The organism is uncultured Bacillus sp. (genome assembly GCF_958411575.1).
Lineage (GTDB): Bacteria > Bacillota > Bacilli > Bacillales > Bacillaceae > Bacillus > Bacillus spizizenii.
The window spans coordinates 287563-345233 of record NZ_CATYRA010000002.1; the positions used below are offsets into that span (position 1 = coordinate 287563).

Below are 57671 nucleotides of genomic sequence, written 5' to 3' on the forward strand. Positions count from 1 at the left end.
CCTGATCGGAAAATGGTTCTTTCAACAAAACGGTTTGCCCTTCATAATCGTCCAAATAATCCCGCCAATAAACTGCAGCTTGCTCGTGATCTTGTTCATCCAGCCATTCGATATATTGTCTGTACGGCGTCACGGCATCACGCTTCGGTTGCCTACGTTCAATAATCGCATAATAGGTTTCAAACACTTCTTTCGTTATCAGCGGCAAGCACCAGCCATCCATTAAAATATGATGGAAGCTCCAAATCAATCGTGCTTTTTCTTCATCGGTTCGCAGGATCGATACGCGCATTAAAGCATCGCGGATAAGATTGAATCCCCGCTCCTTATCTTTTCTCGCAAAAGCCGCAATGAACTCGCTGCGTTGATCAACATTCATATCGCGAATATCTTCAACGACAGTTTCAATCGGCTTATGCCGGAGCACAATTTGCAAGGGCTGTTCTTTCCATTCGGTATAAAATTGAGTTCGAAGAATGTCATATCTTTTGGCCAGCTGCGACAAACTCATCATAAAAGCCTCGATATCCAAGAGGCCTTTCAAATCAAAAGCCGCTTGTTCAAAGTAAGCACCAGAAGCCGAATCAATTAAACTATGGAACAACATTCCCTTCTGCATAGGGGTTAACGGATATATATTTTCAATTTCGCCAAGATGCTGAGCTTGTTGCACAAATTGATCTAGTTCGTCGATAGATATTTCTTTTAACGAAATATCGCTTGGTGTCAGCTGAACTTGATCCTGGGCAGTACAATGTTCGATGACTTGTCGCAAACTGCTTTTTAACAGATCGGCGCATGTTTCCATTGTTTCTTTATGATATTGTTTACCACAGTAACTGATTGCCAGTGACAATCGTCCGTTTGAAATCATGCCGTTAATATCAAGGGCATAGGTGAGGGGATGCTTGTCGCTGGCTATTTTCCCGCTGGAGTAAGGTGATACCTCGATACTCCCATTTTGTAAATCTTGATCAAATTGTCCCAGAAAATTAAAACTGATTTCCGGTTGTCCGGTAAATTCCCGATCCTCTCGGTGATCGGATAAATACTTAATTATGCCGTAACCTATTCCTTTTTGGGGAATCTTACGCAAATGTTCTTTCACGGTTTTAATCCGCTGCGAGATATCATGATCTGCCTTGATGGGAAGGAATACCGGGTATTGACTCGTAAACCAGCCTACTGTACGTGAAATATCGAGGTCTGGAATTATAGACTCTCTGCCATGTCCTTCAAGATGAATGAGAATGTCTTCGTGTCCAGTCCAACGATGAATAGCAATTCCCAGCCCGGTCAGCAATAAATCGTTCATTTCAGTCGTATAAGCTCGATGAGCGTTTTTTAATAACCGCTCGGTTTCCTCTGCCGTCCATTGGACGATGATCGTTTCCCGGTCTTCGGCCAGTCCGATTTCCTGCTCGTTATCCTTTGGCAGTTTAGGTAATGGAATATGTTCATGCTGGAACCAGTATTGATTTTTCATTTCAAACTCCGGACTTTCTGCATAACGTTTCAACTGTTCCGCCCATAACAGGTAGGAATCCGTTTTCTTTGGAAGCTGGATCGCTTCTCCGTTTAGCAGCTGCTCGTAAGCAGCCGCTATATCTTCGATTAATATTCTCCATGAAACGCCATCGATGACCAAATGATGGGCCACAATCAGCAAATGATCTCCATCCTGACACTGGAATAATCCCAGTTTTATGAGCGGGCCTTCAGCTAATTGAATGGATTGCTGAATCTCATTGGATAATGTTTCGATCGTTTGGGCAACATTGTTTTCTTCGAGTAATGAGAACACTTCAAGACTGAATAGATCCCCTTCGTCGATCTCCCGATTTCGAGCTTCGTATCCATGTTTTGCAGGAACATAGACCATGCGCAAAGCATCATGATGCTCGACGATCTTTCTCATGACTTCCCGAAGCATCGGTACATTTAATCCCTCTTTCCAATAAAGCATGACCGCTTGATTATAGTGGTGCAGATCGGGGTATCGCTGGTCAAAAAACCAATGTTGAATAGGCGTCAGCAAAGCCGGACCTTTGATTTCTCCTTGCTCTGCAACACGGGTAACCGGCTCTACATAGGGAACAAGTTCAGAGATCGTTGGATATTTAAACAAGTGTTTGATTTCAAACTTATACCCGGCTTGGTATAATCTTGAGGACACTTGAATCGACTTAATGGAGTCCCCCCCTAATTCGAAGAAATGATCCGAAACTCCGACCCGTTCTAAGCCTAATACTGACTCCCACGTTGCGGCTAGTATTTTTTCCAGTTCTGTCCGCGGAGCTGTATAGTCCATGCCTGTGAGATTCTCTCTCGGAGAAGGCAGTGCCCGGCGATCTATTTTTCCATTCAAAGTTAGCGGCATTGCTTTCAGCTGAATGAAATAAGCAGGTATCATATAGGAAGGAAGCTGTCTGGATAGATGTTCCCGAAGCTCGCCAGCCGTTAAAGTATCGTTTGCGGTGTAATAGGCGCACAGGGATATTTCCTCGTTGATTTCTTGTGCTAGAACGATGGATTCCTGAATGGACGGGATATGGAATAAAGCGGCCTCGACTTCGCCAGTTTCAATCCGATAACCCCGAATTTTCACCTGGTGGTCGATTCGGCCCAAATACTCGATATTTCCGTCCGGCAGCCACCTTGCTAAATCTCCCGTCCGGTACATCCGCTCTCCCGCTGAAAACGGGTTTTTTACAAATTTCTCCGCCGTCAGCTCTGGACGGTTCAAATAGCCCCGTGCAAGTCCATCTCCCGCTATGCACAGTTCTCCTGCCACACCGACTGGCTGCATATATCCGGCCTGTAATATATACAATTGAATGTTTGAAATCGGCTTGCCTATTGGAACCGAGTTATACCTTTTGTCCGCCTCGCATTCAAAGTACGATACATCGATCGTTGCCTCAGTCGGTCCGTACAGGTTGATGATTTGAGCATGGCTCACCGGTGTTATAATGCGCTGAAACCCGTCCACATGTTTGGGTGTTAAGGCTTCGCCGCTTGCAAACACATATCTTAACGACGCCAGCTTTCGCTTTAGCTTGCCGCTGGGCGTCTGTTCCATTGATTCCAGAAAAGCATGCAGCATCGCTGGTACGAAATGCAATGTGCTGACACCTTTTTGTTCAATCGTATCCAATATCAACTCAGGGTTTTTTTCTCCTCCGTTTGGTAACAATACCACTTTAGAGCCTACGATCGACCACCAGAACAATTCCCACACCGATACATCAAAAGTGATCGCGGTTTTTTGCAGAATAGCATCCCGTTCATCCAGCGGGTAATTTTCCTGCATCCACACCAGTCGATTGATCACTGAGCGGTGCTCCACCATAACTCCTTTCGGCTTACCTGTTGATCCTGATGTATAGATGACATATGCCAACTGATTCGGACCGGAAATCGATTCCAAGTTTGAACCGTCTTCGCTGAAGGTTTGCGGATCTTCCATATCCAGCACTTTCCCCGTAAAAGGCACTTTCTCCCGCAAATGATGTTGCACCAATAGCAACTTTGTATCTGAATCTTCCAATATGTATCGAATCCGTTCCTCAGGATAGGTCGGATCAATCGGCACATACGCACCACCAGCTTTCAAAATCCCAAAGAGCCCTACGATCATTTCCAGGGAGCGTTCGGCCATAATTCCAACTGGCTGATCCGGATGCACACCTTCGGATTGCAGCGTTCGAGCGATCTGATTCGCCTTTTCATTCAGTTCCTGGTACGTCAGCTGGTTTTCCTCGTACACGACAGCCACTTGATCCGGCGTACGATTCGCTTGTTCCTCAAACAATTGATGAATCGTTTTTTCTCGCGGATACTCGGCCGCCGTTTGATTATAGTCTTTAAATGTATTAATTTCCGTGTCAGTCAAAATATTAAGCTGGCTAATGGTGATGTCGGGTTGAAATAGTATGATGGAAAAAAGGCGATTTAAATGTTCGATTACTTGCATCATATACTGACGATCATAAGCTTGTTCGTTGTAAGTTACTTTTAAATGAATAGCATCATTCTTGATGTCAAATTGAAATAATGTATCTGAAGCAGCAGTCTCTTTAAAATGGATGAGGTGAATTTGATCTAATGATACGATAGCAGGGATCATTGGCAAATGGTTGGAATTGTAGTTTAAATTTAATGGACCGACCATTTTATCAAAAGGAACATCCTGATGTAAGATGGCATCGTTCAGCGTATGTTTGAATTCATTAAATATGGATTTAAACGTACTGTTCTCATTTATGTTTTGTTTGAGCAACATGATTTGATCCAAACGAAGGTCTTCATCGGTTTCGTCTTCGAAGGTTGGAACACCAACAATAATACTCTCTTCCCCTGTATATTTGTGCAAAAGGCACTTGATACCAACCAGGAGAACCAAATAAACAGCCATTGGTGATTGATTCGCCATCGTCATGATACGCAGGGATACATCGGATCTCAATGAAGTGTGAATGCTGTTAGAGGTGTTTAATGCATCGTGCTCTAATGCTGAGTCCGACATGTGAAACGAAGGGAATGCAATGAGACGATCTTCCGCGTCGAACATGTTGCTCCAGAACAGTTCCTGTTGTTTAAATTCTGACATTTAAATCCCTCCAGTAAATTTAAATTCTTGCTTCGAAGGCGGCTGACGGCTGTCCCCGCATGATCAACATGATGGGGACAGCGGCTACCGACTGTTTTTAGAAATCTAATTCGATTACGCTTGCAAAGTGTTCCTTTTTGTTTACTTTCTCGCTTAATTGAATCTCTTTTAATGGAATTGATGAGTTTTGTATAACCGCTGACAGGATCATCACGTAATCCTGTGCCAGCGTAGCGATGGTTCTCTTTTTAAATAGCTTCGTACAGTAGTCAAAGCTGCCTTGAATCTCGTGCTGGTGCATCTCGAAGGTCAGCTGCAAATCAAATTTTGCCACTGCATGTGTTTCTTCATAAGGTCTGACGGCGAGAGAATCTATTTCAATATCCGTTTGCTCTGTATTTTGCAGAACAAACATCGTATCGAATAGCGGATTACGGCTTAAATCTCGTTGCACGCCAAGCTTCTCAACCAATTCTTCAAAAGGATACTCTTGATTTTCATAAGCTTTTAGCATTGTTTCTTTAGTTTCTGTTACATAATCTTTAAAGGTCTTTTCTCCAGCCGGAGCCGTGCGAATGGCTAATGTATTCACAAACATCCCGATGATATGTTGTAAATCATCGTGCACTCTTCCCGCCACAGGTGTACCGACAACAATATCTTCTTGACCGCTATATTTGGCCAGCAGTATGGTATAGGCTGCGAACAAGATCATATACGTGGTCGATCCCGTCAATTCTTCCAGCTGTTTAACACCTTGGACAACAGACTCGTTGAGAACAAAGTTGTATCGTTTCCCCTCAAAGCTTCGAACTTGCGGTCTGGCAAAATCTTTCGGCAACTCAAATGACGGAAGCGCCTCGTGAAATACATCCAGCCAATAGTCTTCCTGCTTTTTAATTCGTTCTTTCTGCTCTGCTTGCTGCTGCCATGCAGTGAAGTCCTTGTATTGAATCCGGAGCGGTGCTAATTCTTTACCGTCATACAATTGAATCAGTTCTTCGATAAAAATGTTCATAGAAGCGCCGTCTGTAACGATATGATGCATGTCAAACATGAAAATATGCTTTTCTTGTTCCAATTCAATAAGTCCAACTCGAAGCAATGGGGCCTGACTTAGATCGAATGGACGTACGAAGGTGCGGAACAGCTCTTCAACCTCCTCAGCCGTTGCCTTGTACCTTTCGATAGTGAACTCCACCTCCGGCTTGACCATCTGCATCGGTTCTCCGCGGATCATTTCAAATCCGGTTCGCAGCGATTCATGACGCTGAATCAGTCTATGGAACGCAGTTTGTAAACGATCCATGTCGATTCTTCCCTCCAGCGTCAAAATCCCCGGCATGTTGTAACTGAGTTCTCCGCCTTCAATTTGTGTGGATAGGTAAACCATCTTTTGTACGGAAGATACAGGATAAACATCCTTCACTTCTACAGCAGGGATATAATCCGGTCCGCAGGTTTCCGAGTTTGCGATGACTTTTGCCATTTCCTCAATGGTCGGCCCTTGAAACACTTCTCTTAACGAAATCGTTTTGTTGAATTGCTTATGGATTTTGCCAACGAGCGTCATCCCCCGTAACGAATGCCCGCCGAGATCGAAAAAGTTATCTTTCACGCCTACTTGTTCTAACTTCAATACTTCTTTCCAGATGAGAACTAACTGCTCTTCCAGTCTCGTTCTTGGAGCAACATGGTCAATCCCGGTTTGCATGCCTGCTGCGGGCAACGGTAATGCACTGCGATTCACCTTTCCATTTGATGTTAACGGCATTTGCTCCAGCTGCATGAGGTATGAAGGTATCATGTAGCCAGGTATTTGCTGAGCAAGCTTTTCTTTGAATTGACTGATTGGCAGTGCTTGCTCCGCTACAAAATAAGCATACAAATCGCTTTGCCCTTCTGTGTTTTCTCTGGCCAGAACAACTGCTTCCTGTACATGCTCAATGTTGAGAAGAGCGGCCTCGACCTCGTTTAGTTCGATACGGTAACCGCGAATTTTGACTTGATGGTCCATCCTTCCCGCATATTCAATGTTGCCATCAGGAAGATAGCGGGCAAGATCACCAGTTTTATACATCCGTTTATTTGCATCATACGGATGCGGAACAAATTTTTCGTGTGTTAAGGATTCCCGGTTATGGTAACCTCTTGCCAAGCTGATCCCCGCAATACAAAGCTCACCAACGATACCGATAGGCTGGAGCGTCCCGGCTTCATTCAGGATTAAAATTTCTGTATTCGAAATCGGTTTACCGATTGGCGGCATCTCCTGATGAATTTCCGGATCGACTGTACACATGGTCACGACATGCGTTTCTGATGGACCGTAATGATTATGCAGCGAAACTTGGTGGCGCATCATCATTTCACGCAGCGTATTCGTCATAATAAGCTGCTCTCCTGCTGTAATAATATGATCCACACATTCGGCAAACGGTTCAAAATATTGTTTCTCCGATGCAAGGAGCTTGAGGAACGCAGTCGGGAGAAATGCCGTTTGTATCCTGTGTGTCTTGACAAATTCGTTGAGCTCACGAATCTCCCGTTTTGCCTCGTTGTCGATAATATAGAGTGTCCCTCCGCTTAAGATCGTGGAGAAAATCTCTTGATAGCAAACATCGAAACTCATTGCGGCAAATTGCAGCACTCTGTCAAAGCGCAGCTGTGTATATTCCCGCTCATAAGCGAGTAAATTCAACATGGTTTTATGCTCTAATTGAACCCCTTTAGGTTTTCCGGTAGTACCTGATGTATAAATGACATATAATAAATGATTTTCCGCATAGGAAAGGTTAAGATTGCTTGCATCACCCTGATATACCAATGGATCGTCAAGCAGAACTACAGATCCTTCGAAGGAAGGAGGAACGGTATGCTCTACACAAGTGACAAGTACATCGGCGCCGCTGTCTTCCATTAAATAAGCACGCCGTTCATCAGGGAGTTCCGGGTCTATAGGAAGAAATGCCCCACCGGCCTTTAATATCGCTAATATTCCGATCATCATATTTGCCGAGCGCTCCGTGAGAATGGCAGCCACCCGATCGGCACCTACGCCTTGATTCCGAAGCACACGCGCCAGTTGGTTGGAGCGTTCATTCAACTGACGATAGGTCCAGGTTTGATTTTCAAACAAAATGGCGACACGATCAGGAGTATCCTCAGCCTGCTGCTCGAATTGTTGATGTATTGTTGTTGGCATACGTTCATCGATTACTGCAGTATCATTAAAAAGATTCCAAATTTCATTCTTTTCTCGCGATCTCATCATCTCCAAAGAAGCGAGCCTTGCCTCAGGATGTTCGATGATCGCATCGATCAGCTGCACAAAATGCCGCATCATGCGTTCTACCGTTTCCGGTTTGAACAGTGTCGTCAGGTATTCCATTGTGCAATGAATGTGTGTCTCTTCTTCTACAGCCGTTAAGGTTAAATCAAATTTAGCCATCGTATGCTTGCTAGGATAAGGTTTAAACGTCAAACCATCCATCCCTAATTGTTCTTGCTCTGTGTTTTGCAACACAAACATCGTGTCGAACAACGGATTACGGCTTAAATCCCTGGCGATGTTCAGCTGGTCGACGAGCGCTTCAAACGGATAATCTTGATGCTCATAAGCTTTTAATGCATTTTCCTTCACTTCAGCGAGGTACTGAGAGAATGTCTTCTCTTTGGCAGGATAATTTCGCATCGCCAGTGTGTTGACGAACATCCCGATGATGGAATCCAAATCCGCATGCGGTCTTCCTGCTATGGGACTCCCCACAACAATGTCTTCCTGGCCGCTGTATTTGGACAGCAATAAGGTGTAGGACGCCAGAAGCACCATATATAAAGTGGATTCGGTTTTGAGTGCCAGTTGTTTTAATCCCTCGCTTTTTTTCTCATCAATCGTAAAGTGCAGCGTCGCCCCGGTAAAATCCCGTGTGGAAGGCCGTATATAATCGGTTGGCAAATGAAGGACAGGGATATCGCCGCTGTACAGCTCCAACCAATAGTCTTCTTGCTTTTGGATTTGTTCTAATCGCGCTTCTCCGGTTTGCCATACTGAGTAGTCTTTGTATTGGATTCGCAGGGGCGGTAATTCCGCTCCTTGATATGCTCTTACAAATTCTTTGATCAGTACATTCATGGATGTTCCGTCCGAGATAATATGATGCATATCAAACATCAGTATTGCGTGATTGGGTTGAAGCTCAATCAGCCCGACACGAAGCAGCGGAGGCTCCTCCAGTTGAAATGCACGAACAAATTGACTGATACAATGATCGATTTCATCTTCCTTGGCATAATACGACTCTACTGCAAATTCAACGTGATCCAAGACGTACTGAACAGGTTCTCCGTCCACCATTTTGAAGCCGGTGCGTAAAGATTCATGGCGATGAATCAATTTGTCAAAGGCCTGCTGCAGCTTATCCCGATCCAGCTCGCCTTTGACAGTCATCAGGCCCAGCATGTTGTAGCTCAGCTCTCCGCCTTCCAAATGGTTGAGAATATAAAGTCTTTTTTGTGCAGAAGAAACTGGATAATAAGGCCTCTTTTCAATTAGAGGAATAGAAGCATATTCGGTTTCCTCCATCGTCATGATTGCCTGTGCGAGCTGTTCAATTGTTGGGAACTGGAATATGTTTCGCAATGGAATTTGAACATGCAATTGCTTTTGAATTTTTGCAATGAGTGTCGTCGCTCGCAGGGAGTGTCCACCGATATCAAAAAAGTTATCTCGAATCCCCACCTGTTCTAAACCGAGAACATCCTGCCAAATCTTTGTGAGCTTCATTTCTGTCGAATTTCGCGGCGGTACATATTCCGTATCCCCATATCGCTTTCCATCCGGTTCTGGTAATAAGTTGCGATTCAGCTTTCCGTTTGGCGTTAATGGCATTTGATCCATTTGCACAAAATAAGCCGGAATCATATATCCTGGTAAATGCCGGGTGAGACGATCCCGAAGCTGACTAGTTGGGAATGGCTTATTCGCTACATAGTAACCGCATATATAATGCTCGCCATCTGCATCTTCAAGGACAGAAGCGACGGCTTCTTGAATCTCAGGAATGTTCAACATTATTGATTCAATTTCACCGAGTTCAATCCTAAAACCATGAATTTTCACCTGATGATCGACGCGTTCAATAAATTCTATATTGCCGTCCGGCAATAGACGGGCCAGATCGCCAGTTCTATACATTCGACCCGATGGAACAAACGGATCGTTAACGAATTTTTTGTTCGTTAATTCCGGCAAGTTCAAATATCCTCGTCCCACGCCATCCCCAGCAATGTACAACTCGCCTTGAACGCCCACTGGCTGCAATTTCTGCTGCGAATCGAGTATGTACATGCGATTGTTGCCCAGCGGCTTGCCTATAGGGATATGCACTTGACTGCGAGTCCAAGCATCCGCAGAAACTTCGATGTTGAACAGGGACGCATCGACACAAGTTTCGGTTGGTCCATATACATTTGTGATGGCAGGTGCTGCTCTATCCGCGCCAAATAAGTGTATGAACTTGGTTACCGTCGTTTTTGGAAGTGCCTCTCCTCCAATTAACAGATGACGAAGCGGTACTCCTTCCCCATCATCTGCAGCTACCAGCAGCTTCAAATGGGCGGGCGTCCCGTCGGTTACGTCAATGCGATGCTGTCGATAGTATTGGCATAAGGCCTCGCCATCAGACACCGCCTCTTTAGGAACGATAAACAAGGTATGTCCTAACAACAAGGAAGCATATATTTGCTGGACTGAAGCATCAAAATAATATGGAGCGAGCATGGCCACATGCAAAACCCCATCATAAGCGGAGTACACCGCATTACGCAGCCCTTCGATGAGATGAATTACCTGGCGATGTTCAATCAACGTGCCTTTCGGCGTACCTGTCGTGCCAGAAGTGTATATGCAATAGGCTAGTTGATCGAACTGGCATGGCACTGCCAGATTGATATCTGTTTCATGGTAGGCTTGTTCCTCTTTCATATTGATACATGTTCCGGAAAAGTTGAGGTTTTCAGGCAGTTCGCCGTGTGTAAGCAATATGTTAATGCCTGAGTCCCTTGCGATATAATGAATTCGTTCTACAGGGGAATCAGGGTCTATTGGCAAATAAGCCCCGCCCGCTTTTAAAATCCCGAAGATCCCTATAATCATCTCCAGAGAACGTTCAGCCATAATGCCGACGAGTTGACCCGCTTGTACTCCTTCGACTCGCAAGGCTTGCGCAAGCTGATTGGCTCGTTTGTTCAGTTCGCCATAGGTTAACGATTCTCCCTCGAATACAACTGCTGTACGATCTGGCGTACGGAACGCTTGTTTCGAGAACCGCTCATGAATTGTTTGTTCGCGTGAGTACTGCATTTCTCTAGCCTGAAAACGGCTGAGCAGCTGTTCCTTCTCTTGCTGAGTCAAAAGCTCCAATTCTTCTACTTTGATGTTCGGATGCTCTAATACTTGATGCATTAGCTGTTCAAAATGCCCGCTAATCCGCTCCACTTCTGATTGTTCATATACGTTTTGGTTATAGCCAAAATGAACGTTCAGTTGTTCGCCAGGAATGACAACCATATTAAAATCGTAATGTGAATGCTCTTCCATATGAAAATTCATAATGTTTAGCTCTGCAGCATTATGGCCTTCCTCTACCTGTTGTCCTATCGGATAGTTTTCAAAGATCAGAATATGATCAATTAAGTTTTGCTTTTGCTCCGTTTGTGCCTGAATTTCATATAACGGATAGGTATCGTATGATTGGGAAGCCAGTGCATTGTCTTGAACCATTTTCATCGTTTCAACGAAAGAGCTGCCCTCATCACAGCAGATTCGAACTGGAATTGTATTAATGAACAGGCCGATCATTTGTTCCACTCCAGAGATTTCTGCCGGCCTTCCCGACACGACACTGCCAAAGACAACATCTCCGGTCCCACTATATTTCTGTAATAAAATTCCCCATAGCGTTTGAATCAACGTATTTAACGTGACATGATGCTGGTTTGCGATCCGCTGCAATTGTCTTGTTTGTTTTTGATTGAATCGGCAGATCTCATTGGCATAAGCATACGCTTTTCGTTCATGCTGCGGTCTTTTGTGAAGAATACGGGTTTCACCTTTGTAGCCCTCAAGATACTCACGCCAGTACCGTTTGGCCGCATTTTGATCTTGCTGATCAAGCCATTCGATATATTTACTGTAAGGATCAGTATACGCAAGATCTGTTTCCCTGCCCTCTTGCAAGCCGATATAGTGTTCAAATGCTTCCTTCGTGATAAGAGGCAGGCACCAGCCGTCCATAACAATATGATGGAAACTCCAAATCAAATGATACTTGCGCTCTTCGATACGGAAAATCGCGATGCGCATCAATGGATCCCTAGCCAAGTCAAATCCTTTCGCTTTATCCTCACTTTGGTAGGATGCGATTTCATCCTTACGCTGATTCTCATCTATGTCACGTAAATCTGTAAAATGAACTTTCATTCTTTGTGTCTTATAGACAATTTGTAAGGGGATATCATTCCAGCCGCTATAAAAACGGGTTCGCAGCACGGCATATTTAGCAAATAAATGATCCAAGCTTGCTTCAAACCTGTCGATCTTTAATTCTCCCTGTAAATCAAATGATGCTTGTTCGAAATAAGAATTTGAATCCTCGTCCAGTAAGCTGTGAAACAGCATCCCCTTCTGCATCGGAGTTAACGGATACACATTCTCAATTTCACCTGCATCCGGCAGTTGAATCAGGAGCTGGTCTAATTCGTCAATGGCCATGCCTTTTAACAAAATATCGCTTGGTGTCAGTTCCGTTTGTTCTTTATGAACACAATGCTCAATGACTGTTCGAAGGTTGTTTTGAATAATGGCCGATAGCTGGTCGATTGTTTCTTTTGCGTATTGTTTGGTGCTGTAGCTAATCGTCACCATCAATCGATCATTGACAATCATCCCGTTTATGTTCAATACGTACGGTCTGATTTGGTTTCCGCTCGAGTCTGAACCGCAGGAGTAGGAAGATAATTGAACCGCTTGATTTTGAATATCTTGATCAAACTGCCCCAGGTAATTAAAACTGATCTCTGGAGTCATTTTCGCTGGGAGTGGCGTGGTTGAGCCGCTTAAATACCTTAGTACTCCATAGCCGATCCCTTTATGGGGTATTTGGCGGAGCTCTTCTTTGGCCGTCTTGATGTAATGAGATATTTCTTTGCCTGGTTCTATGTGAAGCACAACCGGAAACAGACTTGTAAACCAGCCCACCGTGCGAGAGATATCCATATTTGGGATCACTTGTTCTCTTCCGTGTCCTTCTAAATGAAGTGCAATCTGTTCAAGTCCTGACCAATGTGATATGGAAAGTCCCAAGGAGCTTAACAGAAGATCGTTTATTTCAGTGTTATAAGCGCGATTGGCTTGTTTTAATAATTGCTCCGTCTCTTCTTTGGTCCATTCCACAGTTACTGTCTCACTGTCTATTGAAAAAGCATGCGATTCCTGAAAATCTTTAGGCAACGGTTTCACATCAGTTTGTTCAATCCGTGCCCAATACTCCTGTTCTTGCTTTATGGCATCACTTTGCGCATATGCCGAGAGCTTTTCAGCCCATAGCCGGAAAGAGTCTGTTTTGTACGGCAATTGAATGTCTTGCCCGTTCTCGGCTTGCTTGTAGCCGCTAACGATATCCTCCATTAAAATACGCCAGGAAATCCCATCTACAATTAAATGATGGATTGCAATGAGCAAATGATCCCCATCCGCACATTGAAACAATCCTGCTTTCATCAATGGCCCATTGCTTAACTGCATGCTGCTCTGTATCTGGTTAGCCTTGGCTTCAATGGCCGGACCTGGGTCGGCTTCTGTTTTTAGATTGATGACGTCAAGATGATATAGCTCGCTTTGAGTGATCTCTGCATTCCAGGCCTCGTATCCGTGTTCTGTCGCTTGGAACGTCATGCGGAGCGCATCGTGGTGCTCTCCAAGCTTTTGTAGCGTTTGGCGAAGCGGCGATTCCTGAAAGCCTTGCGGCGCATACAGCATGACAGCTTGATTATAATAATGCGGATCTGTCGTTGTTTGCTCAAAGAACCAATGCTGGATTGGGGTCAGGCTTACCTTTCCTTTGACTTCATCTTGATCGGGAATGCGCACGTTCTGCTCGATATGCGGACTCAATTCTGCAATCGTCGCATATTGAAACAAGTGTTTGATTTCCATTTTGTATCCTAGTTGGTTTAGTCTGGAAGACACTTGAATCGATTTAATGGAATCCCCGCCAAGATCAAAGAAATTATCCAAAATGCCAATCTTTTCAGCGCCTAATACTGACTCCCAAGTCGAAACTAATAGTTGTTCCACCTGAGTGCGTGGAGGCTTATATGCTACTCTGTCCTGCAGCTGTAAATCAGGGGTCGGCAGCTCTTTTTGGTTTATTTTTCCATTAGGCGTTAAAGGCATTTTCTCCAGTTTGATAAAATATGCCGGAATCATATAGCCAGGCAGAGATTGAGACAATTGCTCCCGAATCTGGGATACCGTTATGGGTTGGCTGCTCACGTAATATCCACACAGCTGCTTCAATCCATGTACATCTTCTCTGGCTGTGACGACGGCTTCTTTGATCTCTTCTGCTTGAAGCATCGCTGTTTCAATCTCGCCTAATTCGATGCGAAAGCCTCTGATTTTGACTTGCTCATCCATTCGACCTAAGTATTCAATGTTCCCATCCGGGAGCCACTTCGCCAAATCCCCGGTCTTATACATCCTTTCTCCGGTTACAAACGGGTTTTCAACAAATTTCTCAGCTGTTAATTCCGGCCGGTTCAAATATCCTCTGGCAACGCCGGCTCCGCTTATATACATTTCTCCAGGTACGCCGATCGGCACCGGTTTCATGTCCTCGTCTAACACATAAATGCTCGTGTTTGCCGCAGCTGTACCGATTGGCACCGATTCCCGCCTGTCTTTGACTGCATCGTAACGATAAAGCATGCATCCGACAACAGTTTCCGTCGGCCCGTACTCATTACATATTTCAATTTGGCCGTCGAATTGCTCATGAATGCTTTGGGCTAACTGAGTGCTGAGATTCTCTCCTCCTACGATCATTTTTCGAATCGCTATCTTATTGGCAATGTTCATTGCTTTCAATACATGCAAATGAGCCGGGGTCAATTTAATGATATCCACCCTTTGGTCCTGCACAATCGATGAAAGCAAAGCAGTTTTGTCCTCCCCGTCATAGACAATAATCGTATTGCCTGTGACCAAAGGTGTAAAAATAGAAGTCACTGTTAAATCAAAAGAGATGGACGAGTATAACGGGAAATTGGTTTTTTCATTTTTCACATAGACCTCTTTCGCCCACCAAATATAATTGCTCAATCCCCGGTGCTCGATTAATACGCCTTTAGGCTTGCCTGTGGAACCAGACGTGTAGATCACATAAGCCAAATGGTTCGCATTGCTGAGCGGTTCAAGGTTAAAGGCTTCTTCGTGATAGGAGCTTTCCTCATCCAATAAAATCACGACGCCTTCATAGGTAATCTGCTGTCGGACATCTCGCGGCATCAAGATGATTCCGGCTTTTGAATCTTCCAGAATGTACTGGATTCGGTCTTGCGGATATTCTGGATCTATTGGGACGTAGGCGCCCCCGGCTTTTAGAATGGCAAGTATTCCAGTCACCAATTCGATACTGTTCCTGCTGATGGTGGCTACAGGTTGGTCCGCTTGCACACCCCTAGCTCTCAATGTTCGTGCCAGCCGGTTTGCTCGCTCATTGAGCTGACGGTAAGTAATCTGCTTGTCCCCATCAATAACAGCTGCTTGATCTGGTATTTGCTGCGACTGCGCTTCAAACCATTGATAAACCGTTGACTGCGGATATGGCGCGGCTGTATCATTCAGGTTCTGAAGAAGCTGTCTTTTTTCACCTTCTGTCAACATTTCCAATTGTTCTACCCGGATATCTGCATCTGCAACGACTTGATGCAAAATTTGCAAAAGGTGTCCGCGAACCCGCTCCATGCTTTCGCGATCATACACCTTAGCGTTATATTCAAAATTAATATTGATTACATCACCTGGTATAACAGTTACATTTAAATGGTAGTTAGTTTGTTCTTCCATTTTAACGTTTGAAATGTCGATAGGCGATTCGTTATGTTGGCCGATACTTTCCATGTACTGATCTACAGGGTAGTTTTCAAATATCATTAAATGTGTAATTAAATTTTGTTTTTGGGTCGTAAGAGCTTGTATATCATATAACGGATAGGTCTCATACGTTTGAGAGGCTACTGCCCTTTCCTGCGTCCGTTTCATGAGCTCAGCAAAAGTGGTCCCAGCTTCACATTGGATTCGGACAGGAATGGTGTTAATGAATAAGCCAATCATGGTTTCCACGTTTGGAATCGCCGAAGGCCTTCCGGACACAACACTTCCAAAAACAACGTCACGGCTTCGATTATATTTCTGTAGCAAAATCCCCCATGCCGTTTGCAGCAGCGTGTTCAGTGTGACATGATGCTTGCTGGCCGTTTGCTTCATTTTCAAAGTGAGATCGGTGTCGATGGCACATGACACTTTCTCCGGAAAATAATGCTCATCTTCTGCTTGATGACTGTCCTTGAGAAGGACGGTTTGTTCTTCATAACCTTCCAAATATTGATCCCAATAACGCTTGGCCTCTTCTGCATCTTGACGATCTAGCCATTCAATATATTGGCTATATGGTGTAATCGCTGCTTGTTCGGGCTGCTTTTGCTGTAGCAAAGCAAAGTAATGATCGAATATTTCTTTCGTGATAAGCGGCAAGCACCATCCGTCCATCAAGATATGGTGAAAACTCCATATAAAGCGATATGTCGTATCATCCGTACGAAGCACAATTACGCGCATCAACACGTCTTTCGCTAAGTCGAACCCCCGAAGCTTATCTTCTTTGGCATATGCACAAATCCGGTCATCTTGCCGCGCTTGATCCATCTCACGCAAATCGATGAATTGGAAACCGATCTTTTTCGTTTTAAAAATGATTTGCAGCGGCTGATCTTTCCCTTTGAGAAAGTTCGTGCGGAAAATTTCATATCGCTTTGATAAATCATCCAAGCTTTTTGAAAATGAATCGATATCCAAATCTCCATGCAATTCAAACATCGTTTGCTGAAAATATGCGCCGGAATGTGAGTCAAACAAGCTGTGAAACAGCATGCCTTTTTGCATCGGCGTTAACGGATATATATTTTCCACTTCGCCTAATTCACGCGTTTGGTCCAAAAGCTCTTCCAATTCGTCTATTTTGATATCCTTTAACAAAACATCACTTGGCGTCAATGACGTCTGCTGCTGGTTTACGCAATGCACAATAATTTCTTGCAGACTTTCTTTTAAACTTCGGGCAAATTGCTCCATGGTCGATCTTTCATATTGCTTATGGCTATAGCTGAGTGACAGCGATAATTTCCCCTCTGCAACCATGCCATTCAAATCAAGTACGGCCGTTCTCGGCTGGTTTTCATTCAACGATACACCTGTCGAATAAGGCGATATCTGCAAAGCATGCTGCTGCAGGTCTTGGTCAAACTGCCCTAAGTAATTAAACCGAATTTCGGGATGAAGCTGCAGGCTGTCAGCTTCCGCACGGCCGGATAAATATTGAATGACACTATAATTCATTCCTTTATTGGGAACCCGGCGCAGTCCTTCTTTCACAGTCTTAATGCGCTGCGACAGCTCTTTTCCTGCTTCCATCTTCAGTACGACAGGGTACTGGCTTGTAAACCATCCTACCGTGCGAGTGATATCCACATCTGGAATAACAGGTTCTCTTCCGTGACCCTCTAAGTTCACGACAACTTCCTCCATGCCTGTCCACCTGTGAACGGCCAGTCCTAGCGAAGTCAGCAAAAGGTCATTAATTTCTGTGTTATAAGCGCGATTCGCTTGTTTTAATAATTGCTGTGTTTCTTCTCTTGTCCATTGAATCGTTACGTCACCGCTGTCTTTCAATAATGAATCTTCGACAGCGTTATCCTTAGGCAATGGTTCCAGCTCTAATCTTGCAAGCTCGTTCCAATAGGCAAGCTCTTGCTCCCTATCGGTTTCCTGTGCATACTTGGACAATTGCTCCGCCCAGAATGGAAATGAGTCTGTTTTTTGCGGAAGCCGGACCATTTGTCCGCGCTCCGCCTGCTCATAGCTGCTTGCGAAATCCTCAAGTAAAATGCGCCAGGATACCCCGTCAATAACTAAGTGATGAATCGCAATAAGCAAATGATCTCCGTCTGCACATTTGAACAAACCAAGCTTCATTAAAGGTCCTTGGCTCAATTCCATACTGCTCTGAATCTGATTCGCTTTATTGGCAACAGCATGAGCCGGATCGGCATCCTCTTTACAATTCATCACTTCCAGCTGGTACAATTTACTTTCTTCTGTGCCCGCAATTCGAGCAGTATATCCGTTCGGCGTTTCTTCAAAAACCATCCGCAATGCATCGTGATGCACAGCAATGCTTTCTATCGCTCGGCGAAGCGGAGTCTCTTTAAATCCTTGCGCTGAATATAACATTACGGCCTGATTATAATGGTTCGCATGAGGCATATTTTGTTCAAAAAACCAATGCTGAATCGGGGTCAGGCTTGTCCTTCCCTTCACTTCTCCTTGATCCGCCATTCTGCCAACCGGCTCTACAAATGGGCTTAGCTCAGCAATGGTGGGGTATGTAAACAAGTGTTTCATGTCAATCTTGTATCCGGATTGATACAATCTAGAAGAAACCTGAATTGATTTAATCGAATCTCCGCCAAAATCAAAGAAATTATCAAGAATTCCTATACGCTCAGTGCCGAGTACCTCCTGCCAAATGGACGCCAGCAGTTCTTCTATTGAGTTTTGCGGGGCTATGTATTCATTTTCCATCCGCGTTTTTTCATCAGCAACAGGTAAAGCTTTCAGATCAATTTTTCCATTAGAAGTGAGTGGGATTCGTTCTAAATGGATAAAGTAAGAAGGAATCATATAATCCGGCAGTTCTCGTGATAATATCTCTCTGAACTGCCCTGCGCTCAAAGATGGTTCTCCGACATAATAGGCATACAATTGTTTAGTTCCGTCTAGCCCCTCTCGCGCAACGACTGTCGTCTCACGAACCTCTTCCAGGTTGGATAGAGCCGCCTCCACCTCGCCAAGCTCGATACGGTAGCCGCGGATTTTCACTTGATGGTCGATTCGTCCCAAATATTCGATTCTTCCATCGGGCAGCCATCTAGCAAGATCCCCCGTTTTATACATCTTGCGGCGGGGGATAAGCAAATGGTCAACAAATTTTTCTTCAGTTAAATCAGGTTGATTAAGGTAACCGCGGGCCACTCCCGATCCTCCGACATACAGTTCTCCGGGTACGCCTATCGGCTGGATTTGGCGGTGTGCTCCTAAAATATAGGCTTGATGATTGGCCACCGGCTTGCCAATTGTGATCTGTTCATCAGCAGAATAAACAGGTTGAAACGTAGAAACAACGCTATTTTCCGTAGGGCCGTATTCATTATTGATGCGAATCTGAGGCTGCAGAGAAAACAGCCGCTCTACTGTGTCGGGTTCAAGTTTCTCTCCGCCTACAACGACATGTTGAACATGATAGAAGTCCTCTGCGTTCATCTGTTCGGTCATTGCTTGTAACAGCCGGGGAGAAGTCGAGAAATGGGTAATCCTCTCCAGCTTCAGAACGTTTTGTATTGCAAAAAGATCTTTGTTGTCTTCATTAGGCAAAAGATATAAAGCAGCGCCAGAGATTAGCGGACCGAAGAAATTTAAAATAAACGCATCGAAAACATAGGGATACAAAACAAGGACGCGATCCTCTGCAGAATGCTTAAAAAACGCCTTCTTCCACTGGAGCGAATTCACAATCCCGCCGTGTTCGACCATAACTCCTTTCGGCTTCCCTGTTGTGCCTGAGGTATAGATGACATAGGCTAAATGGCTGTGTTCTGCAATCGGCGATAACAGTGAGCAATCAGCATGGTAAGATGTTTCGTCATTTAGATCGATCATCGGTCCGTCAAAGACAAGGCTGTTTTTGAAATGCCGTTGAACAACAAGCACATCTGCATTTGCATCATTCAGCACATATTGAAGCCGCTCTTCCGGATATTCAGGGTCAAGAGGCACATAAGCGCCCCCTGCCTTCCAAATGGCCATGATGGACACGATCATTTCTAACGAACGCTCTGCCATGATGGCGACCAATGTATCGGCTTGAACACCGTAGTTTCGCAACGTTCTTGCCAAACGATTAGATTTCTCATTCAATTCTCTGTATGTCATATGATTGTTAACGAACTTAACAGCTACATGATCAGGCGTTCTTTCCGCCTGCTCTTCAAATAATTGACTTACTGTTTTGTTTCCAGAATAATCTGCGGCGGTGTCATTAAAGTCAAACAAAATTTGCTGTTTGACCGCTTCGGGTATGCCTTCTGCTGTATGGATTGCAGCTTGGGGCTGGAACAAGATCACGGACAGCAGCTGATTGAGATGGGACACCATTTGGTCCATATAGTCCTCATCATAAAGATTTCCGTTATAAATAAGTTTCAAATGAATTTCGCTATTCTCCAAGTCAAAATGAAACAACGTATCAGTTGCAATGTCTTCCTTAAATTGCAAGGAATGAATTTCATTGAGCGAAACAACGGTATGAATTAACGGGATGTTCTCGTTGTCGTATTGCACATTTACATGCTGAACGATTTTTCGAAAAGGCAGGTTTTGATTTTTTAGCGAATCATTAACCGCTTTTTTTAGTTGTTCGAACACGGTTTTAAATGTACTTTGGCAGCTAAGCGTATTCTTCAATAGGACAATGGTATTGACAGTTGAAGAGCTGCTTTTTTGCTTAGATACCGTTGGAATACCCAGAATCGTGCTCGCTCGATCTGTATATTTATACAACAAACATTCGATGCCTGCCAATAAAATCAAATAGGTTGCCATTTCGGAATGATTAGCCATTGTCAATATTCTTTGAGATACTTCTGGAGATAAGGAGCGATAGATGCTTTTTTCCTGATAGCCAACACGGGTTAATGATGCGTTTTCCGCTGTTTTAAAATACGGGATTACACTAAGGCTATCCTCTTCATCAAACAGATTAGCCCAGTACGTTACTTGATTTTTAAACACCGACATTGGAGCACCTCATTTTTTAGAGTATAAAGAAAATCATGTATGCTTTCCCATGCTTTTTAAAAGTTCAGTTCAATAGAATGGATCAAGTTATCATCTTCCGCGGTGCTGCCGCTTAATTCGATATGTTCGATTTGTATACTTGGCTGTTGACTGATAACGGATAAGATGTGTAAATAGTCTTTTGACAAAGCTTCGATTCTGCTTTTCTTAAATAGTTTCTTCGAATATTCGAACAGACCGTGATGTTTGTCTTGATCTGTCTGAATCGACAAGGTCAAATCGAATTTGGCAACTGTATGATGAAGCTTATAAGGCGTGAATCGAAGGGAATCAAGGTTCAATTCAACCTGATCGAGATTTTGCAGCACAAACATCGTATCGAATAAAGGGTTGCGGCTTGAATCTTTTAGAAGATGTACATGTTGGATCAATTCTTCCAATGGATAGTCTTGATTTTGATAGGCATTTAGCATGTTTTCCTTCACTTCGTTTAAGTAATCCTCGAATATTTTACGGCCTGCCGGGTGATTGCGAATGACTAAGGTGTTTACAAACATTCCCACAACAGACTCTACATCCATATGACTTCGGCCGGAGACCGGGGTCCCTACGACGATATCTTCCTGTCCGCTGTATTTGGATAAAAGAATTGTATAAGCTGCCATTAAAATCATATACAATGTTGTTCCTGTAGCTTCTTCCATTTGACTTAAGCGCTGTTTTAATTCTATCGGTATAAGAAATTCAAATGATTCGCCTTCGTAATCGCGTATAGCAGGTCTCTCGTAATCCGTTGGCATATCCAATACAGGAATCTCATCATGAAAACGATTAAGCCAATACGCTTCCTGTTTTTTGATGTTTTGCCTCTGAGCTTCCGTTTGCTGCCAAACCGCATAGTCCTTATATTGAATGGGAAGCGGATCCGGTTCGATCCCTTTATAAAATTGATTTAAATCTTTCATTAGAATGTTCATAGACACGCCATCGGAAATGATATGATGCATATCGACTAGCAGTACATGCTTTTCGGGTGTAAGTTCAATCAGTCCCACTCGCATTAACGGCGGCTTGGCTAAATCAAACGATTTGATAAAATCAAGTACATGGTCTTCCACTTCCTCTTCTCTCGCTTGAATCTGTTCTATTGTAAATTCAATGCTTGGATGAATTCGCTGTGCCGGCTCGCCTTCGTATAGTTCAAAGCTGGTCCGCAAAACTTCATGACGTTCAATTAATTTTTGAAAAGCAGCGGTCAATCGTTCTAGATCAATAGCCCCTTCTACACTCATGGCGCCCGTCATATTGTACGTCAGCTCGCCTCCTTCTGTATGACTTAACAAATACATCCGTTTCTGTGCCGAAGAAACTGGATAATAGGAGATTTTCTGTGCAGACGGAATTGATACATATCGAATTTTCTCCATGCGTAACGCCATGTTAGCCAACTGTTCAATAGTAGGAAACTTAAATATGTCTTTTACAGACAGATTGACATCCAGTTCTTTGTGGATTCTGGCGGCTAAGGCCGTCGCGCGTATGGAATTTCCTCCAAGATCGAAGAAATTGTGCTTGATCCCCACACGATGTATTCCGAGCATCTCTTGCCATAAGACTGCAAGCTTAGATTCAACCTCATTGCCTGGCGGTACATATTCAGCTATTTGCTCTAAACTTACCTCTGGTGCAGGCAGTGCTTTACGATTTATTTTCCCGTTGGACGTTAACGGTAATTGCTCAAGTTGGATATAATGGGACGGAACCATGTAGTCCGGCAGCTCCAGTGATAATTGTTCTCTAATCTCCGCAATTGTTATAGGTTTATTGCTCACATAATACGCACACAGTTGTTGTAAGCCATCCTCTTCTTCTCTGGCTAAAACTACGGCCTTTTGGACCGCTTCCACTTTATGCATTGCAGCTTCAACTTCACCAAGTTCAATTCGATGTCCTCGGATTTTGACTTGTTCATCGATTCGGCCTAAATATATGAGATTTCCATCACGTAATCGTTTTGCCAAGTCACCCGTTTTGTACATTATCGTTCCCGGAGCAAACGGGTTGTGAACGAACTTCTCTGCTGTTAAATCCGGGCGATTCCAGTATCCTCTGGCTACACCGGCTCCACCGATATACATTTCACCCGGTACGCCGACCGGAACCAAGTTCATGCTGGCATCCAACACATAAATGCTCGTATTGGCGGCAGGGGAGCCTATTGGCACAAATTCTCGCCTGTCACGTTTAGTGTCGTACCGATAAATCATACATCCGACGACCGCTTCTGTCGGTCCGTATTCATTGAATATGTCCAGTTGGCCTTTAAACTGCTCACTGACACTTTGGGCAAGCCGGGTGCTTAAATTTTCCCCGCCGACAATCATTTTTCGAATTGTCGTTCCATCTGCTATCTTCATTTCTTTGAGCACATGCAAATGCGCCGGCGTCAATTTGATGATATCTATTCTCGGATCCTGCATAATTGTTGAAAGCACCGCACTTTTGTCTTCACCATCAAAGACAATGATGGTATTTCCTGTAACCAGCGGTGTAAAAATCGACGTCACCGTTAGATCAAAAGAGATGGACGAGTATAAAGGGAAGTTGGTTTTCTCATCATTCACATAAACCTCTTTCGCCCACTCAATATAATTAGCTAATCCCCGGTGCTCAATGAGTACACCTTTCGGGTTCCCTGTGGAGCCCGACGTATAGATCATGTATGCCAAATCATTTGCACCGCAGGTCGGTTCAAGATTCGAACGATCCTCATGATATGAGCTTTCCTCATCCAAAAGCACAACGTCAGCATCAAACGTTAAGTGTTTATGCAAATCGAGCTGTGCCAAAACGATCTTAGCCTCTGAATCCTTCAGCATATATTGTATCCGGTCCTCTGGATACTCCGGATCAATTGGCACGTATGCGCCGCCGGCTTTTAGAACAGCCAAAATTCCAACAATCAGCTCGATGCGATGCGGGCAGATGATGGCAACAAACTGATCCGCTTGAACGCCCTTCGTTCTTAACGTGCGCGCCAATTGATTTACCCGCTCATTTAGCTGCCCGTACGTGCACCGTTCATTGCCAAATATAACGGCTTCATCATCAGGCCGCTGTTCTGCTTGCGTTTCAAACCATTGACATACTGTGTCATTGTGCGGAAACGGCGTCTCCGTGTCATTACACCCCATCAGAAGCTGGTGCCTCTCGATGTCAGACAGCATAGGAACGGAAGACAAGGATTTCTCCGGCTCCTTAACAAGACTGTCTAAAAGGCTGGTGTAGTGCCTTATGATTTGTTCAATCGTTTCTTGTTCAAACTGGTTTGGATTAAAATCGAAATGAATATCTAACTGTTTTTCTGCATCCTCGATCGTTAACATCAAATCATATAAAGAGACTCCGGGATTACGTTCTTTTACCCTAAACGTACACCCATCTTGATGGATCTCTTGAAATTCAATATTTTGATACACAAACATTGTGTTAAATAGTGACTTACCTGTTGTTTCCCGTTGTACGTTTACTTTTTCTACTAGCCAGTCAAACGGATAATCCTGGTTTTCGAACGCATCAAGCGTTTGCCGTTTAACTTCGTCCAAATAATCCGTAAACCTTTTATTAGCCTGTGGTTTCGTGCGAATCCCCATGGTTTGAATGAATATACCAATCATGCTTTCAATATTCGGTTGATTTCTTCCGGAAACTGGCGTGCCTACGACGATATCTTCTTGGCCCGTATATTTGTGAAGCAGCACGTTGTAAGCAGCCAGAAGCACCATATACAGAGTCGTTCCCTTCTGTTGCGCCATTTCTTGAAGCGAACGGATTAAACTCGACTGCAAGGAACAGGTCACACGCTGCCCTTCGGAAGACCATTCCATCGCTCTTGAACCGTCTGCCGGCAATTGAAGGATAGGAACTTCTTGCTTGAATTGCTCGAGCCAGTATTCTTCCTGCTGCTCCATGACCTCTCCGATTAACAGCTGGTTTTGCCACTCTGCGAAGTCTTTATATTCAAATGGAATTTCCGGTAATGGGTTACCATGATACAAAGCGAACAATTCATTTGTAAGTATGCTCATGGAATAGCCGTCGGAAATGATATGATGCATATCGATGAGCAATTCAGCCTGTTCGTTATCGACCTTGATCAGCTCCGCACGAACCAAAGGAGCTTGTTCCAGACGGAAAGGTTTTACATACCCATCTGCGTAGGCTTCAAATTCTTCACGGTCCATCGAATGGACACGAACGTTAAAATCAAGCTCGCCAGCAATCTGCTGCACAATTTCACCATCTATGATGTGAAAAGAAGTGCGAAACGCTTCATGCCGCTGCATGACCTGTTGAAGGGATGCAATCAAGGCTTTTTCATCGTACTTCCCTATAATCGATATTTGGCCAAACATATTTTGCGAAACTTGATTCGGTTCCATTTGATGCAGGAAATATACTCTTTGCTGAGCTGGAGATGTCCGGTAAAAGGCTTTCTGCTCAACAGGCTTCATCGGGGGATACTTGACATTCTTTTCACCCCGGATGAAATTCGCCAACTCCTTAACAGTCTGATGGCTGAAGAATTGCCCTATAGATACCTTTTGATTAAATGTTTGCTGAATCTTAGAAAGCATAAGCGTCGCTTTTAGCGAGTTTCCACCCAGAGACAGAAAGTGGTCAGATCTGCCCACTTTCTCCAGGCCGAGAAGCTCCGCCCAAATCTGCGCAATTTGCAGCTCTGTTTCATTTTCCGGCTCTTCGTAAACGGCACGAACACCCTTATGGTCTAATGTTGAAGAGATTCGCAGCTGATGATCAGCATACAGCTCAAGCAAGTCGTGTTGATCTTCCTTCGAAAACATTTTTAAGGAATCAAGAGAGGCGGAGTCCCCCTCAACCATTTTTTTCAGCAAGTTTACAAAGCCCGTTCCCCACTTGTTCATGATTTCCGAACTGATGACGCTTGTATTAAAATCGAAATCAAGAACATACTCTTGATCAAATTCCGTTACGTTAAGAAATAAATCGTATGAAATGCATTTTATAGGGTACGCAATGAGCTCAGCTTCCATCTGTCCGAAATGCAGCTTTCGAAAAGGTCTATCCAAATTAAAAATAATACGCATATCCGGCATTTGATCGTGTGGAAGCTGGCTGGCCACTAATGTCATCGGAACATCTTGATGCCGCATGACTTGATCCATGTTTTCCTTCATATGACCCAGATAATCGGCTAATGTGCTTTCTGAAGAAGCAGTGTTCTTCACGGGAACCATGTTGACACAATTTCCAACCAGCATAGGTTGTTTCATATGCAACTGGCCTGCGGTTGGAATCCCAATTACAAGGCCAGCCTGCTTGGTAAGCTGCTGCAGAAAAAGATGAAATGCTCCCAGAATAGTTGCAAAAACGCTATTTTTCATCCGAATGCTTAATGACTTTATCGCCTTGCTCAATGGACGGTCCAGTGTAACTGTATAGCGATCTCCCTCGTAACCATGCGGATAACGGGAAGAACTCATACTGGTCAAGATTGCCTGCGGGATTGGTTCAGAGAGATACTGCCGCCAATAACGAATTCCTTCTTCATAATGACCATTCTCTATCTGAGCTTGCTGCCAATCTAAATATTGGCGAAACGAAACAACCTCATGAGATGGAAGCGGGCTTCCTTGTACAATGGCGGCGTACGTGCTCTCTAGCTCTTGTACAAAAACAGCGATCGACCAGCCATCGGCGATGATATGATGAAATGTCAGAACGATCAGATGTTCGTCTTGTTTCGACGTAAGTACATGAACTCTAAACAAGGGCTTCTGTTCATGGAAATGAAACGGGCGCTTGGCATCTTCCGTCAGCCATTTTTGAACCTCCGACTCTCGCTGTTCATTCGGGTAACCGGTAAAATCGATGATAGGAATTTCAACATTTATTCGAGCCTGCACTTGCTGTACTTCGTCATCGACATGAATGACTGTGCGTAAAGCGTCATGGCGTTTTACAATATTTCGCACCGCTTGTTTTAACAGCGTATGCTGCACCGCCCCTTTCACTTTTAGCATAATAGATTGATTCAATGCCGCAGAAGCATCATTCCCATACTGGGATACTACAGCCAATTGTTTTTGTTCAGGAGAAAGCTCGTATGTTTCGGGTTCTTTATGGCCTCCGTCATTAGGAGAATCCGGCCCTTCTGGAATAAATCCGCCGCGGCGAAGATCTTTCACCGTTTCTTGAACGGCTTGAATGATATAAGCAATATCATCGGAAGTATGGGCCGTAGACAAGAAGCAGTTGCGTCCTTCCCAAACATAGACTCCTTTATAATTGAGATGGTAAAAGAACAAATCATTATCAACCGAAGAGACAAACCGGAATAAGGAACCAAATTGGACCATACGAATGGGCACTTGCGATTGTTCAAAATAGGAATTCAATTGATCAACCAAGTAGGTTGTCTTTTGATTTAACCGTTCATACAGAGTTTCTCCCTCGGCTTGAAGATATCGAAGCACGGCTAATGACATTCTCATCGTAAGCGGGTGAGTATTAAAGGTGCCCGCTACAAACGTGCGTTTTGCCTCATCCGTTGGATAGGAGTCGTCTCCATACTGCCATGTGCCGCCATCGATCGTATTCATGAACTCTGCTTTTCCGGCAACAATACCTAGAGGCTGGCCGCCGCCGATGATTTTCCCGTAAGTGACTAAATCTGCTTGGATGTCGAACCATTCCTGCGCGCCGCCGAGACCGATCCGAAATCCTGTAATAATTTCATCCATAATCAGAGCTGTTCCGGATTGCTGTGTGATTGCCCGCAGTTCTTTCAAAAATGATTCTGGCTGCAAATCCGGCCTGCGGCTTTGTACCGGTTCCACCAGAACGGCTGCCAATTCATTTCCCAAATTGCGAATCACGTCCAATGAATCCGGATGGTTGTAATGCAAAATAATCAAATCATTCATAAAGCTTTGCGGTATGCCCGGAGCCAGCGGATTCGCAGGCTCAGCCCCGCCTTTTGTGTTGGCAACACCTAATACGCCGTCAAAGGTGCCGTGATAAGAGCCCGCAAACACTACCACTTTCGTTCTTCCTGTTGCCGCCCTCGCCAAACGCAGGGCAACCATGACTGCCTCCGTGCCTGAATTATAAAAAGCGACCCTTTCTACTCCTGTGCATGCACGAATTCGATCTGCAACTTCTCCGGCGACATTTGACATCGGACCAAGAGGCGGCAATGCAGAATGTGTTGAATCAACGACGGTTTGAGTAATAAAGGACGGGTGATGCCCAAAAAGATTAACCCCAAATCCCATGGTGATATCGATATATTCATTTCCATCAATATCCCACATTCTAGAACCGTCCGAGCGTTCAGCGATGATCGGGTAAACCATTTCTTTCCAATAAGACCGGAAGCTGGACAAGTTGCGGTTATTGGCATGAGCAAATCGGGTTTCGTCCGTATATTGCTTGGAACCTTTCGTTTTGTCTACGTATTTCTCTATAAATGATTCTAAATATTGTCTTTGCTGCGGAGTATAGTTGACCTGTTCATTCAAGGTCTGACGCTGAAAAGGAATATAAGGTTTTGCTTCTTGAGCCGAATTCTTTTTTGCAGTGACAGATTTAGGAGAAAGGCTCGTTTTATCTTGCGAAATCTCGGATTCTTTCGATACAAAATGGCTGTTGTTTCTCAACAAATTAAAGCTATCCAATTGAGCTTGTAAAGTTTGCTGGATTAATTGATTCTGAGAAGCAATAATTTTGTCCAACATATGCTCTTGATGTTCCAACTCGGGCTGTGCTCCTGATATCACAAGCTCTTCCTGTGCCGTAACACTTTCTTGAGGCGGAGTGGATGCAGCTGATGGAACATTTTCTGCCAAATAATCGACAACACTTTCAATGTTGTTCATCGTATCAAAAAAACGTTCCATCGGGATATCCACATTAAATTCGTCTGCGATCGCTTTTTTGACCTGTGTCAGCATAATGGAATCCAATCCGAATCCGATAAAATGGGCATTCGAATCGATCTCATCCGCTCTGATTCCCGATGCATTGCTGATGACAGTCTTCAGAAAGGACTCAATATGTGTCTTCGTATGATTTATATCCAATGCTACTTCCCCTTTCTCTTTTCTTTCCTTGGCGCTTTCATAGACAGCCTCAACCCAACAGCGATTCCGTTCAAATGGATACAAAGGCAATGGCGTTTTTTGTACAACTTCATTGGAATAAACCGCTCGCCAGTCAATCACGGCTCTTTGCACATATAATTCTGCAATACGATTCAACCATGTGATTCGTTCATCCTTTGTGCAGGGCCGATGCTGCATGAGATCAGAGATTTGTTTACTCAGATTGTCTTTTTCGGCAGGCTGCATTTCCTTGATGTTTTTATAGCCAAAGTGTACTTGGGGAAGATTTCTTTCGCCTTGAATCAAACTGGTCAGCTTATCTATTAATTCTTGGTTGCTGGATACAATCATGGCTAAACAATAATCTAAATGAGCCCTTCCTGTACTGGCCGTATAGCAAATTGACCTCAATGATGATTGGCTGTCATCTGAAATATATTGCCGATACTGATGAGTCAGTTCATATAGTGAAGCTTCAGTATGGGCGGATAACACAAATAAATGCGGATCATTCCCGTCCTCCGGTGCATACTCACTTTCAGGAGTATATTCTTCCAATACTACATGGGCATTCGTTCCGCTAAAACCGAATGAACTGATACCACCCCGCAGCGGTCGGTCTTCAGGTGTGAAATCCATCACTTCTTGGTTCACATAAAAAGGAGAAGAGTGAAATGGAATTAATGGATTCGGTTTATTAAAGTGAGCCAGCGGCGGGATTTTTTTGTGATTCAACATAAGGGCAGATTTTATCAGTCCAACGATGCCTGCCGCTTCAAACAAATGACCGATGTTTGCTTTAACAGAGCCGATCGCACAAAACTGTTTCTTTTCCGTAACCTTCTCAAACGCTTTACAAAGACCGTTAAATTCAACAGGATCCCCGAGCTTGGTTCCGGTGCCGTGTGCTTCAATGAAAGACAATGTTTCAGGAGCAATGCCAGCGTCTTTCCAGGCCATCTCAATCACCTCGGTCTGAGCTGCCGGGCTCGGTGCGGTGATTCCAACGGTTGTCCCGTCTTGGTTTATCGCGCTTCCCTTGATCACACCATAAATATGATCTCCATCGCGAATCGCAGCCTGCAAAGGTTTCAACAGGACTGCTGCCACGCCTTCGCCAGAGCCTGTTCCGTCCGAATCCTTGCTGAACGTTTTCGTGAGCCCGTCAGAAGATTCCATATCGAGACCGATACGCATCGGTAATAGCGAAGTTCGAATACCCCCGGCAAGAGCCATTTCACAATCGCCTGTAAGCAAAGCTTTACATGCCATATGAACAGCAACAAGTGACGAAGAGCAAGCTGTATCCACGGTAACCGCTGGTCCTTTCAAATTTAGAAAGTAAGCAATTCGACTCGCCAACACCGAGGGAAGATTGCCCACAATATAATGATGAAGCTCCTCCGGATAATTCGCAGAAAGGAGACGTTCGTAATCGTATCCCACCTTCGAGTACCCTACATATACCCCGAGCTGACTCCCGCTAATGGTGTCGCCGGCATAGCCTGCATCTTCAATCGCATGCCATGCGGATTGCAAAAATAGCCTTTGATTGGGATCCATGAATTTTGCGGTTTTGGGAGCTAAACCAAAGAACGAATAATCAAAACGGTCTATCTCATCTAAATAGCCGCCCTTCACAAATTGTTTTTCGTTACGTTCGCTTTTAATGGATCGTAAATAATCTATCGCATCTTTAACTCTTGGTGCAGGATATTCCCGAATGCCATGCTCACCGTTTTCGAGCAGGTGCCAAAAATCACTCTTATTCGATGCCCCTGGAACATTGAGGGACATCCCGATAATAGCGATGTCTTTTGACGAAGAGCGGCTTGGCTTCGCTGTATCAGTTTGCTTGATTTCGGAATGGTTTTCGACAAGGAATGCCGCTAAATCAGCGATTGAAGGATATGTAAAGAGATCAGCAACCGTAAGCTCACAACCAAACTTTTGTTCAATGCGTTCGGCAATTTGAGATAACTGTAATGAGGTTGCACCCATGTCAAAATAATGATCATTTAGGTGAATCTTTTTTCCATCCATCACTTCTGAAAAGATAGACAGCAATGCTGTTTCGATTTCATGAATAGGAGTCTGTACCGGTTCCGTCGAATGACCCTCCAAAAATTCCTTGATTTTGGTTGACTCTAGCGCAAATTTCCCCGACTCATACTGCTCAGCCAGCTCATAGCGTTTAACTTTCCCGCTTGTCGTTTTTGGCAGCTTTCGGATCGGCAGGATTTCTTTGATGCTCCATCCGCCTCGCTGGTACAAATGCTTTTTAATGTCTTTAACAAGTGGTGCAAACTGCTCCGCTGATTTTTTGTAAACAGCAAAAAGTACAATTTCTCTGCTTCGTGTCTCTTGATCATATACACCACAGGCTGCAACTCTTCCTAAATCAATGTCCTCTAATTCAATGGCGACTCGTTCAATATCGTGAGGATACACATTTTTTCCGTTCACAAAAATAATGTCTTTTTCCCTTCCGGTTACGACTAAATTCCCTTTTCTAATGAAGCCAAGATCTCCCGTTTTCACCCATCCATCGGGAGTCAGCGCTCTGTTCGTACTTTCGGGGTTGTTATAATACCCTTGGGTCACATTCTCCCCCTTGATCTGGATATGACCGATAAATCCGTCTTCCAATCCTTCGTTTGCTTCATTACAGATTCGAATTTGGCAGTAATCAATAGGCTTTCCTACTTCGACGAATGAAGCGCAATTTTGATCCTCTTTGCTTACTTCAACGGCTCTTTCACCTAGATTTAGATGATCGCGATGCAAATAAACAGGGACAAATCTTTCTCCGATGTTAGAGAATGTTGCGCCAACCGAAGCCTCAGCTAAACCGTAAACATTTAAGATGGCAGATCGTTTCATATTGAATGCTGCGCATCTAGTCAAAAATTCATCACATAGCTCTGGCAATATAGGTTCTGCTCCGTTTGCAATGACCCTGATATGGGATAAATCCCAGTCGTAACTTTTATTGTCTTTCAGAAATTTAAGAAAGTAATTGTATCCAAAATTAGGTGAGGATAGAATGCTGGCTTTATGTTCATGAGCTTTTTTCATCCAGAGAATAGGTCTTCGAATAAATAATTCTGTCGGCATTAAATTTTGATTGATTCCGGCTAAGGCAGGAACAAGGTGGCAAGCTATGAGCCCCATGTCATGGGTTAAGGGCATCCAAGATAAAAGAGTATCTTTTAAGTCGATAGCCAGCGCATTCCGGATTGCACATGTATTATGTATTAAGTTATGATGGGTTAGCATGACTCCTTTCGGGTCTCCTGTTGATCCCGAAGAAAATTGAATAAAGGCCAATTCATCGGCTTCAGGTTCATATTGCGAAGCCGGGTGATCGTAGATTCGATCCTGAATGATGTCGGATTTCTCGATTAATTGATGATGGAAATCTTGTAAATCGTGATCAGCAGCAAATTTTTTCATTTTATCTAATACTGTTTCAGAGGCTAGCAAGAATGGATTGTTTAAAATATTCCAAATGCGCCATACCTTTAGCTTGTGGTCATTATCTTCTCCGATACTGACGGGTACCGGAATCATTCCTCCTAATAAACACGCCCAAAAAGCGACGACAAATGATTTGTTTTCTTGAATTTGAAACACAATTTCTTGCTTTGGCTGAATGCCGATATGTTGTAAGTAGCCAAGAAAACCTTGCGCCTCGTCAAACAATTGGCGATAAGAGACAAATGTCTCGATTTTATCGGATTCGATAAAACGGATCCCGCGATCTGATATATTGCTTCTATTCCGAATAACATCGACTAAGGTTTGAAATTGACTGGTATACATAGGTCCCCTCCTGGGCAGCTTTATTTTAAAATCCGCAATTGTTCCCAAGTCGGAAGTTGTTTAGCCTCACAAATTAATTGGCATAAATGGATCGAATGTTCGAGTTCTTCTGCCGAAAGCTCAACTTCTTTTCTTTCCACTCTCTCTTTGAGCAGTTGTATTTGCGGAAATAATGGGGTCGTCAGGTTGGAATAGGTCTTTGCATCTTTGTTATAATTTCTCGCAATGATGGATTGAATCATCATTTTATTCAATTGCTTCTTGCGTAAATTGACAATATTTTCATTTCTTTCCGCCGAATCAGAAAGCAAATGCAAGTCAGATGTTTGACCTAAAGGGTAAGCTGCAATATGATTCGTTATTTTTTTCAATAGGCCGACCAAGACGTTCTTGGGACCCATTTCGATGACTTCCGTGACTCCGTGCAAAAGCAAGTAGTGCATTGACTCCGCCCATCTTACCGGCATAGTCATGTGCGTTTGCAAATGTTCCCTGACCGAATGGCCATTGTTATACGGAATCGCTGTAACATTCGAAATGATCGGCCATTCAGCATCTCGGAAAGAATATTGATTTAATGCAGTCTGGAATTGTTCAGACGCTGATCTCATCATCGAACTATGAAAAGGGGCGCTGACGTTCAAATAAGTGTGATTGGCCCCCATTCTCTCAGCTTTTTTAATGACAAATTCCACAGCCTGCCGATGTCCGGAGATGACATGCTGTTGATCCGAGTTCATGCACGCCACGCCTACCGGGAAGTCTTCCGTCGAAATTTCCGTACACAGGTCTTGTAGCGGTTGGATATAAACCTGTGTGATTGCGGCCATCGTGCCCAGTTGCTCAGGATCTGCATTTTGCATGAGTATTCCTCGCTGCCTTATAAGCTTAACGGCTTCTTGAAAAGAAAGGACACCTGCACAGACAAGCGCTGAATATTCGCCCAAGCTGTGACCTGCCAAAAAGTGCGGTTTAATTCCTATTTCCTGCATATATACTTGATAAGCGATAACACTAACCGTTAAAATGGCAGGCTGTGCATTCATTGTCCTTGTCAATTCAGTCATATCGCCATCAAAGCACAACTTTTTTACATCCATGGAGATGGCATCGCTTGCCTCTTCAAATAATCTCTTCGCCAGCACAAAATCATTCCAAAAACTTTTACCCATCCCAACAAACTGAGAACCTTGTCCCGGAAATAAAAAGGCAAGATTATTCATTAGCTCCCTCCAATCTTTTCGAACGGATACATGTCATATACTTTTGTACCGTCATAGCATCATCATCACAAAAACATGCATATGGGATCATTGTCATAATTGCAGCTAAATAATGGAAGCCTAACGATTAAACGTCTTTTTTTAATTGATGCGTTTGTATGTCTCTGAGGGTGTTCAAGATTTGATTGCGTTTGATTATAGTTGAATAGCTCTAGGTGGAGGAAAACAAAACAAGAGCAAGGGTGAGAAGCCCGCGGCAGATAAAACTGCCAGGGACGGACACAGATGACGTTGCAACTCGCCAAAAAACTTTACTTGATTGAGCAACGCGACATATGGAGTTTCTACTTTAGAAGCTATTGTTTGCGGAAGCTTGTCCTGCTAGTCTTGAGATTGGCCTATAATTACCACGCCAAAATAAGGCTGGCTAAGACGATACAGGTTTAACAATGACTTAGATAATACTTCTGCAACTATGAATGCTGGAATCACCTGCAAAAAACACTGGAACAACCAACAGGTCGATAAACTGTACTTTCTTTTGGGCAAGGTAAAGAATAAGATGTTCGGCTCAACAATTCCCTCAGTTCTAAAATAAGAGGTTAAGAAAGTGAAATAATGACAGAAAAATAAATTATATGGCTATATAATCCATATATGCACTATATTAACGTATATTTATTAAAGTACAATAAAAAATGTAAATTTTTCATTGTACTTTTTTGAAAATAGTATTATTTCTTTAGTTTTCGTTTCGTTTTTTGTCGTAATTTTGAACATGAAGTGATGAAAGTACCATTTTTTGCAAGGTCTTCTAAACTAATTTTTCAGTTGTTTTAATTTTCTAAAAACGTTTAATGTTTTATATGTTAGATGTATATTATTCGTATATATGGAATGATAAAGAATGCTTGACGTAACGAAGGACATAAAAAAACCTGTTTTCGCTTGGAAAACAGGTCTGACGCTATTATTGACTTGCCAAGATGACAGCGATTTGATCCTCAATATCTTTTCCATCCTCGTCATCAATCAATCCATTTAGAAGAATTGAGAAAACAAGGGTTTTTCCGCTCTTGGTTTCTGCGTACCCGGATAGAGAGCTGACCGTGCTTAGCGAGCCGGTTTTTGCCTTCACTTTTCCTTGTGCAAGCGTGTCTTTCATGCGGTTCCTCAGCGTTCCTCCTATCATTCGGTCACTATTGCCCGCAACAGGCAGAGAATTTAGATAAGCTGAGAACCATTTTTCATCTTGAATGTCATATAACAGTTTTGAGATTTGATCTGAGGATACAGCATTAATATGCGAGACTCCTGATCCGTCCCTTAACACAAGTGATTTGGGATCAACACCGAATTCCGGAAGCGTACTGTTTAATACTTCGAGTCCCTTTTCCCAGCTCCCCTCTTCTTTTTTCATTTTCCCCATTTCTTTTACGAGCACTTCGGCATGTCCGTTATTGCTTAATTTCATAAACGGAACAAATAGTTTTGACAAAGGCATTGAACGATGAGAGATTAACACGTCTGAAGAACCGGGCGCAGCGCCCGTCTTGACGTTCCCTTTTACAGTAATTCCTTGTTTGTGTAGTGCCTGCTTAAATAAATCCAAAGCGTATCCGGTCGGCTCCCAGACAGCAATCCATTCCTTTGTCTTGCTTGCGCCAACCGGTACGCTTCCTTCAATGGTGATCGTGTTTTCCCCATGCTCTCTTTCGATCGTGAGGTCTTTCTTTTGGCCGGCCGAAGTCGTTTCAGCATTGTTCTTAATCGTTACATAATCTGTCTTTGGAGATACAGAAACGGCAGGCTTTTCCCCTTCTTTTTTACCTGGGGTGACCTCTACAATGACAGTACCTGCATCATAGTCTTCATTCGGAGATGCTGTTAAAGCAGAGACTTGCGCGCCGTAATACGTGTATTCATCACTCCATGGCATATCAGGTGATAATCGGGTGTCATCATACCACGTATCATCACCGATCAGATTGCCTTTAATCACCTTCACGCCGGACTGTTTCAATTTCTCAGCCATTTCTTCAAAATCAGATGGTAAAAGTGTCGGATCTCCTTTTCCTTTCAGATAAAGGTTTCCATTCAGCTTTTTCCCTTTCAGTGTGCCGTCTGTCCGGACCTCGGTTGTAAAGGAATAGTCCTCACTAAGGACAGAAAGTGCCGCGGCAGCTGTCAAAAGCTTCAGAGAAGAGGCGGGCCTCATTCGGATATTTCCTGAATGCTCATATAGAACAGCGCCTGTATCCGCAGAGCGAACAGTGATGCCGGCCATTGCGCCTTTGAGTGCAGGATGATCAGTTAAAATCTTATCGATCTGCCCGGCAAGTGCATCTTGTTTTTCAGCCGCTTGCGCAGCCTGATGCATATAAGGTACCGAAGCAACGACGAAAAGCAGCAAAACAGCCATATAAAGCTTTATGCTTTTTTTCATTTTTCCCCCGCCTCTCTGCGCCTCATCATTGGCTATTGATGATTCAATTCGATGGTGATACTGCTTTTGGCTGTTGTTTCTTCTCCTGGCTCAAGCACTTGTAAACCAGTGAGTGATGAAGACAAATCAAGATTCACTGCGTTTGTCACCCATGTGTAAGGTTCAGGGCATAAATACCCCTGTTTTCCGTCCGCATTGTATACAACCCAATGTTTAAATTGTTCATCTGCCTTATAAATAATACTTACGTGTGCGTGCTGATGATAAATGACTGCCTGATTTTCTCCGCCTCTTTTCTGATAAGCAGATAAAAAGACATCATCCAGCTGCTTGTGGCGTAAATCCATCCCTTCATGCAAGGCTTCTTTATTCGGTACATCCATCAGCTTCCCGGTCGGCAGCAGGCGTTCATCCAACTCCCATTGTTGATCTGCTGCCAGGGAGAATAATGAGCTTTCTTCTGGAAACACAAATGTAGTATGATAACCGATTCCCCAAGGAAACGCTTCCTCTCCTTTGTTCATGACCGTCGCATATTTAAATAGAGTATTCCCCTTTAGCGTGTATGTCATCCGAACGACGGCATGATGCGGAAATTGCTTATATATATGGGGGAGCTCTGAAAGATCAATTTCCGTTTCAACGATCACTTCTTCATCAGTTTGCTTCATGGTCACTACGTTCCACTTTTCCTGATAAAGAAACCCATGAAGATGGTTGTGTTTATCCTTTTCGTTGATATCAAAATGATATGTTCTGCCCCGGAAACTGAATGTACCGTCACTTACCCGGTTAGGCGGAAACAGAATCGGAATGCCATACAATGTTGGTGTGTCATGAAAACTTTCTGCTGTTTTCGGTTCACGCAACAGCTGGATCTTTGTTGCTTTGTCCACGAGAGATATGACGTTGCTCCCCCACTCGGGAACGACAATCATTTCTATATGTTCGTTGCCTGCTTTGATGGCGGGTGTTCCTAAATGCGTAATCTTCTCAATATAGTTAGCCATGTGTCCTCAACCTCTCCTTGATTCATTGCTCGTATAAGAATTCAATGCACTGTGCCATATTTCCTCCATTTTATGTTTTCCCTATCAAATAAAAAAACACCGTTCAAATCATGAACGGTGTGATTCGGAAGTCTATTGGATGAGACGTGTAATCTGTTTCTTTTTCCACACGAATTGATAATACCCATAAATCAATAGCAAGCTGACGGCAAACGCAGCCGGATAGCCAACCCAGACGCCGAGTATTTCAAGCTTTGTGTAGTGGGATAGTACGAACGCGACAGGCACCTCTACTCCCCAGATGGCGAAAATGCTGATAACGGTCGGCCATAAGACCGTTCCGCTTGCCCGCATCGTCGCAGAAATAATTTGGGCATTTCCAAACAGCAAATAGCTCCACAATGTAATCATCAAGAGACGGTGCGCAATGTAAAGTGTGTCTTTCTCGGTTAAAAATAACGCTAAAATCTGCTGTGAAAACACATAGATTAGAATGATCAGCACGCCGCCAATGATATAATTCAGCCAAATCCCGACGCGAATGACCTGCTTTAAGCGGCCAGACTCGTTCGCTCCGATCGATTGCGCGGCGAAAATAGACACCGCAATACCAAGGCTGACGGCCGGCATCTGCACATAGCTGGCTACCTGGTTGACTACGCCGTATGCAGCTGTCGCATTAGAGCCGTAATGGTTGACGAATGAAATTACTGCTATCTCTGATAATGAGACGAGAATCATATTGATGCTTGATGGAATCCCGAGGCGCAGCAGGAGAGCCAGCAATTCCTTATCCATTTTCAAATAACGCCGCACTGTTTTATCAAATTGGAGCGGATGGTTTCGTTTTCGTAAATACACCATTAACACGAGGAATGTCGCAATCGTGGAAATGACGGTTGCGTATGCGGAGCCGTATATGCCCAGTTTCGGAAAACCGAACATGCCAAGGATTAAGACGGGCAAAAGCGCTATGTTGATGACCGTGCTCACAATCAGCGTATAAAACGGTGTCTTGGAATCCCCTGTTCCGCGCAAAAATGTTGTATATGCAAAATATAAAAACATAAACGGCATAGCGTAAAATAAAATACGTGCATAGCTGGCGCTGACATGAATGACATTTTCAGGCGTGCCCATTAAACGAAGAATATCCAAGGTGAAAATACTGCCGATGACGGCTAATACCACCCCTAATATAAACGTAAACGTGAGCGTCGTCCCGACAACAGCCTTTAACCGCTCCTCATTCTTTGCCCCGTAGGCTTGTCCGATTAGGATCGAACTTCCTGAACCGATCCCAATGGTAAATGAGATTAAAAGAAAAAATAACGGGAAAAAGGATGATACAGCTGCAACCGCATCAACACCAAGCCATCTGCCTACAGCCATCATCCCGACTAGCTGGCCGACTGATTGCAGCACATTGCTTAGCAAAAGCGGCACTAAAAAGAGTGACATAGACCGCCAGACAGATGGATTGCTTTTCTTCTGAGTTACAGGTTGTTCTTGTGATGTTTCCATATTGAAAGCTCCTTTATTTGAATTCGTTTGTAAACATGCTCCTATTATTTTGACAAAAACAGGCTATGCAACATGTTATTATTCATCACTGTCCATATGAAACCCTTCCCGATTCTTCTAATTTTACACATCTTTTTAGCTTATGAAGAATAAACTAGCAAGTAACAGCCTGTTTCTTTGTGAGTAAAAGAATAAAAAATAATTTATGCAAAAGTATTGTAATCTATCCGTAATTATTGTAACATTTGTAACATAAGAGAAAGAGATTTTGAAGGAGTGAATCACAATGAAAAAATGTCTTCTATTTCTAACAACTATTGCACTTATTCTGTCATTAAGCACAAATGCATTTGCGAAAAATACTTCAGGTGATTTATCACAAAAACAAGCACTGCAGCTGGCATTATCAGCAAGAGAGCATTTTTGGAACACAATGAGCGGCCACAATCCAAAAGCGAAAAAAGCAGTTTGCCCATCAGGCACATTTGAGTATCAAAATCTTCAATATGTGTATATGTGCAGTGATTTAGGCACTAAAGCAAAAGCAGTGAATTACTTAACTCCTATTTTTACAAAAGCAGCAATCGAAAAAGGCTTTAAAGACTATCATTTCACTGTTTCAAAAGGAAAACTTGCCGTTCCAGTCGGTGACGGAGACAACCTTTTAAATTGGAAAAAGTCAACAGCTAAACTGATTTCTAAAAAAGGCGGCACAGTCACATACGAATTTACCGTTCCTACTTTAGATGGATCACCTTCAGCGAAACGGAAAGTGACATTTGTAAAAGAGAATAAAAAATGGAAAGTTAATCAATTTGACGCAGTTATATAAGAAAAACGCCCGGTATAAGCGGGCGTTTTTTATTTGGCATAAAAAAGACAACAGACGAAAAGCCTGTTGTCTTTTTGTAAATATAACGCTCTAGGAGGGAGTCTATATCCCCTCTTCAACCATTGATTTAATAAGGTTCATAACTATTGTTGTGAAAAATTTGTGCAAAATTATTAAAGTTTTTTGCTTGTTCATAGTGTATTAATGAATAAGATGGTGGGAGTCTATTACCTTAGTATGGTTATGTTTTAAAATAGTTACAAAACGTTGATATATAAGCCTTTTCAGTATAATGGGAAATCAGCTTTAAAACTATAATTTTATGTTTTTGTTACCAAAGTGTTACCACAAATCAATCCTTTTAATGATAATCGAATGCCCTTCATAAAAGCCTCGATCTTCGCCTAACTTTATTTTAATATGGTAATATTAGTAACGTTAGGAGAGGACCTATGAAAAAGTATTTATTAGCTTTAATAATCATTTTATCTGGTTGCAGCAACGTCACAAATACTGAAAGTGCAGATGCCTATGACAACAAGAACAACTTCAACGCCATTCCTTTTGAACAATTTATTAAAGGATACAATACAAATATTGATCAAATTCATGATGATAAAGAGAAGCATCCCTCACATATCGTAGCAGATGACCATTTTAAAAAAGTAAATAAGAACAGGTATATAAACACTCTCGTTAAAGAGTCAGATTATGATAGCGATAAAAGCTATTTAATTGAGGGGATTTTCGACGAAAACAAAAATTTAATTGAGATTAAAGCTAAAGTTGATATGCCCACTGATAAACATAGTATTTTTGTTCCTTCCAGAAAAGGTGTACAAGCTGCCCGAGCTTTATTGAAAACTTTAGATTTTGATGAGGACACATTAGATCACGCTTTTGAGAATGCAAATCCTGACTATTCTGAGACCAACAATCTATACAGAGTTACTTGCTCATTAATGCCAGAAGAAAAGAAATTCACACTAACATTCCAATTAAAAGATGAAATTTAAATTCAGATTTTTTGAAAGAGGTGAGACCTTTGAAATATGGCAAATTCGATCCACCAGTAGGTATGGGATGTAAGTAAGATGCGGGGAACAAATGACTATGACAGATTTTGAACGCAAGTTATATCAGATTTTTGTTAACATGCGGCTTTACGGAAAGAATCCGACTCTTCCCGAACTGAAAAGAAAGACAGGGAAAGGCGAACAAGAAATACGTGAGGCCACAAAAAGCCTCATCCGAAAAGGAGCGATTGCTTGGAATAAAGAAAAGAAAATATGGGTTATATAAAGTCCTGCTCAATGACTAGGACTTTATTTGTTTTTCATGTGTATTTCTTTATATTCCGGTTCTATTTGAACTATTTTACAAGAAAGTATATTTAGCCTATGGAATAAAAAATTCAATTGCTTCAAACTTGTGGGAGATTATTCTTTATAGGAGTGGAGTGATAACATGACTAGCGAAGAAATTAAAGGCTTCATCATTGCCGGGTTAGTGTTATTAGGAATTGCTGTTGTCGCAATTTTAATTTCATTATTCTGTATTCTTAAAATAGTTAAGATCATCAAAAAAGAAAATACAAAACATTGAATTATTGACAATATTTTCTTAAACGTTTAGGATCGAACTGTAAAATAATTATAAGGGAGAGAACCGAATGAAGAAATCTAGATTTGCAACTATGATTTTAGGTATTTCTGTTTTGACTCTTGTATTTGCGACCATTTTTATGGGGACTAACGCTCCTACCACTTCTGCAAAAGAAGTAAACCCGAATGTAAATATCTTTCTCAATTCAGCTGTAGAAAATTTGAACCCTGATGACGTTAAACAAACCCTAAAGACAATTAAAGAGTCGATTATCTTAAAAAACGGTGAATATTCATTTGATGAATCGAAAGCAATAAAACTAGGGCTTGAGAAAGATGTAATTGATAACGTTAAGAACCTAGAATCTAATGTCTTAGAGCAATTCTACAATCTTAAAGATAGTGAAATTGAAACAGGCTCAGAGCAATTACAAGGAGATTTTAGTGTTCTAAAAGAAAAAGATCCTTTGGCTAGAGTGCTTTATTTAAGCTTAGTTGCCTTTATAGGATTAAATTTTGCCAATAATGTACTTAATGATATTTATAGATTGGGTGCAATTGGTTGGTGCCGTTCCACTACCCATAGTCTTGCGATAAGCGTTTGCATAACTCTAGGGTATCGCTAATTTACATACCCTGTTTCTGAAATAAACAAAAGTATCCCCTTGAGAGTACTCAAGGGGACTATTTATTCACTTCAAAAGAGCTTCCAATTTCGCTTTTGTCTTAGGTCCATAAATGCCATCAGCAGTCAATCCATGCATGGACTGGAAGCGTTTAACTGCATTTGCTGTTTTAGGACCATATACGCCATCAATGCCGTTATTCTTCGCCCCTTTATCCGGGTAGAAGTAAAGAGCAGCCAGTGCTTTTTGAATCTGCCTTACGTCATCCCCTTTTCGCATAGGACTTGTCACTTTATAGATGCCAGAAGGCAGCGCATATGACGTTTTTTTACTGCTTGGTTTAGTGCTGGAAGTGCTTGAGCCTTCAAGATTTAACTTTTGGCCAACTTTGATTTTATTCGGGTCTTTAATGTTATTCCAGCTCTGAAGATTTGCCACACTTACCCCATGCTCTTTTGCAATTGCGGAAAGAGTATCACCTTTTTTAACTGTGTAAGTGTCCCCAGAAGCTTTAGGCGCAGATGATGACGGTTTAGATGTTGTGTTTCCTCCCAGCGCATTTAATTCAGCTTCAATGGCAGCCTTAACCTCGTCCCATCTGCCCTCTGACAAAATACGGTGCGGGCAATACTTTCCGTTCCAGTCTTGATGCTTGCGGACACGATCAACGCCCCAGCCTCGTTCTTTAAGTAGCTGCGCCACAAATTTAATTGCCAGCTTTTCTGCCGCCCTATATTTCGGACCACCGGACTTGCTATAACAGATTTCAACAGCAATAGATTTCCGGTTCCCTGTTCCGTATGTGCCGTCTCCTGAGTGCCACCCATTGCGATTTGTAGGCAGTCCTTGAATTACTTGCTTGTCATCAACGGCAAAATGGTAGCTTGTCGAATTGGTATTGCCAATCATATAACTGATCTCGTTAGCAGCTGATGCATCGTTTGCCGTGTTGTGGATTGTGATGTATTCCGCGTTCATTGCATTAGGGCATTTTAATCCGTATTTAGCTTCCGATACAAGATTCTTTTTCACTGTGATTGTCATATTCATTCTCTCCATTCATTTTTAATATAGAAAAAGCCGCTGGTTTATCCAGCAGCCTCATTTTGTTAGATTGTTTTGTTTTAGAACTGCTTTTTGCTTGTGTCCTTTGACTGTCACATAGTTGTTTTTGAACCATGCAACAAGTGTCGTGCCGATAGTGAAAACTATAGAGCCGGCAGTGTATAACGCATCCGTAAGCTGATTCACCTGATCCTCTGTAATATCCAACGGTGACTTGCCAAGCATCAGCATTGTTTGGTTAATAAGTGCAATCAAAAGAAGCACCGTCCGAATGACCGTGCCTTTGTCATAGTTTTTCATAGTGTAATCCCCCTATTGTACTTTGCTTTCAATTTTGTCGAGCTTTTCAATTACGACATCATACTTTTCACTGAACTTCCCTAAGACTTCATTTTGGGAATCAATTTGATCATAGAGCTTAGATTCCCTTTCCTTACTTGTTTTCATGACATAGAAAAGGAGCCAGCAAAACAACACAGCAAATGGCCCCTGAGTAATTAAATACTGTGTAATATCCATCTCCATAAAAGTCTCACCTCCCTCCTTCAAGGCAAAATAAAAACACCTCCATGGGTGTTGGTTAACTTCCTAAATCTATGACAACCGGCTCTGTAGCTGGATAGGTCAGGCCGGTGATTTCTTTATATTGTTCTTCTGTGATTCTATTTAAGACAACGAAACGGGCAACGTCAGAGTTTGTGTAATACTGTCTGCCCCATCCATAGATGGTTTTTACATTTGCAAACCAATCCATTACGCTTCCCCTCCTTCGGCCAGCATTAATAACAAGTCAGCGATCATTTTCGCCTGAGTTTCAGCCTGATTTTGCGATTCTGCCAATTGCATCATGATTACAGCATTCTGAGCTTTTAACATTTCAATTGGAGATTGACCTTCACTGCTTTTAGCATGACTCAAAAATTCATTAATTTCTGCTTGGGTAGCTCCCTCAGTCCACTCTCGCAAAATGGGATCAAATTTTCGTTTAAAGAGTGAGGGAGAATCTGGCGGTTCAACTTCTGTGCAAGAATCAGGAATTACATAATTACCGGCATCATCTTTTTCGTAAACCAGAACTGGCTCTACGAATATAAAATTTTCATCATATTTATAAACCTGTTTCAAAATTCACCCTCCTTAATCTAAAAAGACAGGTGCACTAATGTGATACCCGGTTACTGCACTGTTGTCATTTGATTGCAAGCCAGTTAGCATAAGTTCACCGTTCGGATAAACAACTAATTTGCAATACCCCGTAATTCCTGATGTGGTAACTGCCACAACATCCCCATTGCTTGGGACAACTGATTTAGGAACGTTTCCAATAATGACCTCCCTCGGTGCCGTGATGTGCCCCCTCAGCAAAAGCAGTTTACCCCATACAGCGTACTGGAATGGCCTGTCTCCATTTGCTGCACCGTTTTTTAGCGGAATGTTTTGCCACACAACATTTTCAAAATCCGCATCTGTTATCAGCCGTTTCCACCCTTTGAAAATGCCATTTGTGTGTACAGTCCCATGCCACATGACGTTATCATAACTTCTCCAAGCTATGATTGTTTTTCTGCCGGTATCCCCTTCAATTACATCATAATTGAACCATGAACCATCATTTTCAACAGGATTGTTTTTTACCAAAGAACCCGAAGCAAAATAAAAACCGGAACTCAGTGCCAGAATGTCTGCCCCATTTGCTAATTGGGTTCGTTTCCCGTCATCCTTTGTCAGTTTTGCCAGCTGGCCGCCGTTCCATTTATCTCTCTCTGTGGAAGTGATATGGATTTTTGAATCCTTTGCATGTGCGTCTACCTTGGACTGCACCCCTGCTGTGGACTCAATAGGAAACCAATTAATTGCAGATTGGTTAGCATTATAGTAGAACCACCAAGCATTCCCTCTCACGTCTACAGCGTATCCATTACCTATTCCCGGCTGTCCCACTATTTGCATGCCCCGCAAACTCGTCTCTGATGGGTTGTCTGTTACGGCATTTGTACCATAGAAAGAAACAGTTCCGACATCTTTAAGAGAGTCATAAAAAGAGCCAGAAGTTAAATTGATTTTTTGCGTGCCGTTATCGGCCGTTATTTTAAAAAGTTGACTTGCATTCCATTTGTCCTTATCGTTTTTTGAGACATGGCGCTCACCGTTTAAATTATGTGCTCGAAACTCATAAAAATCAGCTTGCTTAACATTATCAACGTTTCCCAATCCCACTTGGTCAGCAGTCACTTTATGTGGGTTTGATGTATCATCTACATGGCTATCAAATTCAGCCTTAGATGCTTGTTTTACGTTTTCGACGTTTCCCAAGCCTAGCTGATTTTTTGTAACGCCGTGGGGATTGGATTTATTATTTATATGGGTGTCTAAATTCGACTGAACAGCAGCAGCCTTTTTCTGTGCCCCGTCTTTAGTTTCAATGTTCTCTAAGTCCTCAAATTTTTTCCGCAGCTCTTCAACGGTCTGAATGGTCTCGTTATAAAGCTCGTTGATCTTATGTTTTAAGGACTCAAAGTCGTCAATATAATATTCAACGCTCGGCAGAATGTCGGTGTCAATTAGCGCCTTCTTAATCTCAAAAGAAAATTCATGGATCGACATTGCCTGTTGATTGGTGTACGAAACATCCAATTCCGCCTGAACAGTCCCAACGTGTCTAATTTCTTCATCAGAGAGGACATAGATCAGCCGGCCGTTCAATTTATCAATGATTTCAATGTCTCGGACAAATCGGCTGCCGTCAGACATTAAAAGAACGAGCTTCACCACTGCCGCGGATAACGGCAGGGGAACCCCGTCCTTCATAAGCTGGAATGATAGTTTTGCTGTTCCTTTGTCTTGAGTTGTATATTGAATATTTGTTTGTACTGGGCTTTTGCGCCGGCCATTGATCGTAAAAGTAAGTGATTCATCTTTATACGGCATAGTGTCCCTCCTTTACTCCTCTATAGAAGGAGATGCTTCATCCTGCCGAAGCCTTTTGATTTCATTCATTTCCTCTTCAGTTATCTTTCCTTGATCGACTGCCATAGTAAGAAGCTCTTCTTTTCCGTCCCAATACCCTGATATATAGCAAGTCTTAATGGCATTATAAAAAGGGCTGCTCATCCTGCATCACCCCTTACCATTGTTTCCAGTATATCGGCAACAGCTTTCAGCGCCTTTGCCCCGTCGCTTTCTTCAGCTGAATCAGCAGTCTCAAGCGACTTAATGTATTCAGCAGATGCGCTTTCTACCCATTCTGTCCCTGTCCATTTGGCCTGTACCAAGTCACCCGGACTGATCTCAGTTGAATTTTCCGGAATCACGCGTTTTACCTTTCCGTCATCATCTTCAAAGTATTGAATTTCAACCGGGCAATCATAAATATAGTTTTCATCATATTGGTAAGCCCACATTTGTTCATATTCCATTTGAGACACCCCTTTTTAATCCAGCTTGATGATTTCATCAATATAGGTGTATGTTGCATTTGACTCGTTTTTTGCAAATAGCCCAAGAGCAGAGATATTTCCATTTGATCGAAAGACGATTTTTCGCTCTCCTGTTGTACCGGCCACGGGGCAGCTTTTAAAGGCATTCTTTTTAGGGCGGGCACTGGCAGGCAATGTTGCGAAATCGACGCCATCTTTTTTCGGAATGGTAACTCGGCCCCTCACAAAAAGAAAACCTCCCTGTACTGCAAATTGCAGACGATTATTGCCGTCAGGATTCTTTGCGCCATTCTTTAAAGGTAGGTTTGCCCAGGGCAGTTTTCCACTTGCTGAAATCTCAGACCATTCACCAATATTCCCGTCATTTGTTACAACTCTTGTCAAAATTTTAATTGGCCGCCCTGTTGAGTTACGGGTCAACGTTTGAATGACTGATCCGGCGCGATCTGCCGGCGCAATGTTCAACCACCATCCAGCGTTACCGCTGTCCGGATGATCCGAAAGCGTCTTTGTTTCTGTCGTCAGCATATAGTAAAAACCGGGTTGCCTGAATTCTTTTAAGGATTTCAAGCCTTCTGGAAGCCGTTTTGAATAACCATTATTTTGAGTGAGTTTATATCCTTGATACCCTTGGGCTAAATCAATACCGAATTTGGCTGCATTCTCTTTCGAATGGTAGGCATATACCTTGGCAAGTCTTTTTCCGACGGCTCCTGTAGCCACACCTGCGAATAGCGATTTCTTTCCTGTCGTCGGGTCCTTGTATAAAAAGATGGATTCAGGCTCTCGGAACCCATCTTCATATTTGCCGTCTGGCCCATAACCAAAATCACATGAGATACGTTTTTTCAAGCTTCCATCCTTAAAGCTAAATTGCGTGATTTCACATGGATATGTTTTGTTATTTGTATCTCCGGTGTACCAGTATAAATCGTATCCGTCTATTGTGAAGCCTTGGAGATAAAACAAGTCATTCGGAATGATCACCTTTCCCAGCACTTTATTTACCCCGTTTTTCACGTCACTTAATTTCCGAAGCTCTACCAAACTATTATCATCTTTTAATCTCATTCGAAACGCTATAAAGCCATTTTCTCTATCAATAACAGGGATCGTATAGTAATCGTTGAATTTGTTATAGCGTTTGATCCCTCCGCTGCCGCCATTCAGTGTGGCGCCCGCTGTATAAGGGAAACGCACAAGATCGTTTCCGACAGTGTTTCCGTTTGAATCGACAACATTATAGTTGGACCAGATATACATTTTCCCGTTTTCCCGTTCCAGTCCAATTGTGGTACCGTGGCCGCCGTGAACGAGCTTCATGCTGTCCAGCATCACTCCGTTTGGGTTCATGCGGGTAATGATAAAACTCTCGCTTTTATCTTGATTGCCGCTGGCAACCTGTGTGGCGTAGATATCGCCAGTTAACTCATCAATGACAAAACACTGCAGCACTGTTTTATCTGCTAAATTCAAGTTTGTATGGTAAACCGGCGGAATGGTTGTGAAGTCAAATCCCATTTCTTTTTGAACAATGGAATCTAAGTTTTCAACTTCTGTCTCTTTTGCAATTAAATGATCACGTAATGTTGGATACACCTTTCCTCGCTTATCTACGCGAGCATCTAGCATTTCCTTTATATTGGTACCATCTGCTTGTAAAACAAGGTTTCGGATACGCGCTTTTGCTATTTCAATTTCTTCATAGACAGTTAGTCCGCCGCCATGAGCGACCTGTGAAGATGTATGAGCATTGTCTGCCCGTTTATGATTCGTAATATCTCGCTCAATACCATTCACAGCAGTTTCAATGCTTCCTAAATCAGTTGCAAGCTGTTCCTCATATAATGAGTTTCTAATGGTACCAAAATACTTTCTTAGCGTTAACAACAGCAGCACTCCTTTCTTGAGCAAAATAAAAAACGCTTATCGGAGCGTTCGCATTAACTGATCAATATAGCGTTTTTGATCTCTTATTTTCTTGGCCTGATTGACTGCAATGTCTTGTATATCCTTTCTAAAATTCGCAAATGTAAGCTTAGGACTGCTGTAAGGGTTCAAAGGATTATACTGAATGGTTACTAAACGAACATCATCTTCAAATGTAATGCCGTCGGCAGTATCAGCTAACACATGAATTGTGTCACCTTTCCAAAAAGGTTTTTCTATTGATAAAAGCTTAGGTTCATAGATATATTGATAATCCACACTTACAGTCGTTTCCGGGTAAGGATTGACATGTTTCTTTAAGGCTGAGACCATGCTACCCGCCTTCTTGATTGTTTCATCTTTTATCGGGTCGGCCCACCTTGGTTTGCCCTCTCGTAAAAATTTTTTCTCTTCGGGATGAACATAAAGAATAGGCTCAAAAACATACTTAGGTTTCTTATCTGTAGAATTGCTATCCTTTGCCATGGCGCCGTATCCCCACGCCCGAGTGGTGCAGTTTTGCGAGTTTGTTTTGATGTTAATTCCCGGCATGTTATAACGGGAATCAAGCGTGAAATCTACTTCCTGCCCCATTTTTTTGTAAACATGGATTTTATAATTATCAACATCAATTTCTAAATCATAATCCTCTATGATTTGATCCATCAATTCTGTGCTGTTTTTCTCTCCAAAATTCTCCTCTTCTGCCGATGGGAAATCACTTTCAGGAGCTTCTAATACATAAGTGAAGTCCGTCCCTTTTAGTGCAATATCAAGTGCCTCTTTTAGCTTTAGCTTTTTAGAGACCGTTTCCTCAACACGGTTTTCGACAAGAAGGACAGAGTAGATATGATTCGCGGTAATCGTTTTTGTGATTACATTTTTTGATTGTTTCAGGTCAACATCCGTAATGTAGTATTTCTGGTGATTGAACTTTCTCTCGTCTATATAAAGGATATTGTCGTTTATTAAAAGATCAAATTCAGCTGCATTCTGCTGAGTTTTTGTAATAGTGAAGGTAAAGCTTTTCTTTCCTGTTGTGTCATCTGTCAAATCAACAATAACACCTGTTATTTCAACGACATCCTTTCCGTCAGTCGTAGAAACAAACAATTGAGGGAAATCAACATCAGAAGGCAAGTTTTTATTTAAAGAAACGTCTTTCCCCGCATATTCCTTACTTGGAAATACAGGTTCCTCAACCGGCGTATCTGGATTATCAGGTACATCTGGTTCGTCAGGAAGCGTCGTTATGTTGTCGTATTGCGTTAAATTATATTTATCTATGATACTGATTAACTTGCTCGGATAGTTCACATCAGTAGCATAGCCGCCGTCTTTTACTGCTTGACATGCCTTTTTATAGTTGGTCTCACCCACGACCGCCTTATACCGATCAAGACGGTTATACAAGCTTCCTAAATCAGCCAAGCTTTCAGCATAGGAGGGATACTTTCTAAACTTTGCTTGAATCCGAGTAACGTTTCCATATTTGTCTTGCTCGCTTGTCCACATCAAAACATACTGACCGTTATATGTCCCTTTTATGCCAAAAAGATTATGCGCTTTTTGCGCCAATCCACTTGTGCCGTACCCACTTTCAAGACATCCTTGAGCAATGACAAGGCTGGCGAGAACATTATATTTTTTGTATACATTTTGTGCGCCGGGTACAAGGCTTTTAATAAAGTCTGCTGCAGCCATATCATCCCTCCTTACTTGTAATAAAAATGGGTATCAAATTTGATTTCAAAATCATTCGAGTTTTGTATTTCAAACTCGTTCCATCCAATATCTAAAGAAGGAAGCCGGCCAGAGGTTTTAATTCGTTTATCATTAATCACTGTATATTGTTTGATGAACGATACCTTCTGAGATCGTTGAAGCTCTTGTTCAATCTTTAGCTTTTCACCGTTCGTGTGATTCACTATTGTGACATTCTTGCCTTTCGCCCAAAAGGTAACATTGTAGTTATGCTGCAAAGTATTTACAATGGCATCCCCCGGATTATAAATGCTGAATCGCTTTTTGTTTTTAAAGTGATATTCAAGATCATCTCTCATTAAAATTCCCATTCCAGAACTCCAATGCTCTCCGGAAAAGTTTTGAGGTGTAGACGATGTGAATTTAGATTCAGCCAGCCCAAGAATGTCGGTAAACTCTACTGTGAATGTTGCATGGTTTTTCTGCTTATCTTTCGGGATAGAGAAATTTCCGTCACAAGTAACAAGAAAACGACGGTTAGGGAGCAAATCCGTTGAGATGTAATAGGGAAACGGCTGAACTAACAAGGCATAAAGTTCATGCCTGTTCTGGTAAAACGTCTCAGCAATAATTGAATCAAGAAGAAATTCAACTTTTATACTTCGCTCCTTATACACAACATCCCGGGGATGCTGCGGCAAGACTAAACCGTTTATCCTCGACATCGTTGTTGTTTCTCGCTCAATACTTGGAGAGTCGGGTGTAAAACTCCTTATACTAAAACGAGGGAGCAAGCTTGTCAGCTCTCGCTCCCCCTTTCCATCGTTAAAATCTATATATAGATCAAGCATTAACCTCTCACCCCACCTTTATAGGCACTCTGGTTGTAACGGTCCGCGCTCTTTTGATCAAGAATCTTCCCATCTCCTTTTTCAAACAGGATATTTGCAACATGCTGACCATCTATCTGAACAGGTGCAGGATAAATGACAACTGGAGCTTGGGCCATTCCTGTGCTTCCTCCTCCATCACCTGTAAGTCCCTTAGATAAAAGCGTGATCAATGCATCAAGCTTTTGGTTTAAAGATGGTGTATCTACTTCGTTTCTGACCACAAGTTCTGATTTCATGGAAATCAGCTGATCGGCCGCCCCCTTTATGTCAAAAGCCATCTGGCTAAGATCCTGTTTAAATGAGCTCATTGTGCTTTGAGCCATGGAAACAGCACTTTTCTTCACTGTTTTAGCTTTATCTTGAATTCCAATTGCAAAACCATCTGAGAAGTTGTGACCTTCCGATTGAGTCAATTTTGACGGGGAATGAGAGTCAATGGATTTCTTTAATGAACTAAGTGCAGATTTACCAAGTTTCCATGCTGCACTAACAAGTGATCCATTTAGAGACCCCATTCCATTTATAAATCCAGTTACAAAGTCTTGACCTACACTGTTTGTTTTAACGCTTTTTAAACCTGTCTTTGCACTATTAGACACATTTTTACCTGCAGAATTTGCGTTACCTTTTTGGCTGTTCAATCCTCTCGCTAATTCATTTCCAGCCTTTTTACCGCCACCACCGTCGGTTGTTTTACCCAATGCACCTGTAACAGATGAACTAAGAGAACCAGCAGCCGATGTATTGGCACCTTTAGTGGAATTTAAACCAGCTTTATGTTTATTTCCCTTGTTCTGCCCTGCTGAATTGGCCTGCCCGCCGCCCTTAGCAAGTTCACTCAATACAGCTTGCCGCAAGACAGAACCACTTTGTACATTTGAGTTTTTGGTAGAGTCTAAACCTGATTTTAGAGCATTTCCCTTAGATTTACCGGCTTGGGCAGGTGTAGCAGTATCAGACTTCAATGAATTATTTAAAGCCTGCTGTAAAACCGTTCCTTCTCCGACAACAGCCGGCTTTGCTTGTTTTAAGCCGCTGGCAAAGTCACGAACTACCTTTTGACCGGCAGCTTGCGTGTTACCCGGCTTATTCATTTCATCTTCTACAGCTGAGACGACTTTGCTTGCTTCTGCTCGCGCTTCGCCTTCTGTCATCCCAACGCCTTGATAAAACTCTTGAAGTGCCTGCTGTGTGGTAGCAATGGCCTCCTCTTTACTTTGGCCTAAACTTTGAAGAAACTCTATTTGTTTATTGGCCCAACGTTCCTGATAGGCTGCCTCAGATTCTTCGGTTTTAACCATGATGCCCATTGAGTTAGAAATATATTGATCTTGACGTTTTAAGGCTTTACCTGTTTCTAAGTCTAATAGTTTTCCGTCTCTCGACATTTTTGAAAAGAGTGCGCTTGAATTTTTCTCATAAGCAGCTGTATTTTCGGCCAATGCTTTTTCGTAATCAGCTTTACTCTTACTTAATAGTGTATTACGTTCCTCAACTTCCATTTCACCTTGAGCAAATAGCCTTTCAATAACATCATTCCGATAATCTAAGTCCTTTTTGGCTGCTTTTTGTCCATCTTCATAAACCTTCTTGATATCATCGTTGTACTGTTTCGCCTGTTCGAATGATAGTTTTCCTTGTTGCTCAGAAACTGCTTTTTGCATGGCAATAGCTTCTTTTTGATTGGCCGCAAACTTACTTGTAGCCTGTTCAAAGTAAGAGAGAATTTCTTTATATCTCACTTGTTGAGCTGCGGTCATTTTAGATGTAACAAAACCAGTCTCTTTTTGGATCTGTTCGAGTTCTTTCAGATTTTTCCGGGCTTCCGCCATATCCTTATCAATCGCGCCAACCATTTTATCTGTGAGCTTTTCGCCTTGTTTCTTGGTGTTCTCGTCTGTATCTTCAAATAACCCTTTGAGAACAACCAAGGCATCTTTCTTCAATGCTTCAAGCTCTTTTATCAGGCTGTCACGCATTTGAGAATATGTGGTTACAAGTTTAGAAGCCATTTTGTCAGCTTCTTCACCGGAAACCCGGCTCAATTCAAATAATTGAAGTTCAGCTTTTTCTCTTAAATCAACATATGCCGCCGCTGATTTTTGAGTTGCTTTAGAAACCCCTTCACCGTAAAGCAATGCAGCTTCCCGTGCCTCTTCCTGCTTCTTCTTTTGATTCTTTAATTCTTCATTGTAAGCATAAGTAGCAACAGTAATTCCTCCGAGAAGAGCAGTTCCGCCGACAATGGCCAAACCAACCGGACCAGTGAATGCAAGGAGAGCTCCTATACCAGCTGTTAACGTAGCGACGGCTGTCGTTACACCCAGAACGCCTGTTGCAAGTAGCGCAGTTTTGGCAATGGTTTGAACTGTGCTGGAATCCATATTATTAAAAACGGATATGATCTCTGTTCCTTTGTCGGCCAGATCACCAAGCGCCGGGAGAAGATTTTCAGTTAGTTTAATCTTTGCACCTTCAAGCGCAGACTGAAAAGCAACAATGCTGCCGTGTGCATTATCAAGCATAGTATCAGCCATTTTCTTGGCTGCACCATCTGACTTTTCAAGGGCTTTTGTATTTTCTCCAAGGGCTTTTGATCCTTTTTGGAGAAGAATTGTCCAATGTTTATACGCCTCGGCGCCCACAATTGTTTTCAGCGTAGCTGCTTGCTGCTCCTTCGTCATGCCTTTCATGCCTTTTTCCATCTCAGCAACTACTTCTGGCATACTCTTCATATTCCCAGCAGCATCAAAGAAATTAAAGCCTAATCTTTCTATTTCCTTGGCTGCTTTTCTGGAAGGTGCTGCAAGGCGGGTTAAAGATGTTCCAAACGCTTGTCCTGCTAAAGTTCCTTGAAGACCGGAATCACCAAAGGCCATAATTGCGGCAGCTGATTCCTCCATGCCCCATCCAAGTGAATGAGCATTAGGTGCCAAGAATTTCATGGCTTCACCCATCTGCTCTACATTTGTGTTTGCATTAGCAGCTGCATAAGCAATGACATCCGAAGCGTGGCCTGATTCCTTAGCTTTCAGAGCAAAAGACGACATGATATTTGACGTAATGTCTGCCGCCGCGCCCAGCTCCAATTGACCAGCAGCCGCAAGACTGAGCATCCCCGGCATAGCATCATAAATATCATTCACTTTAAATCCAGCCATAGCTAAAAAGCCCTGTGCATCCGCCGCCTGACTTGCTGTAAAGACAGTGGTTGCACCGAGCTCTTTTGCTTGCTCTTTCAATTTGGCTACCTCTGACGCTGTTCCGCCGGAGATCGCTTTTACCTTGCTCATTTGCTTTTCAAATTCCATACCGGTTTGTATGGCGTTTTTGAATGTCAAAACTAAACCACCGAAGGCCACGCCCGACGTCATTGCAACCGATGATCCCACAGATCGCATCGTACCGCCAACAGAATTCATGCGCTGCCCCATCTGTCTGATTCGCGCCGCGGCTCTTTTTGATGCACTCTCCATCTCTTTTATCTTCTGAGTCGTTTCCTTCAAGGCATGTTGCGTTCTATTCATCTGCGCAGTCGCATTGTTCAGTCGACGGGCAAGAGATTGTGTCTCTTTTGCATCCTTCCCTTTTTTGATCGCTGCATCTGCATAAGCTCTTTCAAGGCCTTTTACTTTTTGTTTATGCAGCTCAAGCTGTTGACTAAGAGTCCGGGCTGTTACTTGGGCGGTCCTTAACTGATTCCCCCACACACCGACTGCTGTACGGTTCTTCTCAAACTCAGATTTGGTATTTTTCATTTGAACAGCAATACCACGCATCTCGGTATTAAACTGCGATGAATTGGTATACAGTTTGACTTTAATATCCTTGCTCAATCGGGCACCTCCTTATCCTAAAATCTGATCTATGTACATCTGATCATTCTCATTAGGTTTCGGATTTTCAGTCGTTTCTTTTCTCCTTGCCAACCGTTTGAGATGATAAACAATGTCCATTTCGTCAATTTGGTTTTGAGAGAACCCGACTTCTTCCAAGGCGTTATACATATCCATTACAGCCTCGGACAAACTTACTCCCCCGGTTCTTCACCATCTGCATTCTGATTTGGATTTAACAGAGCGCTAGCTTCTGTTATGTTTCCAAGTACATAATTTGCAGTAGCATAAATTGTTCTACCAGCTAGTCGGGAATCGATTCCCTCTTCAAATTGATCAAGCGTGAATTTATTTCCGAATACATTACAGACAAATTCATTTTGTTTTTCAGTAAACAGCCTGTCAGTATCGTTAGATTCAAAGTCTTCCGCAATAGCCGCAGCACTGCGAAACAACTTTCCGGAAATGAAGTCTGGTGTCACAAACTTTTTGTCTTTCCCGTCAATTCTTAGAGTGATTGTTAAAGCCTCCACTTTCATTCCTCCTTTTAATTCAAGAAAAAAGAGCGCTTAAAGCGCTCAGGTTATTTATTTACCGACGTCAACAACTTCATCATTTCCGCCAGAAGTAAAACTATCTTCGTTATAGACAACTTGTCTGAACCAAGTATCAGCATTAATGCCGTTTCCTTCTTCGGCTTTAGCTTCCCATCTTCTCTTTCCTTTTTTCACATTGGTCAGTGGACTAAATTTAATTTTCACTTGAGTAGATTGTGGTGACGGTTTTCCTTCTTCCGTTTTATGTTCAACTGGTACCAGTTCCGGCTTCCCTTTTAAGGCCCAATAGTAACGGTACCCACCAGTTGAAATTTTAGCGCGAAAACCCAGTGCAATCTCTAACGGCCTGTCATCCGCACTAGAGAAATGAATGCCCTTTTCAACCGTTTTCCCGAAAATCCTCGCCTGCATATCAAGGGGTAAATCTGCGACTTCCATTTCACCGTCAATGTCTCCTAAGCTGCTTAGCTGTGCATACGCACCGTTATCCGCATAGAAAGTTTCTGTTTCAGACTTCGGATCAAGTTTCATACTAACCGCGCCTGGTAATTCCTCCGGAACCGAAAATTCAAGTTCACTTTTTGTATCTTTCAAAACTTCCGCGATATGGAACATGTCCAATCCAGTTAAGACTCTTCCTGACATCTATTATTCCTCCTTAAAATAGCCTTTCACGTATCTCATTGCTTTGTGATAGACTTTGGTGTCTGCTTCATATAATGGTTGCGAATCATACCGGCCATAACCGATTGAACGCATTAACTTATCTATTTCATTAGCAATCGGCTTTTCAAATTTCCGCGTACTTGACTGAGTGAATATACTAATCTGAAACCGCACTTCAAAGCAGTATGCTTTGTTATCTGCATAACCGGCATCAGCATCTTTAAGCTCATAAAATATGACCCTCGGAAAAGCATTCACATCATTTGCGGTAAGATTATGAATTCCGCCCGTTACTAATTCATCCAATTTAGAACTGGACGTAAAAGTTTTAACCAATTCACTAACCGGGTCCATCGTCATTTGATCGGCGCTGTAAGGATTCTCTGCATGACCTCAACAGCGCGCGCCTCCCCTTCTTCTCCGCCTTTTTCAATAAAGGGATGCGGCGGCATTTTTGAAGTGCCCCATTCTAAAAATCTGGCCCGATAAGCGACTTTTTTATTCGGACCAACAGAAACAAATTTCTCTCCGTCCTTGGATTCTCTTGCGTTAGAGACTGTAATATTGTCTTGCATATGAGGCTGTTGTTTATCACTTCGGTTAACGTGGCCGCGCTGCCGTTCAGCAATAATCTCACCGCCAGCCTTCAATGCTACAGGTTCAACCTTTTCAACATCTCCGCCGATTTTTTCAAAATACCGTGTTAAATCATCAAGGCCGTCAATGTCCATATTAGCCATTCAAACCAACCTCCTGACACATGATCTCAAGCTCTTCCTTGTTATCCTCGGGATCATTAAAATCTATTACATCAAAAGTGCGGAACATCGGTTCATTCTTTTCATCTCGGCCGACACATTCAACAATCCTCATATCTCGTTGAACGTCATTCCGATAACGTATGGTGATCTTTTTCGGTGATTTGACTCCCCATGCTCCCGCGACAACAGATTCATTGTTTCCGAGAGAACTAAATCCTTCTATAGCTCCCCATACAGTGAAAAGATCAATATATCCCTCATTCCAATTCAGCTCTTCATCCTGTATCGACTCCTTCTTTTGAAAGGTCAGTCTGTGCCGAAGTTGGCTGATCTTTTTTTTCATCTTCTTGTTCCTCCACAGATATATAACGCAGCTGCGTCAGTATATTTTCAGCAGTAAAAGGGATAGACGATCCGGCACCCCCGGACTCATATATCCCTTTGTTTTCATACCAATGTTCAACAAGCATCTGAAGTACCAGCTCAAATTGCGGGTGCCCTTCAATATACCGGCCTATTCCATTTATGATATAGCTTTTGGCCGCCGCTATTTGTTTCAAGAGTTGGCGATCATCTTCTTCATGATCGACCTTTAAATAGTTTTTAATAGCCTCTAAATCCATTTAATACACACCGCCTTATTCTTGTGGCGCTTCATCTGTTCCTTTAAGCGTCTGCACCTCATTTTTCAACTCATCAATTTGTTTTTGCAACTGGTTAAATACTGTTTTTACATCTGAATTTAAATTGTCCATCATGACACTTCCAGAGCCAATGTT

At 42.7% G+C, this 57671-nt stretch carries 32 protein-coding genes (2 of these 32 only partly in view); 5 read left to right on the top strand and 27 right to left on the bottom strand.

Annotated features, from left to right (window positions below; all coding sequences use genetic code 11):
• The 7 genes from Q5C82_RS05020 to Q5C82_RS05050 all read right to left on the bottom strand — a co-directional run.
• Positions 1 to 4612, bottom strand: the 5' portion of a protein-coding gene (locus Q5C82_RS05020) for a non-ribosomal peptide synthetase (protein ID WP_003220187.1). The gene continues 3221 nt to the left of window position 1, outside the view; the window shows 4612 of its 7833 coding nt (coding positions 1-4612); the start codon lies at positions 4610 to 4612; the stop codon falls past the left edge of the window.
• A 97-nt stretch (positions 4613 to 4709) separates the two neighbouring features.
• Positions 4710 to 20807, bottom strand: a complete 16098-nt coding sequence (locus tag Q5C82_RS05025; RefSeq protein WP_003220188.1) for a non-ribosomal peptide synthase/polyketide synthase — start codon at positions 20805 to 20807, stop codon at positions 4710 to 4712.
• 56 nt (positions 20808 to 20863) lie between these two features.
• Positions 20864 to 32779, bottom strand: coding sequence for a non-ribosomal peptide synthetase (locus Q5C82_RS05030; RefSeq protein ID WP_003220189.1), 11916 nt, complete (start codon positions 32777 to 32779; stop codon positions 20864 to 20866).
• Positions 32780 to 32799: 20 nt separating this feature from the next.
• Positions 32800 to 34002, bottom strand: coding sequence for an ACP S-malonyltransferase (gene fabD, locus Q5C82_RS05035; RefSeq protein ID WP_003220190.1), 1203 nt, complete (start codon positions 34000 to 34002; stop codon positions 32800 to 32802).
• A gap of 970 nt (positions 34003 to 34972) precedes the next feature.
• Positions 34973 to 36448 carry a D-alanyl-D-alanine carboxypeptidase/D-alanyl-D-alanine-endopeptidase gene (gene dacB / locus Q5C82_RS05040; protein ID WP_003220192.1) on the bottom strand — a complete coding sequence of 492 codons (1476 nt, stop codon included), beginning with the start codon at positions 36446 to 36448 and terminating at the stop codon, positions 34973 to 34975.
• A gap of 32 nt (positions 36449 to 36480) precedes the next feature.
• On the bottom strand, positions 36481 to 37458 hold the full coding sequence (galM, locus tag Q5C82_RS05045; protein WP_003220193.1) for an aldose 1-epimerase: 978 nt from the start codon (positions 37456 to 37458) through the stop codon (positions 36481 to 36483).
• Between the two features lie 132 nt (positions 37459 to 37590).
• Complete coding sequence (locus Q5C82_RS05050; protein ID WP_003220194.1) at positions 37591 to 38982, bottom strand: MATE family efflux transporter; 1392 nt, start codon at positions 38980 to 38982, stop codon at positions 37591 to 37593.
• 286 nt (positions 38983 to 39268) lie between these two features.
• Between Q5C82_RS05050 and iseA the strand changes: the two genes are divergently transcribed.
• The 5 genes from iseA to Q5C82_RS05075 all read left to right on the top strand — a co-directional run bounded on the left by iseA (position 39269) and on the right by Q5C82_RS05075 (position 42044).
• Entirely contained in the window at positions 39269 to 39814 is a 546-nt protein-coding gene (iseA, locus tag Q5C82_RS05055; RefSeq protein WP_003220195.1) for a DL-endopeptidase inhibitor IseA, read from the top strand.
• Positions 39815 to 40266: 452 nt separating this feature from the next.
• Positions 40267 to 40830, top strand: coding sequence for a hypothetical protein (locus Q5C82_RS05060; RefSeq protein ID WP_003220196.1), 564 nt, complete (start codon positions 40267 to 40269; stop codon positions 40828 to 40830).
• 97 nt (positions 40831 to 40927) lie between these two features.
• Complete coding sequence (locus Q5C82_RS05065) at positions 40928 to 41116, top strand: hypothetical protein (protein WP_003220197.1); 189 nt, start codon at positions 40928 to 40930, stop codon at positions 41114 to 41116.
• A 165-nt stretch (positions 41117 to 41281) separates the two neighbouring features.
• Positions 41282 to 41419: a hypothetical protein gene (locus tag Q5C82_RS05070; protein ID WP_003220198.1), complete on the top strand. Its 138-nt coding sequence runs from the start codon at positions 41282 to 41284 to the stop codon at positions 41417 to 41419.
• Positions 41420 to 41486: 67 nt separating this feature from the next.
• On the top strand, positions 41487 to 42044 hold the full coding sequence (locus Q5C82_RS05075) for a hypothetical protein (RefSeq protein WP_003220199.1): 558 nt from the start codon (positions 41487 to 41489) through the stop codon (positions 42042 to 42044).
• Positions 42045 to 42110: 66 nt separating this feature from the next.
• Here Q5C82_RS05075 and Q5C82_RS05080 read toward each other — a convergent pair whose 3' ends face one another.
• The 20 genes in view from Q5C82_RS05080 to Q5C82_RS05175 are tightly spaced (at most 57 nt apart) and all read right to left on the bottom strand, a layout consistent with a single transcriptional unit that may run on beyond the window.
• A complete protein-coding gene (locus Q5C82_RS05080; RefSeq protein ID WP_003220201.1) occupies positions 42111 to 43088 on the bottom strand; it encodes an N-acetylmuramoyl-L-alanine amidase in 978 nt (325 codons plus the stop codon).
• A gap of 57 nt (positions 43089 to 43145) precedes the next feature.
• On the bottom strand, positions 43146 to 43409 hold the full coding sequence (locus Q5C82_RS05085) for a phage holin (RefSeq protein ID WP_003220203.1): 264 nt from the start codon (positions 43407 to 43409) through the stop codon (positions 43146 to 43148).
• 12 nt (positions 43410 to 43421) lie between these two features.
• A complete protein-coding gene (locus tag Q5C82_RS05090; RefSeq protein WP_003220204.1) occupies positions 43422 to 43634 on the bottom strand; it encodes a BhlA/UviB family holin-like peptide in 213 nt (70 codons plus the stop codon).
• Positions 43635 to 43689: 55 nt separating this feature from the next.
• The gene (locus tag Q5C82_RS05095; protein WP_003220205.1) at positions 43690 to 43863 is read right to left on the bottom strand and encodes an XkdX family protein; all 174 of its coding nucleotides are present in this window, start codon (positions 43861 to 43863) and stop codon (positions 43690 to 43692) included.
• Entirely contained in the window at positions 43863 to 44234 is a 372-nt protein-coding gene (locus tag Q5C82_RS05100) for a hypothetical protein (RefSeq protein ID WP_003220206.1), read from the bottom strand. The genes Q5C82_RS05095 and Q5C82_RS05100 overlap by 1 nt, the downstream gene beginning before the upstream one ends.
• A gap of 12 nt (positions 44235 to 44246) precedes the next feature.
• Entirely contained in the window at positions 44247 to 46037 is a 1791-nt protein-coding gene (locus Q5C82_RS05105; protein WP_003220207.1) for a phage baseplate upper protein, read from the bottom strand.
• Positions 46038 to 46049: 12 nt separating this feature from the next.
• A complete protein-coding gene (locus tag Q5C82_RS05110) occupies positions 46050 to 46220 on the bottom strand; it encodes a hypothetical protein (RefSeq protein WP_003220209.1) in 171 nt (56 codons plus the stop codon).
• Positions 46217 to 46525 carry a hypothetical protein gene (locus tag Q5C82_RS05115; protein ID WP_003220211.1) on the bottom strand — a complete coding sequence of 103 codons (309 nt, stop codon included), beginning with the start codon at positions 46523 to 46525 and terminating at the stop codon, positions 46217 to 46219. Before Q5C82_RS05115 ends, Q5C82_RS05110 begins: the two co-directional genes overlap by 4 nt.
• A gap of 15 nt (positions 46526 to 46540) precedes the next feature.
• Complete coding sequence (locus Q5C82_RS05120) at positions 46541 to 48445, bottom strand: teichoic acid biosynthesis protein (RefSeq protein WP_230939507.1); 1905 nt, start codon at positions 48443 to 48445, stop codon at positions 46541 to 46543.
• A 27-nt stretch (positions 48446 to 48472) separates the two neighbouring features.
• Positions 48473 to 50179, bottom strand: a complete 1707-nt coding sequence (locus tag Q5C82_RS05125; protein ID WP_003220214.1) for a phage tail protein — start codon at positions 50177 to 50179, stop codon at positions 48473 to 48475.
• 11 nt (positions 50180 to 50190) lie between these two features.
• Positions 50191 to 51030 (bottom strand): phage tail family protein, encoded by an 840-nt coding sequence (locus Q5C82_RS05130; protein WP_032727204.1) that lies wholly within the window; start codon positions 51028 to 51030, stop codon positions 50191 to 50193.
• Positions 51030 to 54908 carry a phage tail tape measure protein gene (locus tag Q5C82_RS05135; protein WP_003220218.1) on the bottom strand — a complete coding sequence of 1293 codons (3879 nt, stop codon included), beginning with the start codon at positions 54906 to 54908 and terminating at the stop codon, positions 51030 to 51032. Before Q5C82_RS05135 ends, Q5C82_RS05130 begins: the two co-directional genes overlap by 1 nt.
• Positions 54909 to 54920: 12 nt before the next feature.
• The gene (locus Q5C82_RS05140; RefSeq protein ID WP_013307994.1) at positions 54921 to 55100 is read right to left on the bottom strand and encodes a hypothetical protein; all 180 of its coding nucleotides are present in this window, start codon (positions 55098 to 55100) and stop codon (positions 54921 to 54923) included.
• Positions 55101 to 55102: 2 nt separating this feature from the next.
• Positions 55103 to 55441: a hypothetical protein gene (locus tag Q5C82_RS05145; protein WP_003220222.1), complete on the bottom strand. Its 339-nt coding sequence runs from the start codon at positions 55439 to 55441 to the stop codon at positions 55103 to 55105.
• Positions 55442 to 55495: 54 nt separating this feature from the next.
• Positions 55496 to 56110 carry a major tail protein gene (locus Q5C82_RS05150; RefSeq protein ID WP_003220224.1) on the bottom strand — a complete coding sequence of 205 codons (615 nt, stop codon included), beginning with the start codon at positions 56108 to 56110 and terminating at the stop codon, positions 55496 to 55498.
• Positions 56111 to 56113: 3 nt separating this feature from the next.
• On the bottom strand, positions 56114 to 56491 hold the full coding sequence (locus Q5C82_RS05155) for a DUF3168 domain-containing protein (protein ID WP_003220225.1): 378 nt from the start codon (positions 56489 to 56491) through the stop codon (positions 56114 to 56116).
• Positions 56488 to 56871 (bottom strand): HK97-gp10 family putative phage morphogenesis protein, encoded by a 384-nt coding sequence (locus tag Q5C82_RS05160; protein ID WP_003220228.1) that lies wholly within the window; start codon positions 56869 to 56871, stop codon positions 56488 to 56490. The genes Q5C82_RS05155 and Q5C82_RS05160 overlap by 4 nt, the downstream gene beginning before the upstream one ends.
• Positions 56864 to 57235: a phage head closure protein gene (locus tag Q5C82_RS05165; protein WP_003220230.1), complete on the bottom strand. Its 372-nt coding sequence runs from the start codon at positions 57233 to 57235 to the stop codon at positions 56864 to 56866. Before Q5C82_RS05165 ends, Q5C82_RS05160 begins: the two co-directional genes overlap by 8 nt.
• On the bottom strand, positions 57168 to 57515 hold the full coding sequence (locus Q5C82_RS05170) for a head-tail connector protein (RefSeq protein WP_003220232.1): 348 nt from the start codon (positions 57513 to 57515) through the stop codon (positions 57168 to 57170). Before Q5C82_RS05170 ends, Q5C82_RS05165 begins: the two co-directional genes overlap by 68 nt.
• A gap of 15 nt (positions 57516 to 57530) precedes the next feature.
• A protein-coding gene (locus Q5C82_RS05175) for a collagen-like protein (RefSeq protein ID WP_003220234.1) crosses the window boundary here: on the bottom strand, positions 57531 to 57671 show its final stretch. It continues 351 nt past the right edge of the window; 141 of the gene's 492 nt are visible here — the last part of the coding sequence; the start codon falls outside the window, past its right edge — the gene reads right to left on this strand; the stop codon is at positions 57531 to 57533.

Coding starts and splice junctions, on each gene's coding strand:
- Q5C82_RS05075 (WP_003220199.1), top strand. CDS start 41,487: ATGAAGAAATCTAGATTTGCAACTATGATTTTAGGTATTTCTGTTTTG.
- Q5C82_RS05085 (WP_003220203.1), bottom strand. CDS start 43,409: ATGAAAAACTATGACAAAGGCACGGTCATTCGGACGGTGCTTCTTTTG.
- Q5C82_RS05150 (WP_003220224.1), bottom strand. CDS start 56,110: ATGTCAGGAAGAGTCTTAACTGGATTGGACATGTTCCATATCGCGGAA.
- Q5C82_RS05110 (WP_003220209.1), bottom strand. CDS start 46,220: ATGAGCAGCCCTTTTTATAATGCCATTAAGACTTGCTATATATCAGGG.
- Q5C82_RS05060 (WP_003220196.1), top strand. CDS start 40,267: ATGAAAAAGTATTTATTAGCTTTAATAATCATTTTATCTGGTTGCAGC.
- Q5C82_RS05050 (WP_003220194.1), bottom strand. CDS start 38,982: ATGGAAACATCACAAGAACAACCTGTAACTCAGAAGAAAAGCAATCCA.
- Q5C82_RS05130 (WP_032727204.1), bottom strand. CDS start 51,030: ATGCTTGATCTATATATAGATTTTAACGATGGAAAGGGGGAGCGAGAG.
- fabD (WP_003220190.1), bottom strand. CDS start 34,002: ATGAATAATCTTGCCTTTTTATTTCCGGGACAAGGTTCTCAGTTTGTT.
- Q5C82_RS05155 (WP_003220225.1), bottom strand. CDS start 56,491: ATGACGATGGACCCGGTTAGTGAATTGGTTAAAACTTTTACGTCCAGT.
- galM (WP_003220193.1), bottom strand. CDS start 37,458: ATGGCTAACTATATTGAGAAGATTACGCATTTAGGAACACCCGCCATC.
- Q5C82_RS05095 (WP_003220205.1), bottom strand. CDS start 43,863: ATGGATTGGTTTGCAAATGTAAAAACCATCTATGGATGGGGCAGACAG.
- Q5C82_RS05125 (WP_003220214.1), bottom strand. CDS start 50,179: ATGGCTGCAGCAGACTTTATTAAAAGCCTTGTACCCGGCGCACAAAAT.
- iseA (WP_003220195.1), top strand. CDS start 39,269: ATGAAAAAATGTCTTCTATTTCTAACAACTATTGCACTTATTCTGTCA.
- Q5C82_RS05165 (WP_003220230.1), bottom strand. CDS start 57,235: ATGAAAAAAAAGATCAGCCAACTTCGGCACAGACTGACCTTTCAAAAG.
- Q5C82_RS05170 (WP_003220232.1), bottom strand. CDS start 57,515: ATGGATTTAGAGGCTATTAAAAACTATTTAAAGGTCGATCATGAAGAA.
- Q5C82_RS05025 (WP_003220188.1), bottom strand. CDS start 20,807: ATGTCGGTGTTTAAAAATCAAGTAACGTACTGGGCTAATCTGTTTGAT.
- dacB (WP_003220192.1), bottom strand. CDS start 36,448: ATGAAAAAAAGCATAAAGCTTTATATGGCTGTTTTGCTGCTTTTCGTC.
- Q5C82_RS05115 (WP_003220211.1), bottom strand. CDS start 46,525: ATGGAATATGAACAAATGTGGGCTTACCAATATGATGAAAACTATATT.
- Q5C82_RS05070 (WP_003220198.1), top strand. CDS start 41,282: ATGACTAGCGAAGAAATTAAAGGCTTCATCATTGCCGGGTTAGTGTTA.
- Q5C82_RS05080 (WP_003220201.1), bottom strand. CDS start 43,088: ATGACAATCACAGTGAAAAAGAATCTTGTATCGGAAGCTAAATACGGA.
- Q5C82_RS05090 (WP_003220204.1), bottom strand. CDS start 43,634: ATGGAGATGGATATTACACAGTATTTAATTACTCAGGGGCCATTTGCT.
- Q5C82_RS05065 (WP_003220197.1), top strand. CDS start 40,928: ATGACAGATTTTGAACGCAAGTTATATCAGATTTTTGTTAACATGCGG.
- Q5C82_RS05030 (WP_003220189.1), bottom strand. CDS start 32,779: ATGTATACCAGTCAATTTCAAACCTTAGTCGATGTTATTCGGAATAGA.
- Q5C82_RS05160 (WP_003220228.1), bottom strand. CDS start 56,871: ATGGCTAATATGGACATTGACGGCCTTGATGATTTAACACGGTATTTT.
- Q5C82_RS05105 (WP_003220207.1), bottom strand. CDS start 46,037: ATGCCGTATAAAGATGAATCACTTACTTTTACGATCAATGGCCGGCGC.